The 55,629-nt window shown below is 67.5% G+C and carries 59 protein-coding genes and 1 riboswitch (2 of these 60 only partly in view); of the genes, 34 read left to right on the top strand and 25 right to left on the bottom strand.

The window, feature by feature from the left end:
* The 3 genes in view from AB4879_RS10910 to AB4879_RS10900 are tightly spaced (at most 59 nt apart) and all read left to right on the top strand, a layout consistent with a single transcriptional unit that may run on beyond the window.
* Positions 1-37 carry the end of an SRPBCC family protein gene (locus tag AB4879_RS10910; protein ID WP_370507598.1) on the top strand. The gene continues 407 nt to the left of window position 1, outside the view, so only the last 37 of its 444 coding nucleotides appear in the window; its start codon lies off the left edge, out of view; its stop codon occupies positions 35-37.
* A 14-nt stretch (positions 38-51) separates the two neighbouring features.
* Entirely contained in the window at positions 52-1,131 is a 1,080-nt protein-coding gene (locus AB4879_RS10905; RefSeq protein WP_370507597.1) for a CaiB/BaiF CoA transferase family protein, read from the top strand.
* Between the two features lie 59 nt (positions 1,132-1,190).
* Positions 1,191-1,643, top strand: coding sequence for an SRPBCC family protein (locus AB4879_RS10900; RefSeq protein WP_102808802.1), 453 nt, complete (start codon positions 1,191-1,193; stop codon positions 1,641-1,643).
* Between the two features lie 2 nt (positions 1,644-1,645).
* Here the strand turns inward: AB4879_RS10900 and AB4879_RS10895 are convergent, their stop codons facing one another.
* Positions 1,646-2,860 carry a pyridoxal phosphate-dependent aminotransferase gene (locus AB4879_RS10895; protein WP_370507596.1) on the bottom strand — a complete coding sequence of 405 codons (1,215 nt, stop codon included), beginning with the start codon at positions 2,858-2,860 and terminating at the stop codon, positions 1,646-1,648.
* A gap of 293 nt (positions 2,861-3,153) precedes the next feature.
* Here AB4879_RS10895 and AB4879_RS10890 point away from each other — a divergent pair, with 293 nt between their 5' ends.
* Positions 3,154-4,365 (top strand): acetyl-CoA C-acetyltransferase, encoded by a 1,212-nt coding sequence (locus tag AB4879_RS10890; RefSeq protein ID WP_370507595.1) that lies wholly within the window; start codon positions 3,154-3,156, stop codon positions 4,363-4,365.
* A gap of 9 nt (positions 4,366-4,374) precedes the next feature.
* Positions 4,375-6,510 (top strand): 3-hydroxyacyl-CoA dehydrogenase NAD-binding domain-containing protein, encoded by a 2,136-nt coding sequence (locus tag AB4879_RS10885; RefSeq protein ID WP_370507594.1) that lies wholly within the window; start codon positions 4,375-4,377, stop codon positions 6,508-6,510.
* A 53-nt stretch (positions 6,511-6,563) separates the two neighbouring features.
* Here the strand turns inward: AB4879_RS10885 and AB4879_RS10880 are convergent, their stop codons facing one another.
* Positions 6,564-7,529, bottom strand: a complete 966-nt coding sequence (locus AB4879_RS10880; RefSeq protein WP_370507593.1) for a DUF3060 domain-containing protein — start codon at positions 7,527-7,529, stop codon at positions 6,564-6,566.
* 85 nt (positions 7,530-7,614) lie between these two features.
* Here AB4879_RS10880 and AB4879_RS10875 point away from each other — a divergent pair, with 85 nt between their 5' ends.
* From AB4879_RS10875 to AB4879_RS10860, 4 genes are all read left to right on the top strand, one after another.
* Entirely contained in the window at positions 7,615-9,111 is a 1,497-nt protein-coding gene (locus AB4879_RS10875) for a class I adenylate-forming enzyme family protein (protein WP_370507592.1), read from the top strand.
* Positions 9,112-9,726: 615 nt separating this feature from the next.
* A complete protein-coding gene (locus tag AB4879_RS10870) occupies positions 9,727-10,716 on the top strand; it encodes an LLM class F420-dependent oxidoreductase (protein ID WP_370507591.1) in 990 nt (329 codons plus the stop codon).
* Positions 10,717-10,825: 109 nt separating this feature from the next.
* Positions 10,826-11,257, top strand: coding sequence for a Zn-ribbon domain-containing OB-fold protein (locus tag AB4879_RS10865; RefSeq protein ID WP_370507590.1), 432 nt, complete (start codon positions 10,826-10,828; stop codon positions 11,255-11,257).
* Between the two features lie 5 nt (positions 11,258-11,262).
* Positions 11,263-12,408, top strand: a complete 1,146-nt coding sequence (locus tag AB4879_RS10860; RefSeq protein ID WP_370507589.1) for a thiolase family protein — start codon at positions 11,263-11,265, stop codon at positions 12,406-12,408.
* A 7-nt stretch (positions 12,409-12,415) separates the two neighbouring features.
* Here the strand turns inward: AB4879_RS10860 and AB4879_RS10855 are convergent, their stop codons facing one another.
* The 3 genes from AB4879_RS10855 to AB4879_RS10845 all read right to left on the bottom strand — a co-directional run bounded on the left by AB4879_RS10855 (position 12,416) and on the right by AB4879_RS10845 (position 18,257).
* A complete protein-coding gene (locus AB4879_RS10855) occupies positions 12,416-14,143 on the bottom strand; it encodes a PE-PPE domain-containing protein (protein ID WP_370507588.1) in 1,728 nt (575 codons plus the stop codon).
* A 157-nt stretch (positions 14,144-14,300) separates the two neighbouring features.
* Positions 14,301-15,950, bottom strand: a complete 1,650-nt coding sequence (locus AB4879_RS10850; protein ID WP_036341363.1) for a DNA repair helicase XPB — start codon at positions 15,948-15,950, stop codon at positions 14,301-14,303.
* Positions 15,951-15,959: 9 nt separating this feature from the next.
* Complete coding sequence (locus AB4879_RS10845) at positions 15,960-18,257, bottom strand: helicase-associated domain-containing protein (RefSeq protein WP_370507587.1); 2,298 nt, start codon at positions 18,255-18,257, stop codon at positions 15,960-15,962.
* Between the two features lie 65 nt (positions 18,258-18,322).
* Between AB4879_RS10845 and AB4879_RS10840 the strand changes: the two genes are divergently transcribed.
* The 4 genes from AB4879_RS10840 to AB4879_RS10825 are packed head-to-tail and all read left to right on the top strand — an operon-like array spanning position 18,323 to position 19,895.
* Positions 18,323-18,505, top strand: a complete 183-nt coding sequence (locus tag AB4879_RS10840) for a hypothetical protein (RefSeq protein ID WP_036341358.1) — start codon at positions 18,323-18,325, stop codon at positions 18,503-18,505.
* A 3-nt stretch (positions 18,506-18,508) separates the two neighbouring features.
* The gene (gene moaC / locus AB4879_RS10835; RefSeq protein WP_370507586.1) at positions 18,509-18,997 is read left to right on the top strand and encodes a cyclic pyranopterin monophosphate synthase MoaC; all 489 of its coding nucleotides are present in this window, start codon (positions 18,509-18,511) and stop codon (positions 18,995-18,997) included.
* Positions 18,994-19,470, top strand: coding sequence for a molybdenum cofactor biosynthesis protein B (locus AB4879_RS10830; protein WP_102808791.1), 477 nt, complete (start codon positions 18,994-18,996; stop codon positions 19,468-19,470). The genes moaC and AB4879_RS10830 overlap by 4 nt, the downstream gene beginning before the upstream one ends.
* Positions 19,470-19,895, top strand: coding sequence for a molybdenum cofactor biosynthesis protein MoaE (locus AB4879_RS10825; RefSeq protein ID WP_102808790.1), 426 nt, complete (start codon positions 19,470-19,472; stop codon positions 19,893-19,895). The genes AB4879_RS10830 and AB4879_RS10825 overlap by 1 nt, the downstream gene beginning before the upstream one ends.
* A 4-nt stretch (positions 19,896-19,899) precedes the next feature.
* On the opposite strand, the gene AB4879_RS10820 is transcribed toward AB4879_RS10825, so the two are convergent.
* From AB4879_RS10820 to AB4879_RS10805, 4 genes are all read right to left on the bottom strand, one after another.
* On the bottom strand, positions 19,900-21,282 hold the full coding sequence (locus tag AB4879_RS10820; RefSeq protein WP_370507585.1) for a transglycosylase family protein: 1,383 nt from the start codon (positions 21,280-21,282) through the stop codon (positions 19,900-19,902).
* Between the two features lie 9 nt (positions 21,283-21,291).
* A riboswitch (cyclic di-AMP (ydaO/yuaA leader) is annotated at positions 21,292-21,505 on the bottom strand.
* Between the two features lie 215 nt (positions 21,506-21,720).
* Positions 21,721-21,963: a MoaD/ThiS family protein gene (locus AB4879_RS10815; protein ID WP_286145649.1), complete on the bottom strand. Its 243-nt coding sequence runs from the start codon at positions 21,961-21,963 to the stop codon at positions 21,721-21,723.
* A 19-nt stretch (positions 21,964-21,982) separates the two neighbouring features.
* Positions 21,983-23,044, bottom strand: coding sequence for a GTP 3',8-cyclase MoaA (gene moaA / locus AB4879_RS10810; RefSeq protein WP_102808787.1), 1,062 nt, complete (start codon positions 23,042-23,044; stop codon positions 21,983-21,985).
* Positions 23,041-23,433 carry a YccF domain-containing protein gene (locus tag AB4879_RS10805; RefSeq protein ID WP_102808786.1) on the bottom strand — a complete coding sequence of 131 codons (393 nt, stop codon included), beginning with the start codon at positions 23,431-23,433 and terminating at the stop codon, positions 23,041-23,043. Before AB4879_RS10805 ends, moaA begins: the two co-directional genes overlap by 4 nt.
* Before the next feature lie 148 nt (positions 23,434-23,581).
* Between AB4879_RS10805 and AB4879_RS10800 the strand changes: the two genes are divergently transcribed.
* Both AB4879_RS10800 and AB4879_RS10795 read left to right on the top strand, forming a co-directional pair.
* The gene (locus AB4879_RS10800; protein ID WP_102808785.1) at positions 23,582-23,992 is read left to right on the top strand and encodes a cold-shock protein; all 411 of its coding nucleotides are present in this window, start codon (positions 23,582-23,584) and stop codon (positions 23,990-23,992) included.
* 18 nt (positions 23,993-24,010) lie between these two features.
* Positions 24,011-25,018 (top strand): glutathione S-transferase family protein, encoded by a 1,008-nt coding sequence (locus AB4879_RS10795; protein ID WP_370507584.1) that lies wholly within the window; start codon positions 24,011-24,013, stop codon positions 25,016-25,018.
* On the opposite strand, the gene AB4879_RS10790 is transcribed toward AB4879_RS10795, so the two are convergent.
* The gene (locus AB4879_RS10790; protein WP_102808823.1) at positions 25,015-25,638 is read right to left on the bottom strand and encodes a helix-turn-helix domain-containing protein; all 624 of its coding nucleotides are present in this window, start codon (positions 25,636-25,638) and stop codon (positions 25,015-25,017) included. The two genes, AB4879_RS10795 and AB4879_RS10790, sit on opposite strands and share 4 nt — an antisense overlap.
* Positions 25,639-25,682: 44 nt before the next feature.
* Between AB4879_RS10790 and AB4879_RS10785 the strand changes: the two genes are divergently transcribed.
* Positions 25,683-26,612, top strand: coding sequence for an alpha/beta fold hydrolase (locus AB4879_RS10785; RefSeq protein WP_370507583.1), 930 nt, complete (start codon positions 25,683-25,685; stop codon positions 26,610-26,612).
* On the opposite strand, the gene AB4879_RS10780 is transcribed toward AB4879_RS10785, so the two are convergent.
* Entirely contained in the window at positions 26,589-27,080 is a 492-nt protein-coding gene (locus AB4879_RS10780; RefSeq protein ID WP_370507582.1) for a DUF2771 family protein, read from the bottom strand. The two genes, AB4879_RS10785 and AB4879_RS10780, sit on opposite strands and share 24 nt — an antisense overlap.
* Complete coding sequence (locus tag AB4879_RS10775; protein ID WP_370507881.1) at positions 27,077-28,657, bottom strand: MFS transporter; 1,581 nt, start codon at positions 28,655-28,657, stop codon at positions 27,077-27,079. Before AB4879_RS10775 ends, AB4879_RS10780 begins: the two co-directional genes overlap by 4 nt.
* A gap of 180 nt (positions 28,658-28,837) precedes the next feature.
* On the opposite strand from AB4879_RS10775, the gene AB4879_RS10770 reads away from it, so the two are divergent.
* Positions 28,838-29,806 carry a DUF3027 domain-containing protein gene (locus tag AB4879_RS10770; RefSeq protein WP_370507581.1) on the top strand — a complete coding sequence of 323 codons (969 nt, stop codon included), beginning with the start codon at positions 28,838-28,840 and terminating at the stop codon, positions 29,804-29,806.
* Here AB4879_RS10770 and AB4879_RS10765 read toward each other — a convergent pair.
* Positions 29,803-30,255: an SRPBCC family protein gene (locus AB4879_RS10765; RefSeq protein ID WP_370507580.1), complete on the bottom strand. Its 453-nt coding sequence runs from the start codon at positions 30,253-30,255 to the stop codon at positions 29,803-29,805. The two genes, AB4879_RS10770 and AB4879_RS10765, sit on opposite strands and share 4 nt — an antisense overlap.
* A gap of 24 nt (positions 30,256-30,279) precedes the next feature.
* Positions 30,280-30,570 (bottom strand): DUF2530 domain-containing protein, encoded by a 291-nt coding sequence (locus AB4879_RS10760; protein WP_370507579.1) that lies wholly within the window; start codon positions 30,568-30,570, stop codon positions 30,280-30,282.
* Positions 30,571-30,672: 102 nt separating this feature from the next.
* Here AB4879_RS10760 and AB4879_RS10755 point away from each other — a divergent pair, with 102 nt between their 5' ends.
* The 3 genes from AB4879_RS10755 to AB4879_RS10745 all read left to right on the top strand — a co-directional run bounded on the left by AB4879_RS10755 (position 30,673) and on the right by AB4879_RS10745 (position 32,323).
* Positions 30,673-31,104 carry a MarR family winged helix-turn-helix transcriptional regulator gene (locus tag AB4879_RS10755; protein ID WP_370507578.1) on the top strand — a complete coding sequence of 144 codons (432 nt, stop codon included), beginning with the start codon at positions 30,673-30,675 and terminating at the stop codon, positions 31,102-31,104.
* Positions 31,101-31,928 (top strand): TrmH family RNA methyltransferase, encoded by an 828-nt coding sequence (locus tag AB4879_RS10750; RefSeq protein WP_370507577.1) that lies wholly within the window; start codon positions 31,101-31,103, stop codon positions 31,926-31,928. Before AB4879_RS10755 ends, AB4879_RS10750 begins: the two co-directional genes overlap by 4 nt.
* A 122-nt stretch (positions 31,929-32,050) precedes the next feature.
* Entirely contained in the window at positions 32,051-32,323 is a 273-nt protein-coding gene (locus AB4879_RS10745) for a DUF2537 domain-containing protein (protein ID WP_370507576.1), read from the top strand.
* A gap of 4 nt (positions 32,324-32,327) precedes the next feature.
* Here AB4879_RS10745 and sepH read toward each other — a convergent pair whose 3' ends face one another.
* A complete protein-coding gene (gene sepH, locus AB4879_RS10740; RefSeq protein WP_370507575.1) occupies positions 32,328-33,122 on the bottom strand; it encodes a septation protein SepH in 795 nt (264 codons plus the stop codon).
* Between the two features lie 75 nt (positions 33,123-33,197).
* Positions 33,198-34,316, bottom strand: a complete 1,119-nt coding sequence (gene serC, locus AB4879_RS10735) for a phosphoserine transaminase (protein WP_102808775.1) — start codon at positions 34,314-34,316, stop codon at positions 33,198-33,200.
* 158 nt (positions 34,317-34,474) lie between these two features.
* Here serC and AB4879_RS10730 point away from each other — a divergent pair, with 158 nt between their 5' ends.
* Positions 34,475-35,491 carry a diiron oxygenase gene (locus AB4879_RS10730; RefSeq protein WP_370507574.1) on the top strand — a complete coding sequence of 339 codons (1,017 nt, stop codon included), beginning with the start codon at positions 34,475-34,477 and terminating at the stop codon, positions 35,489-35,491.
* An 18-nt stretch (positions 35,492-35,509) separates the two neighbouring features.
* Entirely contained in the window at positions 35,510-37,195 is a 1,686-nt protein-coding gene (locus tag AB4879_RS10725) for an FAD-dependent oxidoreductase (protein ID WP_370507573.1), read from the top strand.
* On the opposite strand, the gene AB4879_RS10720 is transcribed toward AB4879_RS10725, so the two are convergent.
* Entirely contained in the window at positions 37,192-37,665 is a 474-nt protein-coding gene (locus AB4879_RS10720; RefSeq protein ID WP_370507572.1) for a hypothetical protein, read from the bottom strand. The genes AB4879_RS10725 and AB4879_RS10720 overlap by 4 nt on opposite strands.
* A 7-nt stretch (positions 37,666-37,672) precedes the next feature.
* A complete protein-coding gene (locus AB4879_RS10715; protein ID WP_102808772.1) occupies positions 37,673-38,122 on the bottom strand; it encodes a VOC family protein in 450 nt (149 codons plus the stop codon).
* 157 nt (positions 38,123-38,279) lie between these two features.
* Here AB4879_RS10715 and AB4879_RS10710 point away from each other — a divergent pair, with 157 nt between their 5' ends.
* Entirely contained in the window at positions 38,280-39,617 is a 1,338-nt protein-coding gene (locus AB4879_RS10710) for an MFS transporter (RefSeq protein ID WP_370507571.1), read from the top strand.
* Here the strand turns inward: AB4879_RS10710 and AB4879_RS10705 are convergent, their stop codons facing one another.
* Positions 39,618-40,742, bottom strand: coding sequence for a citrate synthase 2 (locus AB4879_RS10705; protein WP_370507570.1), 1,125 nt, complete (start codon positions 40,740-40,742; stop codon positions 39,618-39,620).
* Positions 40,743-40,858: 116 nt separating this feature from the next.
* On the opposite strand from AB4879_RS10705, the gene pdxH reads away from it, so the two are divergent.
* From pdxH to AB4879_RS10670, 7 genes are all read left to right on the top strand, one after another.
* The gene (gene pdxH, locus AB4879_RS10700) at positions 40,859-41,497 is read left to right on the top strand and encodes a pyridoxamine 5'-phosphate oxidase (protein ID WP_102808819.1); all 639 of its coding nucleotides are present in this window, start codon (positions 40,859-40,861) and stop codon (positions 41,495-41,497) included.
* Positions 41,498-42,772, top strand: a complete 1,275-nt coding sequence (locus tag AB4879_RS10695; protein ID WP_370507569.1) for an MFS transporter — start codon at positions 41,498-41,500, stop codon at positions 42,770-42,772. It abuts the gene before it with no gap.
* Positions 42,773-42,800: 28 nt separating this feature from the next.
* Positions 42,801-43,463: a TetR/AcrR family transcriptional regulator gene (locus AB4879_RS10690; protein WP_370507568.1), complete on the top strand. Its 663-nt coding sequence runs from the start codon at positions 42,801-42,803 to the stop codon at positions 43,461-43,463.
* 40 nt (positions 43,464-43,503) lie between these two features.
* Positions 43,504-44,181 (top strand): TetR/AcrR family transcriptional regulator, encoded by a 678-nt coding sequence (locus AB4879_RS10685; protein WP_370507567.1) that lies wholly within the window; start codon positions 43,504-43,506, stop codon positions 44,179-44,181.
* Between the two features lie 61 nt (positions 44,182-44,242).
* Positions 44,243-45,541 (top strand): citrate synthase, encoded by a 1,299-nt coding sequence (locus AB4879_RS10680; RefSeq protein WP_370507566.1) that lies wholly within the window; start codon positions 44,243-44,245, stop codon positions 45,539-45,541.
* 119 nt (positions 45,542-45,660) lie between these two features.
* Positions 45,661-47,112, top strand: coding sequence for an MFS transporter (locus AB4879_RS10675; RefSeq protein ID WP_370507565.1), 1,452 nt, complete (start codon positions 45,661-45,663; stop codon positions 47,110-47,112).
* On the top strand, positions 47,102-47,518 hold the full coding sequence (locus tag AB4879_RS10670; protein ID WP_370507564.1) for a MarR family winged helix-turn-helix transcriptional regulator: 417 nt from the start codon (positions 47,102-47,104) through the stop codon (positions 47,516-47,518). Before AB4879_RS10675 ends, AB4879_RS10670 begins: the two co-directional genes overlap by 11 nt.
* Here AB4879_RS10670 and AB4879_RS10665 read toward each other — a convergent pair.
* Genes AB4879_RS10665 through AB4879_RS10655 form a run of 3 tightly spaced genes read right to left on the bottom strand, consistent with a single transcriptional unit; the run spans position 47,511 to position 50,730 of the window.
* Positions 47,511-47,759 (bottom strand): DUF2630 family protein, encoded by a 249-nt coding sequence (locus tag AB4879_RS10665; protein ID WP_370507563.1) that lies wholly within the window; start codon positions 47,757-47,759, stop codon positions 47,511-47,513. The genes AB4879_RS10670 and AB4879_RS10665 overlap by 8 nt on opposite strands.
* 27 nt (positions 47,760-47,786) lie before the next feature.
* Positions 47,787-49,118 carry an aspartate aminotransferase family protein gene (locus AB4879_RS10660; RefSeq protein ID WP_370507562.1) on the bottom strand — a complete coding sequence of 444 codons (1,332 nt, stop codon included), beginning with the start codon at positions 49,116-49,118 and terminating at the stop codon, positions 47,787-47,789.
* Between the two features lie 37 nt (positions 49,119-49,155).
* Entirely contained in the window at positions 49,156-50,730 is a 1,575-nt protein-coding gene (locus tag AB4879_RS10655; RefSeq protein ID WP_102808762.1) for an APC family permease, read from the bottom strand.
* 280 nt (positions 50,731-51,010) lie between these two features.
* On the opposite strand from AB4879_RS10655, the gene AB4879_RS10650 reads away from it, so the two are divergent.
* Genes AB4879_RS10650 through AB4879_RS10635 form a run of 4 tightly spaced genes read left to right on the top strand, consistent with a single transcriptional unit; the run spans position 51,011 to position 53,998 of the window.
* Positions 51,011-52,024 carry a phosphotransferase enzyme family protein gene (locus AB4879_RS10650; protein ID WP_370507561.1) on the top strand — a complete coding sequence of 338 codons (1,014 nt, stop codon included), beginning with the start codon at positions 51,011-51,013 and terminating at the stop codon, positions 52,022-52,024.
* Between the two features lie 26 nt (positions 52,025-52,050).
* Entirely contained in the window at positions 52,051-52,827 is a 777-nt protein-coding gene (gene fabG, locus AB4879_RS10645) for a 3-oxoacyl-ACP reductase FabG (protein WP_102808760.1), read from the top strand.
* 4 nt (positions 52,828-52,831) lie between these two features.
* Positions 52,832-53,617, top strand: coding sequence for a GntR family transcriptional regulator (locus tag AB4879_RS10640; protein WP_102808759.1), 786 nt, complete (start codon positions 52,832-52,834; stop codon positions 53,615-53,617).
* Positions 53,618-53,635: 18 nt separating this feature from the next.
* Positions 53,636-53,998, top strand: coding sequence for an FKBP-type peptidyl-prolyl cis-trans isomerase (locus tag AB4879_RS10635; protein WP_102808758.1), 363 nt, complete (start codon positions 53,636-53,638; stop codon positions 53,996-53,998).
* Here AB4879_RS10635 and AB4879_RS10630 read toward each other — a convergent pair.
* The 3 genes in view from AB4879_RS10630 to AB4879_RS10620 are tightly spaced (each overlapping or abutting the next) and all read right to left on the bottom strand, a layout consistent with a single transcriptional unit that may run on beyond the window.
* Positions 53,973-54,668, bottom strand: a complete 696-nt coding sequence (locus tag AB4879_RS10630; protein WP_158249041.1) for a TetR/AcrR family transcriptional regulator — start codon at positions 54,666-54,668, stop codon at positions 53,973-53,975. The two genes, AB4879_RS10635 and AB4879_RS10630, sit on opposite strands and share 26 nt — an antisense overlap.
* Positions 54,665-55,384: an SDR family NAD(P)-dependent oxidoreductase gene (locus tag AB4879_RS10625; protein ID WP_370507560.1), complete on the bottom strand. Its 720-nt coding sequence runs from the start codon at positions 55,382-55,384 to the stop codon at positions 54,665-54,667. The genes AB4879_RS10630 and AB4879_RS10625 overlap by 4 nt, the downstream gene beginning before the upstream one ends.
* Positions 55,381-55,629, bottom strand: partial view of an SDR family NAD(P)-dependent oxidoreductase gene (locus tag AB4879_RS10620; RefSeq protein WP_370507559.1) — the end only. Its footprint extends 462 nt past the window's final position; only the last 249 of its 711 coding nucleotides appear in the window; its start codon lies off the right edge, out of view — the gene reads right to left on this strand; it ends in the stop codon at positions 55,381-55,383. Before AB4879_RS10620 ends, AB4879_RS10625 begins: the two co-directional genes overlap by 4 nt.

Genomic DNA, 55,629 nt, shown 5'->3' with positions numbered 1-55,629 from the left:
GCGCACGCAGGTTCTGAAGTCCAAGAAGAACGGCTGAGCTACCTTTCAGTCGTGACGAATACCGGACCCCTGGCCGGGGTGAGAGTGATCGAACTCGGCGGCATCGGCCCGGGCCCGCACGCCGGCATGATCCTGGCCGACCTGGGTGCTGACGTGGTCAGAGTGCGACGCCCGGGCGGACTGACGATGCCCGCCGAGAACGTCGACCTCATGCACCGCGGCAAGCGGGTGGTGGACCTGGACGTCAAGAACCAACCTGACGCGCTGCTCGACTTGGCGGCCAAGGCCGACGTTCTTCTGGACTGCTTTCGGCCCGGCACCTGTGAGCGTCTCGGGATCGGGCCCGACGACTGCGCTTCGGTCAACCCGCGGCTGATCTTCGCCCGCATCACCGGATGGGGTCAGACCGGGCCGCTGGCGTCGACCGCCGGCCACGACATCAACTACCTGTCGCAGACCGGCGCGCTGAGCGCGATCGGCTACCGGGACCGCCCGCCGGTGGCACCGCTGAACCTCGTCGCCGACTTCGGCGGCGGCTCAATGCTGGTGCTGATCGGCATCGTCGCCGCCCTCTACGAACGGGAGAAGTCCGGCCAGGGTCAGGTGATCGACGCGGCGATGGTCGACGGGGTCAGCGTGCTGGCGCAGATGATGTGGACGATGAAGGCGACCGGGTCACTGGCGGACCAGCGCGAGTCCTTCCTGCTCGACGGCGGAGCACCGTTTTACCGCACCTACGAGACCTCCGACGGCGGGTACATGGCGGTTGGGTCGATCGAGCCCCAATTCTTCGCGCAATTGCTGGCCGGGCTCGGGTTGCCGGCGCAGGAGGTGCCCGGCCAATTCGAGCGGGACCGCTACCCCGAGATGCGGGAGCTCTTCGCGACGACCTTCGCCGGAAAGACCCGAGCGGAGTGGACCACGATCTTCGCCGGCACCGACGCGTGCGTCACGCCGGTGCTGAGCTGGACCGAGGCCGCGTGCAACGAGCATCTTCTTGCGCGCCGCACCGTTATTAACGTCGATGGCACCGAGCAGGCAGCTCCGGCGCCGCGGTTCTCCCGCAGTGCCGCCGGGCCGGTGGGGCAACCGCCGCAAACCACCACATCGCTGGCCGACATAGATTGGTAATGGTTCAACTGGGCGAAAGCCGACACAGCGGGCTCGTCGAGTAACTAAGTTTGCTGATTGTGGCGGTACGGGCATCGCGCGAGATCGTGATCGACGCCCCGCCGGAGGCCATCCTCGATGCCATCGCCGATATCGAGGCGGCGCCGACGTGGTCGTCGGTGCACAAGCACGTCCATGTCGTGGATCGCTATCCCGACGGACGGCCGCGGCGGGTCGAGGTCACCGTCAAAGTGCTCGGGATCATCGACCACGAAGTCGTCGAATACCACTGGGGACGGGACTGGGTGGTCTGGGACGCCGACCGGACCGCGCAGCAGCATGCCCAGCACGGCGAATACACCCTGCGTCCCGAGGGCGAGGCGACCCGGGTCCGGTTCGATCTCACCCTGGAACCGTCCACACCGTTGCCGCACTTCCTGGTGAAGCGCGCGAAGAAGGCGGTGCTGATCGCCGCGACCGAAGGCCTGCGCGGCTTCGTGCTCAGCGGCAAGGGTTCGCTGCAACGCGAGTAGAGCTAGGAGAGGTCGCGGCCGCCCGCTAGTGCGCCGAGCCGGCGGATCGCCTCGTCGAGGGTGTCGTCGCGTTTACAGAAAGCGAAGCGCACCAAGTGATTCCACTCGCCGATGTGGGGAGAGTGCGGATCGCAGAACGCCGACATCGGGATCGCCGCGACCCCGGCTTTGGTCGGCAACTCGGCGCAGAACTGGGTGCTGTCGGAATATCCCAGCGGCCGCGGGTCGGCGCACAGAAAGTAGGTACCCGCACTGTCGTGCACGCCGAAGCCCAATTCGGTCAACGCCGTCGACAGTCGATCCCGCTTGGCTTGCAACGAATCTCGCAGAGCACTCACCCAGGCCTCTTCGAAATTCAGCGCATAGGCCACCGCAGGCTGGAACGGTGCGCCGCCCACATAACTCAGATACTGCTTGGCCGCCCGCACCCCGGCAATCAGATCCGACCTGCCGCACACCCAGCCGATCTTCCAGCCGGTGCAGTTGAACATCTTGGCGGCACTGGAGATCGTCAGCGTGCGCTCGGCCATCCCGGGGTAGGCCGCCAGCGGCAGGTGCCGCTTGTCGTCGAAGACCAGATGCTCGTAGACCTCATCGGTGATCACCAACAGGTCGGCGTCGACAGCGAGTGCCGCCAGCGCCCGCAGGTCGCGGTCCGCGAGCACCATGCCGGTGGGGTTGTGCGGGGAGTTCACGATCAGCGCCCGGGTGTTCGGCGTGACCGCGGCACGCAGGGCGTCGACGTCGAGGGCGAAGCCGCGGCCGTCGGGCACCAGCGGCACCGGCACCCGACGGCTGCCGGCCATCGCGATGACAGGGGAGTAGGAGTCGTAGAACGGCTCGATCAACAGCACATCGGAGCCCGGTTCGACCAGACCGAGGATGGCGGCCGCGATCGCCTCGGTGGCGCCGACGGTGACCAGCACCTCGGTCTCCGGGTCGTAGTCGACGTCGTAGCGCCGCTTGCGCTGGGCGGCGATCGCCTCGCGCAGCGGGGCGATGCCCATTCCGGGCGGGTATTGATTGACACCCTCTTCGATCGCCTTCTGCGCGGCCGCCAGCATTGCGGCCGGCCCGTCCTCGTCCGGGAAGCCCTGGCCGAGGTTCACCGCGCCGATCCGGGCGGCCAGCGCCGACATCTCGGCGAAGATCGTCACCGCGTACGGCTGCAACCTCGAGACCGTCGTCGGCCGGCCGGCGACATGGGGACCCGTCATGGTGCGGAGCTTAGTCGGAGGCCCGGTATAAGCGGTTTCGTCAATTTCGATCGGCCGAGGCCCAGATCCAGGTGGTCGCCGAACAGATCCCCTCGGAGATGAACCCCGGGATGATGTTCTAGAAACCCGACATCGCCGGGATCTCCGGCGGTGACCTGTCAACCCCGTTCCCGGCCTGGCCTGAGCGACTGCCCAACCATCCGGTTGGGCGGCCTTGGTAGGCTTCGCGTGCAGAGGACGACTGTCGAACGATCGTCACGCCCAATTCCGAACAGGACCTGGAGAAAACACACATGTCCGAAGAAGCCTTCATCTACGAGGCCATCCGAACCCCGCGCGGTAAGCAGCGCGGCGGATCGCTCAACGAAGTCAAGCCGCTGAACCTCGTGGTCGGGTTGATCGAGGAACTGCGCTCGCGCTTCCCCGACCTCGACGAGAACCTGATCAGCGACGTCATCCTGGGCTGCGTCTCCCCGGTCGGCGACCAGGGCGCCGACATCGCCCGCACCGCGGTGATCGCGGCCGGCATGCCCGACACCGTCGGCGGCGTCCAGCTGAACCGCTTCTGCGCGTCCGGCCTCGAAGCCGTGAACACCGCAGCGCAGAAGGTGCGCTCCGGCTGGGACGACCTGGTGCTCGCCGGTGGCGTCGAGTCGATGAGCCGCGTCCCGATGGGCTCCGACGGCGGTGCGATGTTCACCGACCCCGCCACCGTGTTCGACAACTACATCGTGCCGCAGGGCATCGGCGCCGACCTGATCGCCACGATCGAGGGCTTCTCCCGCGAGGACGTCGACGCCTACGCCGCACAGTCCCAGGAGCGCGCCGCCGCGGCGTGGTCGGGCGGCTACTTCGCCAAGTCCGTGGTCCCGGTCAAGGACCAGAACGGTCTGCTGATCCTCGACCATGACGAGCACATGCGCCCCGGCACCACCGTGGAGAGCCTGGGCAAGCTCAAGTCCGCCTTCGAGGGACTGGCCGCGATGGCCGGTTTCGACGACGTGGCGCTGCAGAAGTACCACTGGGTCGAGAAGATCAACCACGTCCACACCGGCGGCAACAGCTCCGGCATCGTCGACGGCGCCGCACTGGTGCTCGTCGGTAGCGAAGCCGCAGGCAAGTCTCAGGGCCTGACCCCGCGGGCGCGCATCGTGGCCACCGCCACCAGCGGCGCGGACGCGACGATCATGCTGACCGGCCCCACCCCGGCCACCCGCAAGGCGCTCGACCGGGCCGGCCTGACCGTCGACGACATCGATCTGTTCGAGCTCAACGAGGCCTTCGCGTCGGTGGTGCTGAAGTTCCAGAAGGACCTGAACATCCCGAGCGAGAAGCTCAACGTCAACGGCGGCGCGATCGCGATGGGCCACCCGCTGGGTGCCACCGGCGCCATGATCACCGGCACCATGGTCGACGAGCTCGAGCGCCGTGGCGCCAAGCGCGCGCTCATCACGCTGTGCATCGGCGGCGGCATGGGTGTCGCCACCATCATCGAGAGGGTTTAAGGAAAAGTCATGGCAGAGAACACGATTGCGTGGGACAAGGATGCCGACGGCATCGTCACGCTGACGATGGACGACCCGACCGGTTCGGCCAACGTGATGAACGAGCACTACAAGGAGTCCATGCACAAGGCTGTCGAACGTCTTGTTGCAGAAAAGGATTCGGTCACCGGCGTGGTGATCACCAGCGGCAAGAAGACCTTCTTCGCCGGTGGTGACCTCAAGAGCATGATCACCGCCGGTCCGGAGAACGCCGGTGAGATCTTCGCCGAGGTCGAGGACATCAAGCGCGACCTGCGCGCCCTGGAGACCCTGGGCAAGCCGGTCGTCGCCGCGATCAACGGCGCCGCCCTCGGCGGTGGCCTGGAGATCGCCCTGGCCTGTCACCACCGCATCGTCGCCGACGTGAAGGGTGTTCAGATCGGCCTGCCCGAGGTCACCCTCGGCCTGCTGCCCGGCGGCGGCGGCGTCACCCGCGTGACCCGCATGCTCGGTATCCAGAACGGCTTCGTCAACGTGCTGTCCCAGGGCACCCGGTTCAAGCCGGCCGCCGCCAAGGACAACGGCCTGGTCGACGAACTCGTCTCCAGTGTCGAGGAATTGGTGCCCGCCGCCAAGGCTTGGATCAAGGCCAACCCCGAGGCGCACACCCAGCCGTGGGATGCCAAGGGCTACAAGATGCCTGGCGGCACCCCGGCCAGCCCGGCGCTGGCGGCGATCCTGCCGTCGTTCCCTTCACTGTTGCGCAAGCAGCTCAAGGGCGCACCGATGCCCGCTCCGCGGGCCATCCTGTCCGCCGCGGTCGAGGGCGCGCAGGTGGACTTCGACACCGCCAGCCGCATCGAAAGCCGGTACTTCACCGAGCTGGTCACCGGGCCGATCGCGAAGAACATGATTCAGGCGTTCTTCTTCGACCTGCAGGCCATCAACTCCGGTGGGTCGCGGCCCGAGGGCATCGGCAAGACCCCGATCACCAAGATCGGCGTGCTCGGTGCGGGCATGATGGGTGCGGGCATCGCCTACGTGTCGGCCAAGGCGGGCTTCGATGTGGTGCTCAAGGACGTCACCATCGAGGCGGCCCAGAAGGGCAAGGGCTACTCCGAGAAGTTGGAGGCCAAGGCTCTCGAGCGCGGCAAGACCACCCAGGAACGGTCCGACGCCCTGCTGGGCCGGATCACCCCGACGGCCGATCCCGCCGACTTCAAGGGCGTCGACTTCGTCATCGAGGCGGTGTTCGAGAACCAGGAACTCAAGCACAAGGTGTTCCAGGAGATCGAGGACATCGTCGAGCCCAACGCGATCCTCGGTTCCAACACCTCCACGATGCCGATCACCGGTCTTGCCGCCGGGGTGAAGCGCCAGGAGGACTTCATCGGGATCCACTTCTTCTCGCCGGTCGACAAGATGCCGCTCGTGGAGATCATCAAGGGCGAGAAGACATCTGACGAGGCGCTGGCCCGGGTGTTCGACTACACGCTGGCGATCGGCAAGACCCCGATCGTGGTCAACGACAGCCGCGGCTTCTACACCAGCCGGGTCATCGGCACCTTCGTCAACGAAGCGCTGGCGATGCTCGGCGAGGGCGTCGAGCCGGCGTCGATCGAGCACGCGGGCACCCAGGCCGGCTACCCGGCCCCGCCGCTGCAGCTGTCCGACGAGCTCAATCTCGAGCTCATGCACAAGATCGCAGTCGCTTCGCGCAAGGGCATCGAAGAAGCCGGTGGCACCTATGAGGCGCACCCGGCCGAGGCCGTGGTCGAGAAGATGATCGAACTCGGCCGTCCCTCAAGGCTTTCCGGTGCCGGCTTCTACGAGTACGTCGACGGCAAGCGCACTCAGCTGTGGCCGGGGCTGCGGGAGACCTTCTCCTCGGGCACCTCGACCCCGCCGCTGCAGGACATGATCGACCGGATGCTGTTCGCCGAGGCGCTGGAAACCCAGAAGTGCTTCGACGAAGGCGTGATCACGACGACGGCCGACGCCAACATCGGCTCGATCATGGGCATCGGCTTCCCGCCGTGGACCGGTGGCGCCGCGCAGCTGATCGTCGGCTATCCGCACGGCGGTAAGGCCGGGTTCGTGGCGCGCGCCAAGGAACTGGCGGAGAAGTACGGCGAGCGGTTCAACCCGCCGGCGTCGCTGCTCTAAATCGTCCAGTACGCGAGGGCCCGGAGAGACCAAGTCTCGCCGGGCCTTTCGCGTCAACTCTTGTGGATCACCTGGTTGGAGTCGTCAAAGTTGGTGATCGCAGGCGAGCCGCTCCGATAGGTGACGACGTTGTGCGCACCCGAGACCCGGACGCCGTCCGTGGTCTCGAGCGTGACCACGTTGTCGTCGCCGGAGACCCGTACCTTTCGGCAATGACCGGTAACGGTGACCGCATTATCGTTGCCAACGATGTCTATATCACCGCCGGCGCAGGCGTAGGTGCCCATCTGGTCGTTGCCGACGAGGTCGACCCCGTGATCGGTGGTTGCGCTGGGCGCCGAGTCACTGTGCTGCCTTGCTGTCACCGCAACTAAGCCCGCCAGCGCCAGCCAACCGGTCATCACCAGTATCCAGGCGATCATGCCGACGACCAGCCGGGGCCGCAGCCGCCCGACCCAGTTGCCGGACTCGTTGGGGTCCAGATCGTAGGCGAATGACGTGACGCATAACGCCCTGCTCGGCTTACGCGGATCGGCCAGCACCACGCCGTCGGTGTATTCGCGGCCACGCACCACGATGTCGCCGTCATAGTCGCCAAGTCGATAACTGACTTTCGTCTTGGTGCTCGGCCCGCTATAGCGAGGGCGCCGCACAGTCCAGCCGCAGGCGATGGGCAGGTAGGCGTTGTACCACGTTGTTCCGCTGTAATACGTTCCGCGCGTGAGAGTTTCAGCGCCGGTGACGGTAGCGACCTCACCCCACTTCAGCAGAGCGAGCCGCTGCGACGTTCCGTACAACTGGAAGGCGTAGATCACCATCAGTGCAGCCACCGCGGTGATCGAAAAGGCCAGCGGCGCAGCGGCCCACAGCGCGATCAATGCGACCGCGATCATGAACATGCCCCAGAGGTACCACCAGCGGAACGGCAAAAGCTCTGCCAGTACGAAGCTCGCAGGCACCCGACGCGGGGCCGCGGCAAGCCGGTCGATGCGGTAACCGGGGTAGTCGGAGGGCGGCACGGGCAGATCGTGGCATACCTGTGGAGCGGCTGTGTGTCGTTCAGCTGGGGGTCTCCTGTGAACCCCGTCGGTTAGCGTGGGGCGCGTGAGCGAGAGCGCCGCAACGATCAGCAGCAGGCTGGCCACCAGCCTGGCCGGCTACGGCGGCGCGCCGTGCATCGAGTTCAACGGCCGCTGGTACACCGGTGACGAGATCGCCGCATATGCCTGTGCCATCGACGATGCGCTGCGACTGGCCGGTGTCGCCGACGGCGCGACCGTGGCGGTGGTGGCCCGCAACCGTCCACCGCATGCGGCAGCCGTGATCGGACTGCTCGGCGGCGGCCGGTGGGTGCCGATGATCTATTCGTTCCAGTCGCCCGAGGCGATCGGGCGGGACATCGAACAGCTGGAGCCGGCCGCGGTGGTCGCCGACCGGGAGGACTGGACCGAGCCGGTGATCGCCGCCGCCCGGCGCGCAGGCACCGCCGGCATCGCGGTGTCGCTGACACCGCCCACTGTGGAACTCGTGGCCGGAATCGACCGGGTTTCGGCGCGGCTGAACTCCGCCGGCCGGGACGGCTCGACCGGTCTGCAGGTGCTCACCAGCGGCACCACCGGGCCGCCCAAGCGGCACCCGATTCCGGCGTCGGTGCTGGAACACACCGTTTCCAGTGTGGCGATCACCGGCGCCTCCGCCGACGAGCCACCCGAGCTGATGTACTGGCCGCTCGGCGGCATCGGCGGGGTGTGCCAGCTGATCACCGGGGCCTACCTCGGCAAGCGGATCGCCCTGCTGGAGAAGTTCAGGGTCGCCGACTGGGTGCGGGTGGTGAAGACCTACGGCATCCGGCGATGCGGTCTGCAGCCGGCCGCGGTTCGCATGCTGCTGGACGCCGACCTGCCGAGCGAGGACCTGGTCTCGCTCGACTACGTGATCAGCGCCGCAGGGCCGCTGGACCCCGAAACCCGTGACGCGTTCGAGCAGCGGTACGGCGTTCCCGTCCTGTTGGCTTATGGCGCAACCGAATTCGCCGGCTCGGTGTGTACCTGGACGCCGGATCTCTATCGGGAGTTCGGTGCTGCCAAGCGCGCAAGCTCAGGTCGGGTGATGCCCAACACCGAGGTCCGCATCATCGACCCGACCGGCGACAGCGAGGTGCCGACCGGCCAGCAGGGTGTTCTGGAGGCCAGGATCGCATCGATCAGTCCGGACTGGATCCGCACCAACGACCTCGCCTCCATCGATGCCGACGGGTTCATCACCCTGCACGGCCGCGCCGACGGGGCGATCAATCGCGGCGGGTTCAAGGTCCTGCCGGAGACCGTTCGCCGCGTCTTGGTGGGTCACCCGTCGGTGCGCGACGCCGCCGTCGTCGGCGTGCCCGATCCCCGGCTCGGCGAGGTGCCGTTCGCGGCGGTGGAGGCGGTTCCCGGCGCCCCGGCACCCGACCCTGCCGACCTCGTGGCCTTGGTCCGCGATGCGCTGCCCAAGCATCATGTGCCCGTCGAGGTGGTTGTCGTCGCCGAACTTCCGCGCAACCAGTCGCTCAAAGTTTCGCTTCGTGACATAGCCGCGATGTACTCCGGCGGTGCGGGGTAGGCGGGGGCCGAACCGCGGCATTGCCAGCACGCACGACAGTGCGCCGACACCCGGGCGGTGGCCGGTTCACGCCGCCGGCGGCCTGCTGCAAAATCGCAAATCCGCTACCTGAACTTTCGGATGCCTGTGACCTGGGATAAATGTCGGAGCAGTCAGTAAGAGCAAACTAACATGCGTTCGCGCGTATGCCGACTTGTGACCTCAGTTGCTGAGCGAATTGCCCTATTCGGCACTTGGCGCACCATTTGCCGCCAATGCGGTTTTCATTGACGGCGCCTGATCTGGCGGTATGTCCAAAGTGGATAGCGGAACCGATGTTCGCGATTCATTTGCCTGCGCGATCAAGAATTTTTGCTGTATTGCGTCGTCTCAGCTTGCTCTCAGCTAGTTTTTGCGGTGTGATGGGCATTACGCCAGGGGAATGAGGAGGCAAGGGGGAGCATTGGCCCCTCCCGTATGGGAGGGGCCGATTGCCGTCAAGGGGCCTTAACTCCTCCGACCGGACCGGGATAGCTGCGCCGGGTGCACGTCATCGTCACGGACACGACCGAGCCCTCCCGGTTGCCGCCGATTGCGCTCTGGTCGGGTGGCGCGCTCGTCCGTAGAGTCGGGCCCATGCGCTTCGGACTGTTCATCCCGCAGGGCTGGCGACTGGATCTGGCCGGCATTCCCACTGAAAAGCACTGGCAGGTAATGCGTGATCTGGCCGATCATGCCGATGCGGGTCCATGGGATTCGCTCTGGGTCTACGACCACTTTCATACCGTGCCGATCCCGACCGATGAGGCCACCCACGAGGCGTGGACGCTGATGGCGGCCTACGCGGCGACCACTTCCCGGATCAAGCTCGGCCAGATGTGCACGGCGATGAGCTATCGCAACCCCGTCTACCTGGCCAAAGTCGCCGCCACCACCGACATCATCTCCGGCGGCCGCGTGCAGATGGGCATCGGCGGCGGCTGGTACGAGCATGAATGGCGGGCCTACGGCTACGGCTTCCCCTCCGCCGGCGTGCGGTTGGCCCGGCTCGACGAGGGTGTCCAGATCATGCGAGACGCGTGGCGGGACGGGAAAGTGAGCTTCGCGGGCAAGCAGTATCAGGTCGACGGGGCGATCGTTGCGCCGAAGCCCTTGCAGGAGAGCGGGATTCCGCTGTGGATCGCCGGCGGTGGCGAGAAGGTGACGCTCAAGATCGCGGCGAAGTACGCGCAGTACACCAACTTCACCTCCGAGCCGGACGGGTTCGCGCACAAGTCGCAGGTGCTCGCCGAGCACTGCCGCGAGGTTGGAACGGACTTCGGCGCCATCGTCCGCTCGGCCAACGTCAACGCGATCCTCGGCACGTCGGCCGACGACGTCACGGCGCGGGTCAAGCGAGTCCGCGACCGGCTGGCCGGGGTCTGCGGTGATGCGGCCGCCGACGCGATGATGACGACGGTCAGTGCGCCGGGATCGGCTGCGGGTACGCCCGAGCAGGTCATCGAGAGCCTGACGGCGCTGCGCGACCTGGGCTGCGAGTACGCCATCTGCTACTTCCCGGAGGCGGCCTACGACCGGTCCGGCATTGAACTGTTCGAGCGTGAGGTGATGCCCGCGCTCATGTGAGCCCGGGGTGTCCGAGAAGGGCGTGCATTCAAATGAGAATGCGGTTTCCATTCGTGGCCAACAGTGTTGTACGATCCGGCTACCGATTTGGACTACGAAGGATGCCGCTATGCAAAAGGCCCTGGCGCCCGAAATCTCCACTTGGCCCGCTGACAACCCGCAGCTGATCGGCAGTGAATGTGCCAGCTGTTCGGCCGTGGTCTTTCCGAGCCAGGACCGGTGCCCGCGGTGCAGCGCGGGCGGCATGAACGAGGTCAAGCTGCCGCGGCGGGGCACCTTGGTCGCCTGGACCACGCAGGGCTTCCCGCCCGGTGCCCCCTACATCGGCCCCACCGGCAAGGATTTCGTGCCGTTCGGCGTCGGCCTGGTGCAACTCGGCCAGGGGGACGATGCCGTGGTGCGCGTCGAAGCTCGGCTCACCGAGAACGACCCGGAGAAATTGAAGTGGGGCATGGACGTCGAACTCACGATGATCCCGTTCGCGACCGACGCCGACGGCAATGAGGTCGTCACGTTCGCCTTCGCACCGGTGGGGGCGTGAGCGGCATGAGCAATGACGTTGCGATCATCGGTGTCGGCCTGCATCCGTTCGGCCGATTCGACAAGACCGCCATGCAGATGGGTGCCGAGGCGATCGAGCTGGCACTGCAGGATTCGGGTGCGCAGTGGAAGGACATCCAGTTCGGTTTCGGCGGCAGCTATGAGGTGTCCAATCCCGATGCCGTGACCCGCCTGGTCGGCCTGACCGGCATCACGTTCACCAACGTCTTCAATGCCTGCGCCACCGCGGCAAGCGCGATCCAGCAGACCGCGGACACGATCCGGCTCGGCAAATACGACATCGGCATCGCGGTGGGCCTGGACAAGCACCCTCGCGGCGCGTTCACCGACGACCCGGCCAAGCTGGCGCTGCCGCAGTGGTATGCCGAGAACGGGCAGTTCGTCACCACGAAGTTCTTCGGTATCAAGGCCAACCGGTACATCCACGATCACGGCATCTCCGAGGAGACGCTGGCACGGGTGGCCAACAAGAACTTCCGCAACGGTGCAATGAATCCGAATGCCTTCCGTCGCAAGGAGATCTCCGTGGAGGAGATCATGGCGTCGCCGGTGCTGAACTACCCGCTGCGGCAGTACATGTTCTGCGCTCCCGACGAGGGCGCCGCCGCGGTCATCATGTGCCGGGCCGACATCGCGCACCGCTTCACCGACAAGCCGGTCTACGTGCGCGCCAGTGAGATTCGTACCCGGACCTTCGGCGCCTACGAGGTGCACGGCACCTCGGCCCCGCTCGACGAGGACGTGTCGCCGACCGTCTATGCCGCCAAGGCGGCCTACGAGGAGGCCGGGATCGGTCCCGAGGACATCGACATCGCGCAGCTGCAGGACACCGATGCCGGTGCGGAGATCATCCACATGGCCGAGACCGGTCTGTGCGCCGACGGCGAGCAGGAGAAGCTGCTGGCCGACGGGGCCACCGAGATCCACGGCTCGCTGCCGATCAACACCGATGGTGGCCTGATCGCCAACGGTGAGCCGATCGGGGCGTCGGGTCTGCGGCAGATGCACGAGCTGGTGCGCCAGCTGCGCGGCGAGGCGGGCGAGCGTCAGGTGCCGGGCAACCCGCGGGTGGGCTTGGCGCAGGTGTACGGCGCGCCCGGAACCGCCTCGGCGACAATACTTTCGCTCTAGCAGGCGCCTACACGTCGGTTTGCTTGCCGAAGGCGCCTTCGACGGCCTGCAAGATCACCAGCACCTCGATCAGGCCGGCCGTGGTGATGAGGCCGACGTTCGCCGCGAGTGGCCGGCCGATGGCGTTGATCAGCCCGGTGATCGGATCACCGCTGATCGACTGCTTGATCCCGTCCAGGAACAGGTTCACGTCGTAGGCGGGCAGCATGGTCGTCAGCGCGTTGACGATGTCGGCGGTCGGAAGCAGAGCCGCATACCCTGACGCCGCGGCATTCGAAATGACCGCGGCGAGAGTGGAAATGGCCTTCTGCACATCGGTGATGACGTCCGTGGGGGTGGGCAGAGCCGCCGGGGTGAGCGTCGGCATCCGCAGGGCCGCGAGTTCGGAATGCATCACACCGCCCGGGCTGACGTCGGCCACGAAGTCGGTGATGCCTTGTGCGATACCGGCCATGAAGAGTTGTCCGACTTCAGCCCAGTTGACGTTCGGAATGAACCCGAACGGCGCAGCCACGTTGGCATACCCCTCGTTGGACCAGCCGTACTTGGGGTCGCCGTAGCCGAGATTGACGATGACCTTCAACGCGGGCTGCAGCAGATCGGCGATGGGTGTGCCGATCACCGGCAACAGCCGAAGAGGTTCCAGCAGCGGCAGGTTCTCGGTCGGGATGATGTAGTACTTCTGGCTCGGATCGGTGGTCGGCAACGCGATCGCCGCATCGACCTGCGCTTGGGTGAGTTGAGCGTATTTGGTGTGGACGAACACGATGCCGAGGCCGGCGTTGAGGTCGGCCAAGAAGTTGAGCGGGTACCGCGGGAAATCGGCGAACCCGTCGTATTCCAGCGTGTAATTGGTCAGCGGGAAGGCGTTTTCGGGTGTTGCGCCATAGAAGTCCAGTCCGAGGCTGGGCAGCTTCAACCCAGGGAACCGCGACAGAAAGCCTCCGTTGGGGTTCATCTCGTTGCCGACCAGCACGAAGTTCACCGGCGTATTCGACGGCAGCTGACTCATGATCAGCGAGGAGATGATCGCGCTCTGCGAGTAACCGAACACCGTCGCGGTGTTGCCGGCCGCGACCTGCTCGGCGATTGTGGCGGCGAGTATTTGAATACCTTGCTGCACAGACACATTCAACGGCAGGCTCTTCACCCCGGTGATCGGGTACAACCCTTCGGGGGTGTCCAATTGGAACGGGATGGAACCCGGGTACGACGGCGCGATGTAAAGATTGAAGACGCTCTGGATGTAGCTCGGCTTGGGGATCGGAACACCGCTGGGCCCCATGATCACCGCGGTGTTCTGCGCGGCGGCGGCCTGCACCAAGCCTTCCGGCGCCAGCGACGTCGCCGCGGCTGGGCGGGCCGAGATGCCGGTGTCGCGACGGGTGTAGGCCAACGCCGCCAGCTCCAGCGGCGAACCGGCCGGCGGCGTCTGTGGTGCCGACGGATCCGACTGCGCCGTTGGTGTCGCGGTGGCGGTCGGCACCGAGGTGATCGATTGGGCCCGAACGATCGACGATGGCCGCGACCGCCCGGACGCGGCCTTCGGGGCAGTGCGCTTGGCGGGGCCCGTGGCGGTCTGACTGGACCCGGACCGGGCGGAGCCGGCATGGGCCGAGGAGCCCCCCGAGTCGGTACCGTCCGCCCAGGCTGTCGCACCACCGAAAGCCGCGGCACCCACTCCCAACGCAACCGCCAACCCGCCAACTCGCCCGATGAAGCCCGCTGCGCGCACGCTCTACCCCTTGTTTGTCACCCGACCACGTGTCCTGGCGAAGACTAACCCGTCGCCGCGAGGTTCGCTGTCACATTCGTTTCGCGAACGCAGCGCGCAGGTCAACGGACGACGAATTGTTGCTGTCGGGTATGACGGGCAACGTTTGGTGAAGCGCTCAGAGGGCCGGGCCGAGCAAGTCGTCGGCGTCCTTGATGATGTAGCCGTAGCCCTGCTCGGCCAGGAACCGCTGCCGGTGCGCGGCGTACTCGGCATCCAGGCTGTCGCGGGAGACCACGGAATAGAACACCGCCCCGCCGCCGTCGTGCTTGGGACGAAGCAGCCGGCCCAGCCGCTGGGCCTCTTCCTGGCGTGAACCGAATGTTCCCGAAACCTGAACGGCCACTGAGGCTTCCGGCAGGTCGATGGAGAAGTTTGCCACCTTGGACACCACCAGGGTCTTGACCTCGCCGCGGCGGAAGGCGTCGAAGAGCTCTTCGCGCTCGGCGTTCTTCGTCGAACCCTGGATCACCGGAGCACCCAACTCGGTGCCGAGCTCGTCGAGCTGGTCCAGGTAGGCACCGATTACCAGCGTCGGCTCTCCGTCATGCTTGGCCAGGATGGACTTCACCACCGCGATCTTCGAGTGCGCGGTCGAGCAGAGCTTGTAGCGCTCGTCCGGTTCGGCGACCGCGTACAACATCCGCTCGTTGTCGGTCATCGTCACGCGCACCTCGATGCACTCCGCCGGGGCGATCCAGCCCTGAGCCTCGATGTCCTTCCACGGTGCGTCGTAGCGCTTGGGACCGATCAGGCTGAACACGTCGCCCTCCCGGCCGTCCTCGCGGATCAGCGTCGCCGTCAGACCCAGCCGGCGGCGGGACTGCAGATCGGCCGTCATCCGGAACACCGGTGCGGGCAGCAGGTGGACCTCGTCGTAGATGATCAGGCCCCAGTCCCGGCTGTCGAACAGCTCCAGATGTTTGTACTCGCCCTTGGTACGGCGGGTGATCACCTGATACGTGGCGATGGTGACGGGCCGGATCTCCTTGCGCTCCCCGGAGTACTCGCCGATCTCCTCCTCGGTCAGCGACGTCCGCGCGATCAGCTCACGCTTCCACTGCCGGCCCGCGACAGTGTTGGTGACCAGGATCAGGGTCGTCGCACCGGCTTTGGCCATCGCCGCCGCGCCCACCAGCGTCTTACCCGCGCCGCACGGCAGGACCACCACACCCGAGCCGCCGTCCCAGAACGAATCGGCGGCCATCTGCTGGTAGTCGCGCAGTTCCCAGCCGTCCTGGTCGAGGTCGATCGGGTGGGCCTCGCCGTCGACGTAGCCGGCCAGGTCCTCGGCCGGCCAACCGATTTTGAGCAGCATCTGCTTGATCCGGCCGCGCTCACTGGGATGGACGATCACGGTGTCGTCATCGATCCGCGCGCCGAGCATCGGGTTGATCTTCTTGTTGCGCAACACCTCTTCGAGCACCGCCCGGTCGAGGCTGACCAGCGTCAGGCCGTGCGCGGGATGCTTCACCAGCTGCAGTCGGCCGTACCGTGCCATCGTGTCGACGATGTCCACCAGCAGCGGCTGCGGCACGGCATAACGCGAGAAGCTGACCAGCGCATCGACCACCTGCTCGGCGTCATGACCGGCGGCGCGGGCATTCCACAACGCCAGCGGAGTGATGCGGTAGGTGTGGATGTGCTCCGGGGCGCGTTCGAGCTCCGCGAACGGGGCGATCGCGGACCGGGCCGCACCGGCAAGCTCGTGGTCGACTTCGAGCAGCACGGTCTTGTCGGACTGCACGATGAGGGGGCCGTCTGTCATAACGCTCCATTATCCAGCGTCGGCCGACATCACCGACGTCACGCGATGCACCGCGAACTCCCGCGGGCGGCCCTGAGCGGGATCCCAGGCCATCAGCTGACCTCCGCTGACGGTGAGCGGGCGCACCACCCGCTGGGTGGCCACCCCGGCCGCGTCGACATAACCGATCACCACGTCTTTTTGTTCCATGGCTGCCTGCTGCAACAGGGCCATCGACACCGCCGGATCCAGGCGGACGTTGGCGAACGGGGTGGTCGAATCCATTCGCCGCAGCACGGCCACCACCGAGGCCAGGGTGTCCGTGCTCGGCTTGGGCAACGCGCGGAACGGCCGACGGTGTTGCGGTGTGGCCACCCGCGCACCGCGCTGCCGCAGATCGACGATCGCCCCCGAGGAGTCCTCGGCGGCCGGCGCGAAACCCGCCGCACGCAACGCCGCGAGCACATCGCCGATCGGGGCCTGTGACACCGCCACCGTGGGCGCCAGCAGTCGCACCTCGAGGTGTTCCAAAGCCGGCGCGGCGACCGCATGGGCGAGCAGTGTCGGGTCCTCGCAGCGCAGGAACGACGACGCCATCCCGACCCGCAGCTGGCCGTGCCGACGGGCGACATCGTTGATCAGATACGTCAAGCCCTGGGGGACAGGTGTTTTCGAGTGCCGCTCGAAGAAGGTGTGAAGTCCACCCGCGGTGCGCCCGGTGTCCAGGGCGTGCCGGATCGAGGCTTCGCTGACCCGGTACACCATGGCGGCACCGGCCGATTCCACCGCGGCCACCGCCGCCAGCTCATCGGCAAGGTCGCGCTGCAGCGGCCCGGGCACCACAACGGTGAGGTCGGCCTGCACCAGGAAATGGTCGATCGGTGCGGGCAGCGCCATGCTCATCGCGTCGATCGCGGCGTCCTCATCGCCTGCGAGCAGCACCCGCGCCGGCGTGCTCAGCGCGCCTCGGCCGATCAGGCCCACGGCGTGCGCCTCGTCGAGCAGATGCGCGACGGGTTCGGGCTGCAACCGGGCGGCCCACCGCGGCCGGCGCCAGATCAGGGCCCGCGAGGCGTGCGGCGCGTCCACGCCGGAGCCCGGTGGCAGCTCGGCGAGCAGTTCCAGCAGCAGTCGGCGATCCAGCGGGGCGGCCGTCGAGTACAGCGAATCAGACAGTGCGGCATAGGGTTTGCCATCGGGGCCGCGGCTGCCGATCAGGCCCGGGCGCGACGGCAGGTCCAGCCAGCTGCTGGCCAGCAGATACCAGCGGGCAGCGGTGGGCGTCTCCATGAATCGGTCCGCGGCCACCGTCGGCGTCCAGTACGGGCTCGCGCCATCCTGGGGTTCCGGGTCGGGTGTCCCGCTGGCGATCAGGCCGGCCGCCGAGCTGATCTCGAGGACCAGCCCGAGGCGTTGTTCGTCGATTCCGGTCAGTTTGGTCAGCCGCTTGGCTTCGCGCACCCCCAGCCCGCCGCTACGCAGCTCGGGAACCGGTGCAGCAGAGAGGGTTTCGATGACCAGTTCGATCTCGCGGATCAAGTCGAGGACGGCGCCTGCCGCGGCGGCGTCGACATCGGCGATGGTGGTGGTGCCGGACACCGGGTCGGGTGCGGTCAGACTCACCGGACCCGGCTCCTCACCGCGCAGCACCTGACCGACCTGCCGCGGCAGGATCACCGTCTCGGCGTCGAGCTGCCGCAGCAGTCCGGCCGCCAGCAGCCGCGGCACGGGCCGGTCGGCCGGTGCGCCCGGTGCGGCGTCACGGGTTCGGCCCACCGGGGACCCCATCAGCAGCCGGTCCAGCAATTCGAGCTGGGGGTCGTCGAGGGCGTCGATCGCGGCGGAGATCTCCGCGGCCGTGCGGGAGGAGTCCTCGCCGATCGCCTGGCCGGGATACCAGGGCAGTCCCGCGGCCGCCTCGGCCGACACCCGCACCTCGCTGTCGCCCCACACCAGCGCGCGCTCACGCAGGTCGTCAAGGGCGGACAAGATCGACTTCTCGTCGGCGCGATCGCCGACGAGGGCGACCAATTTGGCCACCGGAGTGGCCGCGGTCTCGGCGTGCAGCACGATCAGGGCGTCGAGAACGGCGAGCCGGAGGTAGTCCAGCTCGTCGGTGGCGGCCTTGACCGATTGCCGGGCCACCGCGCGGGCCGCCAGCGCGGCGATGCTGCCGGGGGCCGGCTGGGCAAGATCCGGTCGCAGTTCCAGCAGGCGGATCAACCGGTCGTCAGGCAGATCGGCCAGCCAGGCGCCGAGCGGCACACCAGGGCTGTCTTCCCGGGTCGCTTCGCTCCTGCTCGCCGGCCGCCCGGACTGTGCACTCATTGTTGACCAGCGTAAAACAGCCGCCTGTGTGCACAAGCCGGGCCGGTAGATGACAGAATGTTGCCGTGGCTGAGAAGAAGACAAGGTATGTCGACAATGGCTGGCCAACCAGCGACCCCGACGACCACGCCGTGAGCGAGCTGGCTGCCGACCGGACCGGCGCGCTGTCCCCGTTCGGCGACATCACGTTCCCGTTGCCGGCCTCTGACCTGCCGTACCTGCACCCGGTCACCGTCGTCAACAAGTAACCGGTGACCGACGGACCGCAGCGCCGCCTCTCGCACCTCGACGAGCACGGTGCGGCGCATATGGTCGATGTCACCGACAAGGCCGCCACCACGCGCACCGCGGTGGCGGCCGGATCCGTTCACACCACCGCCGAGGTGGTCGAGCTGATCACGGCGGGCGGCCTGCCCAAGGGCGACGCCCTCGCGACCGCGCGGGTGGCCGGGATCCTGGCCGCCAAGCGCACATCCGATCTGATCCCGCTGTGCCACCACCTCGCCCTGACCGGGGTCGACATCGAGTTCGCGATCGGTGACACCGTCGTCGGCGTGACCGCCTCGGTGCGCACCACCGACCGCACCGGGGTCGAGATGGAGGCCCTGACCGCCGTGAGCGTCGCCGCCCTGACGCTGTACGACATGATCAAGGCCGTCGACCCCGCCGCGCGCCTCGAGGACATCCGGGTGCTGCGCAAGGAGGGCGGTAAGACCGGCCTGTGGGTGCGCGAGCCATGACGCGGTCCGCACGGGTCGTGATCGCCTCCACCCGGGCGGCGACCGGTGTCTACGAAGACCGGACCGGCCCAATCGTCGTCGCCTGGCTCGCCGAGCGCGGCTTCGACGTACCCGACGCCAGCGTGGTGGTGGACGGGAGCGCCGTCGGGGACGCGTTGCGCATGGCGATCGACGCGGGAGCCGACGTCGTCATCACCTCCGGTGGCACCGGAATTTCACCGACCGACGCCACCCCGGAGGCGACCCTCGGCGTTCTCGACTACCAGATCCCCGGCCTGGCCGACGCCATCCGCCGGTCCGGTCTGCCGACGGTGCCGACATCGGTGCTGTCTCGCGGGGTGTGCGGTGTCGCGGGCCGCACACTGGTGATCAACCTGCCCGGCTCGACGGGCGGGGTGCGCGACGGCCTGTCGGTGCTCGCCGATGTGCTCGACCACGCGTTGGACCAACTGTCCGGAGGGGACCACCGCTGATGACACGCATTCTGCGGGCCGCGCTCGTCGAGGGTCCGATCTCGCTTACCGAGCACGAAGAGCTGGTCGCCGACGAGGCCGCCGGCGCGGTGGTGGGCTTCTCCGGGGTGGTGCGAAACCACGACGGCGGCCGCGACGTGGTGCGGCTGGAGTACTCCGCGCACCCGCTGGCCGAGCAGACCTTGTTCGAGGCGGTTGCCGAGGTGGCCGGGAAAGCCACCGGCGTGCGGGCGATCGCCGCCAGCCACCGGGTCGGCGTGCTGCACATCGGAGACGCCGCGCTGGTAGCCGCCGTGGCGGCCGACCACCGGCAGGCGGCGTTCCAGGCGTGCGCCCTGCTCGTCGACACCGTCAAAGAGCGGCTACCGGTGTGGAAGCACCAGTTTTTCGCCGACGGAACCGACGAGTGGGTGAACTCGGCGTGATCGCTTACTGAGCCGGAGCCGGTGCGGGGGCAGCCGGAACCAGCGGCGCGTTCGGATCGGCCGGTGCCGGCGCCGGGGCCGGCGCGGGCGCGTTCGGATCACCGGGCGGGGTGCCCATGCTCGGATCGTTGGTCACCGGGGTGTTCATCGGACGCTGGGTCAGGGCCAGGAGCGCGTCGCCCTTGCTGACCTGCTGCGTCTGGATGGCGTGCCACAGTTCCTTGAGGTACGTGACATTCGGGCCGTCCTGCGGGCCTTCCGGCTGATCGCTGGTGCCCGGCGGCAGGTTCTCCGGGCTCGACAGGTGCGGCACACCGTCAGGCAGCTGTCCTGTCGGGCTGGCGGCAACCGCGTCGGTGCCCGGGGCGGGCGCCGACGCGGGATCGGCCGGCGCTGGGGCGGGGGCAGGGGCCGGCGGCAGGGTCGGCGGAACCGCGGGATCGGCCGGAGCCTGCGGGACGAAGTGAATCGACGCCGCCTGGACGGTGACGGTCTGCTCGTCAGGGTTTGCCGGCGCCTCGGGGGCGGGCGCCTGCAGGGCGGTGTCGATCACCGGCGCGGCGGCCGGCGGGGCGACATCCTGAGCGGCCGGGACGACGTCCGGTTGCGGAGCAGGCGGCAGATCGGCGGGTGCCGGCGGCAGATCTTGGGGTGCCGGCGGGAGATCGGCGGGTGCCGGGGGCAGATCTTGCGGGGCCGGCGGGAGATCGGCGGGTGCCGGAGGCAGATCCTGCGGCGCCGGCGGCATGTCCTGCGGGGCCGGTGGGAGATCCTGCGGGGCCGGGGGCAGATCGGCGGGTGCCGGCGGGAGATCCTGCGGTGCCGGGGGCAGATCGGCGGGTGCCGGGGGGAGGTCCTGCGGGGCCGGGGGCATGTCCTGCGGCGCGGGCGGCATGTCCTGGGGTGCCGGCGGGAGATCTGCCGGAGCATCCGGTGCCGGAGCGTCCGGCGCGGGGGCCTCGAAACCGGCGGGCTGAATCTGAGCGTCTTCGGGAGTGGGCTCGTTCACCACATTGCGCGGGGTCGCACCCGACAAGCCGCGTCCGCACACCGGCCAGGCGCCGCGGCCCTGGCTCGCCAGGACGCGCTCGGCGATGGCGATCTGCTGGTCCTTGCTGGCCATGTTCGCGGCGGGGGCGTACTGACCGCCGCCGTGCGCGGACCAGGTGCTGGGGGAGAACTGCAGGCCACCCTGGTAACCGTTGCCGGTGTTGATGCCCCAGTTTCCGCCGGACTCACAACGGGCAACCTGATCCCATTCGGCATCCGGGGCCGCTTGGGCCTGGCTGGCGAAGGCGAGGCTGCCGCCTCCGATCACCGCACCGGTGACCGCGATCTTGGCGACGCTGACTGACGATGAAGTGGGCTTGCGATGCCGTCCACTCATATGGCGAAGTGTTCCTCTCTTCAATGCGCCTGCGAGGTCAGCTGTCGGGTTCGGGCTGGAGAGGTCGCCCGGCCGTCGTCGTCTCTGGTGGAAACGATTTCGGCTTCACCCCAAGGAGCTTTGTGGCTCCGAGTCCTATCGGTGGACCGGTGGGTCCCCCGCCTCCATCCATGGTGTTCGTTGGTCTCTCCGCTCCTTGGATGGAGCTCAGCGCTAAGAGCGAAGAGGGTCTGCCCGGGTTGAGGGGGCTGACCTTCGAGAGACGGTAATGGGATCGGCGAGACCCGTCATCTTTTGCAAATCCGGGCGTTTCTGGTACTGGCAAACCTTAAAAAAGGTTAAAGCGCCTAGACGGCCCGACGTTCGCCCAGGTAGTTACAGCACTAAACCGCACCGTGGCCATCTCGTTACCTGATCGTGATGTGACGTAAATCACGCTCAACCGCCGGCAAACGGGGGTAACACGTCGAGGGTCTGGCCGGATTGCAGGGCTGTCGCCTTGTTTCGCACCGCGATTCCGTCGCGCAGATATGAGCAGCGCTGTAACACGCGCGCTAATTCCGCGTTGCGACAAGCTAATTCGTCGACCACATCGGCGACTGTCGCTCCGGCCGGCACGCTGAGCAGATCTGACTCGGTGCCCGCGGCGGCGCGTGCCGCAGCGAAGAAACGCACAGTCACCTGTACTGATTCGGCCACCTCAGCCCCCGATCGCACTCATCGGCCGTTGGGGTTGGACGAAATCTGGATCGTTGATGCCGTGGCCGGCCGCCTTGCGCCACATCGCGGCACGCCATGCCGACTCCAGCACCGCATCGTCGGCGCCGGTGCGCAGCAGCGCCCGCAGATCGGTCTCCTCGGCCGCGAACAGGCAGTTGCGGATCTGCCCATCGGCGGTCAGGCGGGTCCGGTCGCAGGCCGCGCAGAACGCGTGCGAGACCGAGGCGATGATCCCGACCGTCGCCGGGCCACCGTTGACCTGCCAGAGCTGGGCCGGAGCCGACCCCCGCGGTGCCGGATCCGTGGTGAGGGTGAAGCGCTCGGCCAGTGCCGCGTAGATCTCGTCGGCGCTCAGGTTGGCGTCCCGACGCCACAGGTGACCGGCGTCGAGCGGCATCTGCTCGATGATGCGTAATTGGTAGCCGTAGCGCAGGCAGTACTCCAACAGATCGACGGCGTCGTCGAGGCCGCTCACGGCATCCAGGACCGCGTTGACCTTGACCGGCCCCAGACCGGCCTCGGATGCCGCGGACAGACCGTCGAGAACATCGGAGAGGCGGTCCCGCCGGGTGATGGCCGCGAACTGCTCCGCGTCGAGGCTGTCGAGCGACACGTTGACCCGGTTCACGCCGGCATCGGCCAGCGCCCGGGCGCGACGGGCCAGACCCACCCCGTTGGTGGTCAGCGCGATCTCAGGACGCGGGCGCAGAGTGGCCACCGCGGACACCACGTCTTCGAGCCCGCGATACAGCAGAGGCTCGCCACCGGTGAATCGGACGCTGGTGATGCCGAGCCGGGTCACCGCCAGCGTGAGCAGCCGCACCAGCTCGTCGCGGGTCAGCAGGTCGTCGCCGGGCAGCCAGTCCAGTCCCTCGGCGGGCATGCAATAGGTACAGCGCAGATTGCACCGGTCGGTCAGCGAGACCCGCAGATCGGTGGCCACCCGGCCGAACGTGTCGACCAGCGGTCCGCTGCGCGGCATGTCCGCCGCCGGTACGTCGTCGCGGCGGATCGCGGGCACTCCCAGCCCGACGACGGTCATGCCGCCACCCGCGCGCTATCGGCGGGCACGATCTCCTTGCCCAGCGGCATCAGGGAGACCGGGATGAGTTTGAGGTTGGCCAGCGCCAGCGGGATCCCGATGATCGTGATCGCCATCGCCACCGCGCTCACCAGGTGACCGATGGCGAGCCATACGCCGAACAGCACGATCCAGATGACGTTGCCGATCAGTGCGCCAGGGCGTGGGCCCGGCTTGTCGACGATGGTCCGCCCGAACGGCCACAGCGCGTAGTTGGCGATCCGCAACGAGGCGAAGCCGAACGGAATGGTGATGATCAGAACGAAACTGACCAGCGCGGCCAGCAGATAGCCCAGGGCAAGCCAGAGCCCGCCGAACAGCAACCAGACGACGTTCAGGATCAGGCGCATGTCTCCTCCAGCGGTTTGCCCAGCCTACCGAACTAAACTCTGGTGCTGGCCGTAGGTCATCCCGAGTAGGATCACCGGCACGCGTCCTGCACCGGCGGGACGCTTCGTCATGTTGTCATGAACCCCGTCAGACAAGCAGGTGAGACCAGTGCCGACCGGCAAGGTGAAGTGGTACGACGCCGAGAAGGGATTCGGCTTCCTGTCCCAGGAGGAAGGCGAGGACGTCTACGTCCGTGCGTCGGCACTGCCTGAGGGCGTCGAAGGTCTGAAGGCCGGCCAGCGGGTGGAGTTCGGGCTGGCGTCCGGCCGCCGTGGCCCACAGGCGTTGAGCGTCAAGCTGATCGATCCGCCGCCGAGTCTGACCCGGACCCGGCGTGAGGCCACGCCCATCGAGCGCAAGCACACTCCCGACGAACTGCACGGCATGGTCGAGGACATGATCACCTTGCTCGAGGGCGCGGTTCAGCCCGAGCTGCGCAAAGGTCGCTACCCGGACCGAAAGGTGGCCCGGCGGGTGTCCGAAGTGGTCAAGGCGGTCGCGCGGGAGCTCGACGCGTAACTGGCGCACACTGGAGTCGTGGGTGCCTATGTCGCCGGAGGCGGCGAGTTCAATCGCGATACCAACTACATCACCACCAGGATCACCGCCGACGGTGCTGACGGATATCCCGTCGAGCCCGGCCGCTACCGGCTGATCGTCGCGCGCGCCTGCCCGTGGGCGAACCGGACGATCATCGTGCGCCGCCTGCTGGGCCTGGAGGACGCGCTGTCCATCGGGTTCTGTGGGCCGACGCACGACCAACGCAGCTGGACCTTCGATCTGGATCCCGGTGGCGTGGACCCGGTGCTGAAGATCCCGCGGCTGCAGGACGCCTACTTCGCGAGGTTCCCGGATTATCCGAAGGGCATCACGGTCCCGGCGATCGTCGACGTACCCACCGGTCAGGTGGTCACCAACGATTTCGCCCAGATCACGCTCGACTTCTCCACGGAATGGACCGCCTACCACCGCGAGGGTGCGCCGCAGCTGTACCCCGAGCCGCTGCGCGACGAGATCGACGAGGTCGCCCAGCGGATTTACACCGAGGTGAACAACGGGGTGTACCGCTGCGGGTTCGCCGGCTCGCAGGAATCCTACGGACGCGCCTACGACCGGTTGTTCACCGCACTGGACTGGCTGTCCGAGCGGCTGGCCGATCAGCGGTATCTGGTGGGGGACACCATCACCGAGGCCGACGTGCGGCTTTTCACCACGCTGGCGCGTTTTGATCCGGTCTACCACGGCCACTTCAAGTGCAACCGGTCCAAGCTGTCCGAGATGCCGGTGCTGTGGGCCTACGCCCGAGATCTGTTCCAGACGCCGGGATTCGGCGATACCACCGACTTGGTCCAGATCAAGCAGCACTACTACATCGTGCATTCGGACATCAATCCGACCGGTGTGGTGCCGAAGGGTCCGGACCTGTCGAACTGGTTGACGCCGCACGGTCGAGAAGAATTGGGGGGCAGACCGTTTGGTGACGGAACGCCGCCGGGGCCGACGCGGGAGGGGGAGCGGGTCCCTGCCGGGCACGGCGCGGGTTAGCGCGCGAAGACGGTCTCCACGGCAGCCCGGTCGCCGTCGATATCCACTTGCACCGCAACATCATCGAGGGTCAGCAGTCCGGTCGCGAGGCCGAGGACGATCGGTGCCTCGGTGGTCAGGACGGCATCGTATGAGCGGCCATCGGGCAGACTTACCGCCACGCCGGATCGGTTGGCGCGCAGCTGAAGTGTGTCGCCGCCGATGTCGATCCCCACAGTGGCCGATCGGGTCGGCGGCCGCCGGCCGGTGAACAGTGCGGGAAGGGCCACCAGTAGCCACTCGATGCGGAACTCGTCGCCCTGGGCACCGCGGATCATCAGCGGCGTGGACCACCGGACGAGCCCCTCGATGGGTTCCCGAAGTTGCGCGCCCCAATCGGTGAGCGCGTAGGTGATCGCGTTGCCGTCCTCGGCCAGTCGCCGCTCGACGACGCCGGCGTGCTCCAGTTCGCGGAGGCGGTCGGTCAGCAGGTTGGTCGCGATACCCGGCAGCCCGTCGCGCAGTTCGCGGTAGCGGGCGGGCGCGACCAGAAGCTGACGGACGATCAGCAGATTCCACCGATCGCCGATCACATCCAGGGCCCGGGCCAGTCCGCAGTACTGGCCGTAGTCTCGACTCATCACGGTCTCCACTTGCAAAAGTAATGTCTGCTTGATTATATCAAGTGACCCTGGAGGAGGGGATCGACATGACGCTGGCGCAGCGGCCCGGGTGGGTCGACGACAAGTTGTTTCCATTCGTGAGCCGGTTCGTCGACATCGACGGCCACACCGTTCACTACGTCGACGAAGGCTCGGGACCCACGTTGCTGTTCTTGCACGGCAACCCGACCTGGTCGTTCGTCTACCGCGATGTCATCAAGGCGCTGCGAAGCGAATTTCGTTGCGTAGCAATTGATTACCCCGGATTCGGACTGTCGACGGCGGCGGCGGGTTACCGGTATCTGCCCAGCGAGCACGCCAAGGTCGTCGGTGCGTTCGTCGATGCTCTCGAACTGACCCACGTGACGCTGGTGGTGCACGACTGGGGCGGCCCGATCGGGCTGTCGGTGATCGAGAAACACCCCGAAGCCTTCGACCGGCTGGTCGTGGGCAACACCTGGGCCTGGCCGACGGATGCCCCGCACGTGCAGATCATGTCGCATGTCATGGGCGGACCGCTCGGCCGTCTGCTGATCCGGCAGTTCAATCTGTTCGTCAACCTGATGATTCCCGCGGGGCACCGACTGGCCAAGCCCAGCCGGGACGAGATGGCCCACTATCAGAAGGCTCTCGACAGCCCGGCGCGGCGCGATGCGTCGGCCATCTTCCCCCGCGAGCTGACCGCCAGCCGCGCGTTCCTCGCCGAGGTGGAAGCCGGCCAACCGGCGATCGCGGACATCCCCACGCTCATCATCTGGGGTGACGCCGACATCGCGTTCAGGGAGAGCGATCTACGGCGCTGGGAGCGGACCTTTCCCAACCACCGGACTGTGATTGCCGACGGAGCAGGACATTTCGTGCAATCGGATGCCCCCGAGCAGTTCGCTTCCGCGATCCGGGACTGGTGTTCGCAGCCGTCGTCGTCGACGCTAGGGCCAGGCCAGACGGACTGACCACTCCGCATGCGGGGCATCGCGCAGCTCGCCGTTCTGGTCCTGGACCAGGGTGACCAACTGCACGACAACGCCGGTGAGCCGGCCGCGTTGCGGATCGACCGTCGGAATCGTCACTGCCAGTTCGGTATTGGGCCGATACATGGTGGTCGTGGAATTCCGCTCGTCTTCGTACACGCGCAGCAACTGCCATGGCGCCCGCCCGATCGCGGTGGGAACGGAGAGCTGCACCGGGTAGCGCTCGGTGACCGAAAGCTGGCCCTGGGTCTGCGGGTTCTGGCAATCGTTGAGGTTCACCACGTTGCAGTACACGTATGGTCCGACGCGCACCGCCTGACCGTGCGAATAGGCGCTGATCTCGGGGAAGGCCGATTCGGTGCCGCGGGTCAATGCCCACGCGGCCACGCCGGCACCGGCCGACGCCAGCACGACGATGATCGCCAAAAGCCATCGGGTCCAACGGTTCATTGGTACGTCACCGCCGATGCGCCCTCCGGTTCGGCCAGCACCGGGCGGTTGCCGCCGAAACCGGGGATCAGTGAATTGCCGCGGTAGCTGACGATGGTCTGGGCGAGGCCGAGAATCAGCAGCGCGCTGATCGCGGTGAAGCCAACCCACAACTCGGTGTACACCAGCACTCCGATCGCGCCGCCCATCACCCACGCCAGCTGCAGGACCGATTCGGAGCGTCCGAACGCCGACGCTCGCGACTCCTCAGGCAAGTCGTCCTGCAGCGAGGCGTCCAGTGAGGCCTTGGCGATCGCAGTCGCACCCGAGGTGACCAGCGTGGCCACCGCCGCGACGATCAGGTTGCCGGTGACCGCGGCCACCATCGCCATGACGGTCACCGCGACCGTGCATCGCACCACCAGCATCGCCGGCCGGCCCAGCCGCATCCGGGCCGCGGTGAAATTACCCGCGAAGTTGCCGATGCCCGCGGCGGCGCCGAGCATGCCGAGCATGCCGAGCTGTACCCAGCCGCTGGCCTGGTGCGCCTTGGCGACGAACGCCGGATACAAGAACAGGAATCCGACCATCGCTTTGATCGTGCAGTTGCCCCACAGCGAGGTGATGATGTTGCGGCCCAGCGGTTGTCGTGGTCTGCCGGTCTTCGCGGCCGGCTCGTCTATCCAGCCTTGCGGCCCGCTTTCGCCGTGATAGGTCAAGGTGGCCGGCACCTCGCCTTCGGTGACCTCCACCCAGCGCGGGATCCGCATCGACAACGAGGCGCCCGCCACGGCGACGAAGACGACGACGAACAGCGCGCCGGGCAGCTTGAACACGCTGGTGAGCAGGTATTCCGCCCCGGCCGCGATACCGCCGCCGACGATGGTGCCCCCGATCAGACCGAACATCGTCAGCCGCGAATTGACCCGCACCAGGTCGATCGTCGGTGGCATGACCCGGGGGGTCACCGCGCTGCGCAGCACGCTGAAGGACTTGGACAGCACCATCATTCCGAGCGCGCAGGGGTAGAGCACCCACGACGGGTAACTGCCGGTGGCGCCGTCGTAGTCCATGATCAGCACGAACGCCAGCGCAGCGCGAAGGATGAACGACATCGCGAGCGCCGCACGCCTGCCGTGCTGGACGCGATCCAGCGCGGGCCCGATCAGCGGTGCGATCACCGCGAACGGCGCGATCGTGATCAGCAGGTACAGCGCGACCTTGCCCTTGCTCTCGCCGGAGGCGGCGGCGAAGAACAGCGTGTTGGCCAGTGCGACGGCCATCGCCGAGTCCACCGCGAAGTTCGCGACCACCGGCCAGGTCAGCGCCGTCAGACCGGACTTGTCGGCACCGTCGGCCGTGGCCGCGCGGTGCACCATCGAATACACCTTCGTGCCCATCTCGCGGCTGCGGTTCGCGGCGCCGCGACCGCGGGTCACCCGTTCGTCGGCGCTGGGCGATCCTGGCGGCGGCCAGGGTTTCTGGGTGCGCTGCTCGCCCAACGGCGGCAGATAACGGTTGGAGCTGGGCGTGGGGTTGGACCGGCGGGTGGCCTCCGAGCGCCGGTAGCCGTCCGGGTCGCTGGGATAGTTGGCCATGCCCGGGTGTTCTCCGGATGTGCCCGCCGAATAGCGGCGATCGGGTCCGAACGCCGGATTCGCGCGGGTTTCGTCACGCCGGCTCTCAGACACCTCACGATTGTCCCCTATCCCGGCATGCCGGGCGCGCACGTGACCGGTGTGGCTGCACACATAGACCGTGAGGCAAGATTGGTGACGATGGACAGCACCCTTGACGCGAAAGAAGCCACGGCACCGGCGCAGGCCGCCGCGCCGTCGGACGCGGTTGCCGCCGTACTGAGCGGTGCGGTGGAGCAGGCACGGCAGGCCATCGTCGAACACAGCGGCGACACGGTGGGCGAATACCTCGGCGTCAGCTTCGAGGACGAGACCGCGGCGACGCACCGCTTCTTGGCGAACATGCCCGGTTATCAGGGCTGGCAGTGGGCGGTGGTGGTCGCGGCCTACGAAGGCGCCGATCATGCCACCCTCAGCGAGGTCGTGCTGGTGCCCGGCCCGACCGCGTTGCTGGCTCCGGCCTGGGTGCCGTGGGACGAACGCATCAAGCCTGGCGACTTGAGCCCCGGTGACCTGCTGGCTCCCGGCAAGGATGACCCGCGCCTGGCTCCCGGCTACACCGCCACCGGGGATCCGCTGATCGACGACACCGCTTTCGAGGTCGGCTTCGGCCGTCGCCAGGTGCTCAGCGCGCTGGGTCGCGACGAGACCGCGCAGCGCTGGCACGACGGCGATCATGGCCCCGATTCGCCGATGGCCCGCGCGACGAAGCGGGTGTGCCGCGATTGCGGCTTCATGGTTCCGTTGGCCGGCGCACTCGGCACGATGTTCGGGGTGTGCTGCAACGAGATGGCCGCCGATTCCCACGTCGTCGATTTCGAGTACGGCTGCGGCGCGCACTCGGACACCCCGCGGCCGGCGGGCACGGGATCGCCGCTGTATGACCCGTACGACGACGGTGTGCTCGAGGTGGTCGAGGTCGTCGCGACCGTCGCCGAAACCCCGGCGACCGCCGCGCCCCCGGAAGAGCGGGGAGTTCCGGAGACCCCGGAGACCCCGGACGTCTCGGAGACACCGGAGGTCTCGGAAACGCCGCAGGTACCCGAAAGCCCGGCGGCTCCCGAAACCCCGGAGGCACCCGAGGCGTCCGAACCGGGCGAGCAGGCCTAACCTTCGGCGGCGGCCTTGATCCGCGCCAGCGACAGGTTCATCCCGTCGACCAGTTCTTTCTCGAAGTTGGGCACGCCGCCCATCACCGCGTTCACCGTCATCGTCGACACGGCCTTGACGCCGTTCTCGGCGTGCCGGGTCTCCACCACCCTGGTGCCGGTGGCGGTCGGCTCGAGCTCATAGCTCCAGACGGTGTTGTTGGCGTTGACCCGGAACGCCAGCTTCTGTTCCGGAATCAGTTCGGTGATCGTCGACGTCGTCGGCCAGAACAGGTTGTTGCGCCGATTGAGGTTGAAAGTGCGGGTGCCCGGTTTGACCGCACCGAGCGGCTTCATCAGCCGGCACTGCGGGCTCCACTTGGGCATGTTGCCCAAATCCGACAGCAAGGTCCAGACCTTGCCGACCGGGGCGTTGATCTCGATTTCTGCTTGCAACAGCGGCGCTGCCATTGTTTTCCCTTCGTCGTGGACTGGTTATTGTCCGCGTGGCTCGATGCCCGTCTGCGCGCCTCGGGCCCCGCGCCGTGCCGCGGTGCGCTGCCACAGGAATACCGACGTGCCCACGACGCCGGTACCCAGGCCGGCGAGCGCGATCGGCCGCCAGGACTCGCACGCTGCGACGGTGAACGCCGCGATCGTCACCAACGCCCACAGCGCGGCCCCGACGATGATCACCGGCCACGGATCCAGCAACGCCGCGGGCAGGGCGGGCGGCTCGGGTTCGGCCACCGGCTCTCGACCTGGTTCGCGCTGATCGGATGGCATTGTCGTTCAAGGTAGTCGATGGGCCGGCGAGCCCGGTGTGCGGTTGCCGGAGTTGGCCGGTTCATCATGGATCGGGTGTTGTCGTGTCGTACTGTTTGCGTCGTGAAAGACGGTGACCTGCGGCTGGCCAGTGATTTGTCGCTGGCCGTCATGCGTCTGGCGCGTCAGTTGCGCTTCCGCAGGCCCGAATCACCGGTCACGCTGTCGCAGCTGTCCGCTCTGGCGACCCTGGCCAAGGACGGCGCGATGACGCCGGGGGCGCTGGCGGTCCGGGAACGGGTCCGGCCGCCGTCGATGACCCGGGTGATCGCATCACTGGCCGATCTCGGGCTGGTGGTGCGCACGTCGCATCCCTCCGACGGGCGCCAGGTTCTGGTGGCCGTTTCCGACGCCGGTGCGGCGCTGGTCGACAGTGAGCGCAGGGCCAGTCAGGAATGGCTGCGCAATCGGCTGGCGACACTGGACAGCGACGACCGCGCCATCCTGCTGCGGGCCGCGGACCTGATGACCGTCCTCGTCGACGAAGACGCGTGAGCGAGAAGGCTTTTGGCGCGATAGAGGTCGTCGATATCACCGATCCGGGTGATCCCCGCGTCGACGACTTCCGCGACCTCAACAGCGTCGACCGCCGACCGGACCTTCCCAGCGGCAAGGGATTGGTGATCGCCGAAGGCGTGCTGGTGGCCCAGCGGATGATCGCCTCACGGTTCACACCGCACGCGTTCCTCGGTACCGACCGCCGGCTGGCCGAACTCGGTGACGACCTGTCCGGGGTGCCGGCGCCGTTCTACCGCGCCACCGCCGAGGTGATGGCCGAGGTGGTCGGGTTCCACCTCAACCGCGGTGTGCTCGCGGCGGCTCGCCGGCCACCGGCGCTGACGTTGGCAGAAGTGCTCGACGACGCGCGCACGGTCGCGGTGCTCGAAGGCGTCAACGATCACGAGAACCTCGGCTCGATCTTCCGCAACGCTGCCGGGCTCGGCGTGGACGCGGTCATCTTCGGTTCCGGGTGCGCCGACCCGCTGTATCGGCGTGCGGTGCGGGTGTCGATGGGGCACGCCCTGCTGGTGCCGTTCGCTCGCGCCGAGCGGTGGCCGGCCGATATCGCCGAGTTGCGTGAGCGTGGATTCCGGCTGCTGGCCATGACGCCCGATCCGGCGGCGCAGACCCTGGCCGAGGCGATGGCCGGGTTGGCGGAGGACCGGGTCGCGGTGCTGGTCGGCGCCGAGGGGCCCGGGCTGACCGAGACGGCGATGCGGGCCAGCGATGTCCGGGTCCGCATCCCGATGTCGCGGGGCACCGATTCGCTGAATGTTGCGACCGCTGCGGCGCTGGCGTTCTACGAGCGGGCGCGGTGACTAAAGTTCACCCGGTGGGCAGGAGCGAAGCGACCCGGGGAGTTGACCCGGTGGGCAGGAGCGAAGCGACCCGGGAAGTTCACCCGGTGGGCAGGAGCGAAGCGACCCGGGGAGTTGATTCGGTGAACGAAGAGACGACGCCGTGGGGAACCGGTCTGACCGTGGCAGCTTTCGTCGCCGCGGTGACGGGCGCCGCGATCGTTGTGCTCAGCCTCGGCATGGTGCGGGTGCATCCGCTGGTGGCGATCGTGCTGAACCTGATCGCGGTCGGCGGACTGGCGCCGACGTTATGGGGCTGGCGGCGCATTCCGGTCCGACGGTGGTTCGTCCTGGGTGCCGGTCTCGGCGTCGCAGGCGGGTGGATCACCCTGCTGGCGATGGCCGCCGCTCAGTAGTCGGTCAGCGCTCGCCGCTGGAACGCACCCCGAGCAGCACGTCCTCCCAGCCGGGGACCGACGGCTTGGCCTTGGCGCGTTTGGCCCTCGGCGCCGCGGCGGGAGCCGGGGCCGGAGCGGGTGCCTGCTTTTCCTCGACCGGGGCCGGAGCCGGTTGCGGCTGCTGCTCCTCGAACTCCAGTTGCGCCACGACGGCCACCGGGCGCAGCGGACGCTCGAATGTCGGGTCGATCAGCTCGCTGGCCGCGTCGTCCAGAGCCGACACGGTTCCACCGTGGGCGCCGGGGCTGAAGCGGAAGTGCGCGACGTTGTCGGAGAGCCCGGCCTGCCACGCCATCTGCACCACCCAGCGGCCGTCTTCACCGCGCCAGGCGTCCCACGACGTCGACTCGAGGCTGTGCCCCCGTGCCACCAGGGCGGTGGTGACGGTGTCCAGCAGCGTGGTCACCGCGGGTCCGTCGGCCAGCACCGGATGCGCGGCGCCGGCCAGCTCGGCCGCCCGGGAGCGCTCCAAGAGCACCGGGTGGGCGAATCGCTCGACCTTGCTGATGTCCATGCCGGATGACGCGGCAACTTGCTCGACGGACGCACCCGCACGGATGCGCGCCTGAATATCCCTTGGCCGCAACACGCCTTTGACCTCTTTGTCCCTCAGGGTCTGGCCCAGCGACCGGTCACCGCGAACCGCGGCACGCAGTCGGTCGTCGACCTGCAGGGTGAACTTGTCGGCCGGGTCGGGACCTTCGCAAATAATGTGCCTGCCGTCGACATCGAGTCCGATCACCCTGAGTTCTCGCATGTCGACCTCCTTCGCCCGGACTTTAACTCAGCCCCGGCTTGATTACGGTTAGGACACGCGGGGATGACGACGAAGTCAGCCGAGGCGTTCGACGACCCAGTCGACGCACTGCGTCAGCGCGGAGACGTCGTCGGGTTCGATCGCCGGGAACATCGCGATCCGCAGCTGGTTGCGGCCCAGCTTGCGGTACGGCTCGGTATCGACGATGCCGTTGGCCCGCAGCACCTTGGCCACCGCGGCGGCGTCGACTTCGTCGGTGAAATCGATCGTGCCGACGACCTGCGACCGCAGCGCGGGATCGCTGACGAACGGGGTGGCATACGACGACGCCTCGGCCCAGGAGTACAGCCGCTGCGACGAGTCGGCGGTGCGCTTGACCGCCCAGTCCAGCCCGCCGTTGCTGTTCATCCAGTCGACCTGCTCGGCCATCAGCACCAGCGTGCCGATCGCCGGGGTGTTGTACGTCTGGTTCTTGAGGCTGTTGTCGACCGCGATCGGCAGTGACAAGAAGTCGGGCACCCAACGGCCCGACCCGGCGATGGCCTCGATGCGGGACAGCGCGGCGGGGGAGACGACGGCCAGCCACAGGCCACCGTCGCTGGCGAAGTTCTTCTGCGGCGCGAAGTAGTAGGCGTCGACGTCGCTGACGTCGACCGGCAGCCCGCCGGCCCCGGAGGTCGCGTCGATCAGGATCAGGGCGTTCTCCGAACCCTCCGGGCGGCGAACCGGCACGGCCACCCCGGTCGAGGTCTCGTTGTGCGCCCAGGCGATCGCGTCGACCGACGGGTCGGACTGCGGCTCGGGTGCGCTGCCCGCGTCCGCCTTGATGACGATCGGGTCGTCGATGAACGGGTTGGCGGTGGCGGCCGAGGCGAACTTCGAGGAGAACTCGCCGTACGTGAGGTGCAGAGAGCGTTTCTCGATCAGCCCGAACGCAGCGGCGTCCCAGAACGCGGTCGCACCGCCATTGCCCAGGATGACCTCGTAGCCGTCGGGCACCGAGAAGAACTCACGCAGACCGTCGCGGACCCGGCCGACCAGGTTCTTCACCGGCGCCTGGCGGTGCGAGGTGCCGAACAAGGCGGCCGATGCGGCCAGCGCGTCGAGCTGCGCGGGGCGCACCTTCGAGGGGCCACAGCCGAAGCGACCGTCGCCGGGCTTGAGATCGGCGGGGATTGTCAACTCATCAGCCATGCCCCCAAGCCTAGGAGGCCGTGCGTTCGCCCATGAAACAGAGGGTGCACACCGAGGCGTTGAGCGAGCCCGAAACCGGGTATGGACATGTATGCGATACCTGCGGTACCGTTTGTACAACAACCGCCCAAATGTAAACCTCTATTGAGGAGACTGTCATGGCGAGAACCAAGATCATCCAGCGCTGGCGCCGCAATATGGACGTGCTGGACGACACCGCCTATGTCGAGAAGCTGATGACGCTGTCCGAAGGCTCAGTTCGGCGGAACTTCAACCCGTATACCGACATCGACTGGGATTCGCCCGAGTTCGCTGTCGTACCCAACGATGAGCGTTGGATCCTGCCCGCGACCGACCCGATCGGGCAGCACCCCTGGTATCAGTCGCAGTCCAAAGAGCGGCAGATCGAGATCGGCATGTGGCGTCAGTCCAATGTGGCCAAGGTCGGGCTGCACTTCGAGTCGATTCTCATCAGGGGCCTGATGGAGTACGCGTTCTGGGCGCCCAACGGCTCACCGGAATACCGGTACTGCCTGCATGAGGCGGTCGAAGAGTGCAACCACACGATGATGTTCCAGGAGATGGTCAACCACATCGGCGCTGACGTGCCGGGTATGCCGCGCCTGCTCAAGTGGGTCCAGCCGGCGATCCCATTGGTGGCCGGCCCGCTGCCGATCCCGTTCTGGTTCGGCATCCTCGCCGGTGAGGAGCCCATCGACCACACCCAGAAAAACGTTCTGCGCGAAGGCAAGACGCTGCACCCGATCATGGAGCGCGTGATGGCGATCCACGTCGCCGAGGAAGCCCGGCACATCTCGTTCGCGCACGAGTACCTGCGCAAGCGGGTGCCGCACCTGCCGCGCCGCAAGCGGTTCTGGCTGTCGTTGTATGTGCCGGTGGTGATGCGGGTGCTGTGCTCGGCGATCATCGTGCCGCCGAAGGCGTTCTGGAAGGAATTCGACATCCCGCGCTCGGTGCGCAAGGACATCTTCTTCTCCTCGCCTCAGTCCCGGCAGATGTTGCGCGACATGTTCGGCGATGTCCGGATGCTGTGCCAGGACACCGGTCTGATGAACCCGCTGGCGAAGCTGGTGTGGCGGATCTGCCGGATCGACGGCACGCCGAGCCGCTTCCGCAGCGAGCCGGCCCGTCAGCACGTGGTTGCTGCCGCGTAAATCGAAGGACTCACGCCTGTGCCCCATGTGATCACCCAGTCGTGCTGCAGCGACGGGTCCTGCGTCTACGCCTGCCCGGTCAACTGCATCCACCCCAGCCCCGACGAGCCGGGCTTCGCGACCGCCGAGATGCTCTACATCGATCCGGTCGCATGCGTGGACTGCGGGGCGTGCGTCAGCGCCTGCCCGGTCGGTGCCATCGCGCCGGCCAGCAAACTGACCGACCAGCAGCTGCCGTTCGTCGAACTCAACGCGGCGTTCTATCCCGAGCGGCCCGCGGGGGTGAAAGTGCCGCCGACCTCCAAGCTCGCCCCGGTGCTGCCCGCGCCGCAGGTGCGCCGTGGCGGTGGGGATCTGACGGTGGCCGTCGTCGGGTCCGGGCCCGCGGGCATCTACGCCGCCGACGAGCTGCTGACGCAGAAGGGCGTGCGGGTCAACGTCTTCGACAAACTGCCCACCCCGTTCGGTCTCGTCCGCGCCGGCGTCGCACCCGATCATCAGCACACCAAGGGAGTGACGCGGCTCTTCGAGCGGATCAGCAGTCACCCACGCTTCACGTTCTACCTCAATGTCGAAGTGGGACAACACATCCGTCACGAAGAGTTGCTACAGCACCACCACGCGGTGCTGTACACCGTCGGCGCTCCGAACGACCGCAGGCTCGACATCCCCGGCATGGAGCTGCCCGGGGCAGGCACCGCCACCGAGACGGTGGCCTGGATCAACGGTCACCCGGATTTTGCCGGGCTGCCCGTCGACCTGCGCCACGAACGGGTCGTGGTGATCGGCAACGGCAATGTGGCACTCGACGTCGCTCGGATCCTGACCGCCGACCCCGACGGCCTGGCCCGCACCGACATCTCGGACGCCGCGCTGAGTGCCCTGCGAAGCTCGGGCGTGCGCGAGGTCGTCATCGCGGCGCGGCGGCGTCCGGTCGACTCGGCGTTCACCCTGCCGGAGCTGATCGGGCTGACGTCGACGGCCGAGGTCGTCCTCGACGCCGCCGACCACGCCCTGGTGCAGGAGGACCTGGCCACCGCCACCGATGCGGTCACGGTCGCCAAACTCGAGATCTTGGCCAAACTACCGGTCGCGTCCGACCGCATCGACCGCAGGCGCATTCGGCTGGCCTACCGGCTCACGCCCCACCGGGTGCTCGGTACCGAGCGGGTCGACGGAGTCGAATTCCGTTGCACCGGAACCGAAGACCCGGTGCAGATCGAGGCCGGACTGCTGCTCACCTCGATCGGATACCGCGGCGCGCCGATCGCCGGCCTGCCGTTCGACGAGGCTTCCGCTGTCGTCCCCAACCGGGACGGGCGTGTCATCGATCCCGTCACCGGCTCGCCCATCGCCGGCGCGTACGTGGCGGGCTGGATCAAACGCGGACCGACCGGCTTCATCGGCACCAACAAATCCTGTTCCATGCAGACTGTCTCGAACCTGGTGGACGACTTCAACGCCGGCTTGCTCGGCAACCCCGATGCGCGACCGGCGTCGCTGGACAAGCTGGTGCGCTCCCGTCAGCCCGATGTGGTCGACGCCCGCGGCTGGCGTGCCATCGACGCAGCGGAGACGGCCCGCGGCGACGCCGAGGGACGGGCGCGGGTGAAGTTCACCGACGTGTCCGAGATGGTCGCGGTGGCCGCCGCGGCGCCGGAGCCGCCGCTGGCCAGGCGGCTGCTCGCCGGGCTGTTGCGTTAAGCCTTGTCCCGCAGGTAGTTCAGCACGGCATTCCAGTCCGGGAAGCGCTCGGAGCCGTACGGGATCCACTCACCCTCGAAGTGCTCGGCACCGTTGTTGGGCCGGTCGTCGACGAGGAAGTCACCGCGGTTGAGGTCCTTGTGGTGAGTGAGGATGAGCCGCTTGTACGCGGGTGAATCCTCCTCGGCCCCAAGGTGTTCGTGCACCCATTCGATCTTGTGCTGCCACCCCGACGGGTTGCGCCACGGCGCGGTGGACAGCAGGTAGGTGTCGAACAGCTCCGACAACTCGGTGTACGCCTCGATCGCGCCGGGCATCGAACGCATCAATGCGAAGATGCCCGGCGCCTCGTCCATCCGGCCGCGGTACTTGTCCACCACGACCTGATCGAGGCCCTCGATCCGATGGCCGAAGTCGACCATCGTGTTGTCGAGGTCGATGTAGAGGATCTTGCGGCGAGCCTGGGTCACGTCGCCATCATGCCTGGCTCATCGCCCGCTGGATCTCGTCGTAGCTGACCTCACGCACCGGTTGTCCGAGCGACCACTGATGCCCGAACGGGTCCCGGATCATGCCGTACCGATCACCCCAGAACTGGTCGTCGAGCGGCATCACCACCGTCGCGCCGGCGTCGAGCGCACGCTGGAACTTCTCGTCCACGTCGGTGACGGTCAGATGGATGGTCACCGGGGAGCCGCCCAGCGCCGGCGGCGTCATCGACTTGCCGCCGGACGCCTCCGGAAAGTCGTCGTTGAGCATGATCATGGCACCGTTGATCTGCAGCGCGGCATGGATCAGTTTCCCGTCGGGCCGGGGCACCCGACCGATCTCGGTGGCGCCGAACGCCTTGATGTAGAAGTCGATTGCCGCGGGCGCGTCGTCGACGACCAGGTGCGGGGACAGTGCGGGTTGGAACTCGATCGCCATAGAAGCCTCCTGTGGTGTGAAGCGGCCGGCCGGGCCGCCACCGATGTAGACACTGCGGCCGGGGGAAACTCATCGGCCGCCTCGAATGCAACCACCGGGTACCGACAGAAATCACCAGCGGTGGAGTACGGTTCGGGCTGACACAGGGAGGCCGACGATGACCACCACGACAGTGCCGCGGTCGAGCGCCGCCCAGACCCGGCGGGCGATCTGGAACACGATCCGAGGGTCGTCGGGCAACTTGGTCGAGTGGTACGACGTCTACGTCTACACCGTGTTCGCAACGTATTTCGAGGGCCAGTTCTTCGATGAGTCCGAGAAGAACTCGACGGTGTACGTGTACGCGATATTCGCGATCACCTTCGTGATGCGTCCCGTCGGGTCCTGGTTCTTCGGCCGGTACGCCGACCGGCATGGCCGGCGCGCCGCGCTGACGGTGAGTGTGTCGCTGATGGCACTGTGCTCGTTGATGATCGCGGTGGTCCCGTCGCAAGCGTTGATCGGGATGGCGGCGCCGATCGTCCTGATCGTCGCCAGGCTGGTGCAGGGCTTCGCGACCGGCGGTGAGTACGGCACGTCGGCGACGTACATGTCGGAGGCGGCGACGCGAGAGCGGCGCGGATTCTTCTCGTCGTTCCAATACGTGACGCTGATCGGTGGGCACGTGCTGGCGCAGTTCACGCTGCTGATCCTGCAGTCGTTCCTCAACGACGACCAGATGCGCGAATTCGGTTGGCGCATCGCGTTCGCCATCGGTGGCGTCGCCGCGGTGGTGGTGTTCTGGCTGCGGCGCACCATGGACGAGTCGCTCTCCGAGGAGGTCATCGAAGCGGCCAAGGCCGGGCAGGACAGCGGCGCCGGGTCCATGCGGACTTTGTTGACGCAGTACCGGCGGCCGTTGCTGCTGTGCTTCCTCATCACTCTCGGCGGCACGGTGGCGTTCTACACCTACAGCGTCAATGCGCCGGCGATCGTCAAGACCGCGTACAAGGGCGAGGGTATGACGGCGACGTGGGTGAATCTGACCGGGCTGATCTTCTTGATGGTGCTTCAGCCGGTGGGCGGGATCATCAGCGACCGGATCGGCCGCAAGCCGATGTTGGTGTTCTTCGGTGTCGGCGGTGTGCTCTACACCTATGTCCTCATCACGTTCCTGCCCCAAACACGTTCGCCACTGGCGTCTTTCGGGTTGGTCGCGGTCGGCTACGTGATCCTGACGGGATACACGTCGATCAACGCGCTGGTGAAGTCGGAGCTGTTCCCGGCCCAGGTGCGGGCGCTCGGGGTGGGGGTCGGGTACGCGCTGGCGAACTCGATCTTCGGCGGGACGGCGCCGCTGATCTACCAGGCGGCCAAGGAACAGGGCCAGGTACCGCTGTTCATCGGCTATGTCACCGTCTGCATCGCGGTGTCGCTGGTGGTGTACGTGTTCTTCCTGCGCAACAAGGCCGACACGTATCTGGACCGGGAGCGGGGTTCGGCGTTCCGGGCCTGACTAGACAGGTCGGTGCGCGATCTCGTCCCAGCCCTGCACCGCGTCCGGCGGCCTGGGGGCCGGACCGACGTAGATCGCCGAGGGGCGGACCAGCTTGCCGAGCTGCTTCTGCTCCAGGATGTGGGCGCACCACCCGGCGGTGCGACCGCAGGTGAACATCGCGGGCATCATTTTGGCGGGCACCTGGGCGAAGTCCAGGATGACCGCGGCCCAGAACTCCACGTTGGTCTCGATCGCCCGGTCCGGACGCCGTTCGCGCAGCTCGGCCAGCGCCGCCTGCTCGAGTGCGACAGCCACCTCGTACCGCGGTGCCTGCAGCCGCTTGGCGGTTGCCCGCAGCACCCGTGCCCGCGGGTCCTCGGCCCGGTAGACCCGGTGGCCGAAACCCATCAGCTTCTCGTTGCGGTCCAAGACGCCTTTGACCACCGCGCGGGCGTCCCCGGTGCGTTCGACGTCCTCGATCATCGGTAGCACTCGGGCGGGAGCGCCGCCGTGCAGCGGGCCGCTCATCGCGCCGATCGCGCCCGACATCGCGGCCGCGACATCCGCTCCGGTCGAGGCGATCACGCGCGCGGTGAACGTGGAGGCGTTCATCCCGTGTTCGGCTGCCGACACCCAGTAGGCGTCGATGGCCGCCACGTGCCGCGGATCCGGCTCACCCTGCCAGCGGGTCATGAAACGTTCTGTGACAGTGGCGCATTCGTCGATCACGCGCTGAGGCACCGCCGGCCGGTAGATACCGCGGGCGGACTGGGCGACGTAGGACAGCGCCATCACCGACGCCCTCGCGAGATGATCGCGGGCAGTTTCGCCATCGATGTCGAGCAGCGGCGCGTAGCCCCAGATCGGTGCCAGCATCGCCAGGCCGGCCTGAACGTCGACCCGGACGTCGCCGGTGTGAATGGGTAGCGGGAACGGCTCGGCGGGGCGCAGACCGTTGCCGAACCTGCCGTCGACCAGCAGCGCCCACACGTCGCCGAAGGTCACGCCATTGCCGACCAGATCCTCGATGTCCACACCGCGATAGCGCAGTGCGCCGCCGTCCCGATCAGGTTCGGCGATCTCGGTGGTGAAGGCCACCACCCCTTCGAGGCCGGGCACGAAGTCGTCGGGTACCACCGTCATGGGTGGATTCTCCCACTCGGCAATCGGACCGTCGCTGCCGGTCGGTAACCGGCAGCCGAATGTTTGCGGCGTACCGTTGGGCCGTGGAGACGCCCAGGGACGATCGCCTCGCGGCGATGCGCGTTGAGTACGGCTCGGTCGAGAAGGACGGCAGCAGCGACCTCGATGTCGACTGGCTCGCCGACGGCTGGCTTGCCCTGTTGCACAGGTGGATCGCCGACGCCGAATCGGCCGGTATCGCCGAGCCCAACGCCATGGTGCTGGCCACCATCGGCACGGGATCAGACGCGGGAAGACCCGTCAGCCGCACGGTGTTGTGCAAAAGCGTGGACGAGACCGGGATCACCTTCTACACCAACTACGACTCGGCCAAGGGCGATGAGCTCGCGGCGACTCCGTATGCCGCCGTGACGTTCCCCTGGTACGCGCTGGGACGACAGGTGCACATCCGCGGCGCGGTGACCAAGGTCAGCGCCCAGGAGACCGCAGAGTATTGGTCCAAACGCCCGCGCGGTTCCCAGCTGGGGGCCTGGGCGTCGGCGCAGTCGCGCCCGATCGGCTCCCGCGCCGAGCTGCTCGCTCAGCTCGCCGAGGTGACCGAACGCTTCGCCGCCGACGAGACGGTGCCGGTGCCGCCGCACTGGGGTGGCTACCGGATCGCCCCCGAGGTGGTCGAGTTCTGGCAGGGCCGGGAGAACCGGGTACACAACCGAATTCGTGTGAGCAACGGCTCCATCGAGCGTCTGCAGCCGTAGGTGGCGCGGCTCTTTGCCGACACCACCCCACTGAGAACGCCGGACTTCCGCCGGCTGTGGGTGGCCGGCGTCATCACGGTCATCGGGGCCAACCTCACCATCTTCGCCGTCCCCGTCCAGCTGTACGCACTGACCCACAACTCGGCGTACGTCGGGCTGTCCGGGGTGTTCGCGCTCGTGCCGCTGGTGGTGTTCGGGCTGCTCGGCGGGGCCTGGGCCGACGCCATGGACCGTCGGGTGTTGCTGATCATCACCTCCAGCGGCTTGACGGTGTCCTCGCTGCTGCTGTGGCTGCAGGCCGCCCTTGGCCTGAACAACGTGTGGGCGGTGCTGTGCCTGCTGGCCGTGCAGCAGGTGTTCTACGCCATCGACAGCCCCACCCGGGCGGCCGCCATCCCGCGGATGTTGCCCGGCGCGCAGTTGCCCGCGGCCAACTCGTTGAACTTCACGGTGTTCCAGTTCGGCGCGATCGTCGGCCCGCTGATGGCCGGCGTGATGCTGCACTGGGTCGATCTGTCCACCCTCTACCTGATCGACACGCTCACCTGTGTGGTGCCGGTTCTGGTGGCGTTCCGCCTCGCGCCGATCCCGCCTGCCGTCGGCGGTAGGGGCATGGGTTTCGACGCCCTGCGCTCGGTCGTCGAGGGTTTCCGATTCCTGTCCGGAAACAAGGTCGTGCTGATGTCGTTCGTGGTCGACCTGATCGCGATGATCCTGGGCATGCCGCGGGCGTTGTTCCCGGAGATGGCGCACCAGAGTTTCGGCGCCCCGATCGAAGGTGGCACCACGATCGCGCTGCTGGCGGCCGCGATGTCGGTCGGTGCGGTGGCGGGCGGGGTGTTCTCCGGCTGGTTTCCCCGCATCCAGCGTCAGGGCCTTGCCGTCGTGATCTCGATCGTGGTCTGGGGTGCGGCCATGGTCGGCTTCGGCGTCGCCGGTGGCCTCGCGCATGGTCATACCGGCACGATGCTCTGGATTGCGTTGGTGTTCTTGGCGATTGGTGGCGCAGCGGACATGGTGTCGGCGGCGTTCCGCTCGACGATCCTGCAGCAGGTGGCGTCCGACGACCTGCGCGGCCGGCTGCAGGGGGTGTTCACGGTGGTCGTGGCGGGCGGTCCGCGGCTGGCCGCCGCCCTGCACGGCGCGGCCGCCGCGGTGGTCGGCACCACGATCGCCGCGGCCGGTGGCGGAGCGCTGGTGGTGGTCGGCGTGCTGATCGCGGCAGCGGCCGTCCCGATTTTCGTTCGCTATCGGGTGCCTGCCGCGAACCCGTGAATCGGCACGTTACGGCTACGATCGAGGGGTGGCCGACGTGATCGCGCAGCCCCCTGCGGGACTGCGCGAACGGAAGAAGCAACGCACGCGCGCCATGCTCGTGGACGCGGCCGTCACGCTCTGCATCGAGCGCGGTTACCACAACACCACCGTCGAGCAGATCGCCGCCGCAGCCGAGGTGTCACCGCGAACCTTCAGTCGGTATTTCCCCACCAAAGATGCGGTGATGATGACCGTGCTCGACGACCTCGTCGACGCCGCAGTCGCCGCTCTCGCCACGATCGATTCGGGAGTCCCGCCGTTGACGGCGCTGGCGCGCGCCCACACCATGGCGCTGCGCGGCGTCACCTCCGGTGCGGTGAGCCCGCTGACCACGCACCGCCTGGTGTTGATGGTCAACGTCATCTCGTCGTCGAGTGCGTTGCGGCTGGCGGCGGCCGCGACACGGCTGCGTCCACTGGTGGTGGCGGTGGCCGCGCGGATGGGCGCCGAGCCGACGGACCAGCGGGTGGCGCTGATCGTGTCGGTGTGGGGTGCGATCACCGCCGCGGCCTGGGGACAGTTGGTGATCGGGCCGGGCGACTACGACAACTGTGGCGAGATCATGGCCGACCGGCTGCACCTCGCCTTCACCGAATTCGCCGATATCGCCGCGCTGGAAGCGGGTTCGGCGCTACCCTCTACGGTTTGACCTCGGGGGGCGCCGGGACGGCGCGGGGGGGAGGCGCGGCATGGCCCCAGTCGCGAGAGTTTCCGTTCCCGGCCTGCGTGAACTCAAGAAGCAGCGAACCAGGGCGACGCTGATCGATGCGGCCGTCCGGCTGTGTATCGACCAGGGTTACGACAACACCACCGTCGAGCAGATCGCCGCCGCCGCCGAGGTCGCCCCGCGCACCTTCAGCCGGTACTTCTCGAACAAGGAGGCCGTGCTGGTCGCGATCATGGACGAGGTCGCAGGCGATGTGGCCGCCGCCCTCGCCCGTCAGCCCCTCGACATGACCCAATACGACGCACTGGCGCGCGCGCACCTCGAGACGTTCAGCACCGAGCAGTACGGGTCTACGGCATCGTTCGAACGGATGAGGTTGTTGCTGACGATCGTGAATTCAGCCCCGGCGCTCGGGCTCGCGCCGTTCATGTTCCGCGCGGGCGACGTCCACCACCGGGCGATGGACGTCGCGGCGCAGCGGATGGGTGTGACAGCCGATCACCCGTCGATCCGCATCCTGTTCGACACCTGGGCAGTGGTGATGGGAGTGGCCTGTAACGGGCTGGGGACCGCCGACGGTCCGCCGATCGAGCCGGACGTGGTGTGCCGCCGAATCGAGTCGGTGTACGGGCTTTTCACCCGGCTCTGGGCGCCGTGGGTGACCCCGGGCTCAAGCCCCGCGGGCGTATCGGCACAATAGCGACTACCTTCACCTACATACGGACGCCTCGCAGGCGTCGACGAGCTCAGAAGGGGTTCATGTGGCCGCAACCGACGAGACCGCCTCCCTGAAGTACCCGGGCGGCGAGTTGGACCTGGACATCGTGAAAGCGACGGAGGGGTCTGACGGGTTCGCGCTGGGCTCGTTGCTGGCCAAGACTGGCTACACGACGTTCGACCAGGGTTTCGTGAACACGGCGTCGACCAAGAGCGCGATCACCTACATCGACGGTGACGCCGGCATCCTGCGTTATCGCGGCTACCCGATCGAGCAGCTCGCCGAGAAGTCCACCTTCATCGAGGTGAGCTACCTGCTGATCTATGGTGAGCTGCCCACCACCGAGCAGCTGGAGAAGTTCACCACCCAGATCCAGCGGCACACCCTGCTGCACGAGGACCTCAAGCGGTTCTTCGACGGTTTCCCCCGCGATGCGCACCCGATGCCCGTGCTGTCCAGCACGGTCAACGCGTTGAGCGCCTACTACCCCGACTCGCTGGATCCGCTGAACAAAAAGCAGGTGGAGCTCTCGACGATCCGGCTGTTGGCCAAGCTGCCGACGATCGCGGCGTACGCGTACAAGAAGTCCGAGGGTCAGCCGTTCCTGTACCCGGACAACTCTCTGACGCTGGTGGAGAACTTCCTGCGGATGACGTTCGGTTTCCCGGCCGAGCCGTATGAGGTGGATCCCGAAATTGTTCGCGCCTTGGACATGCTTTTGATCCTGCACGCCGACCACGAGCAGAACTGCTCGACCTCGACCGTGCGCCTGGTGGGCTCGTCGCAGGCCAACCTGTTCACCTCGATCTCCGGCGGTATCAACGCGCTGTGGGGCCCGCTGCACGGCGGCGCCAACCAGGCCGTGCTGGAGATGCTGGAGAAGATTCGCGTCGGCCAGGACGACGTGCAGACCTTCGTCAAGAAGGTCAAGAACAAGGAAGACGGTGTGAAGCTGATGGGCTTCGGGCACCGCGTCTACAAGAACTACGATCCGCGGGCGCGCATCGTCAAGGAGCAGGCCGACAAGATCCTGGGCAAGCTCGGTGGTGACGACGAGCTGCTCGACATCGCCAAGCAGCTCGAAGAGATCGCGTTGACCGACGACTTCTTCATCGAGCGCAAGCTGTACCCGAATGTCGACTACTACACCGGCGTGATCTACCGCGCGATGGGCTTCCCGACCCGGATGTTCACCGTGCTGTTCGCGCTGGGCCGGCTCCCGGGCTGGATCGCGCACTGGCGGGAGATGCACGACGAGGGCAGCAGCAAGATCGGCCGGCCGCGTCAGATCTACACCGGCTACACCGAGCGCGACTACGCCACCATCGACACCCGCGGCTGAATCTCCCTTCCGCCCAAACCGACATTTGGGCGTAGAAGTGCGAGTGATCTTCATCATTTCGTCGATTTCGGTGCAGCACCGGCTTGACCCGTCAACGGTTGTAGTTTCACAATGATTGTGTGATTACAACTGTTGGCGAGCTGAGCGCGCGGCGCAAGACGATCATTCTGGCGTCCTGCTGCCTGAGCCTGCTGATCGTGTCGATGGACTCGACGATCGTCAACGTCGCGATCCCGGCGATCCGCGCCGACCTGCACGCCACCCCGTCGCAGATGCAATGGGTCATCGACATCTACACCCTCGTGCTGGCGTCGCTGCTGATGCTCTCCGGCGCCACCGGCGACCGCTTCGGGCGCCGTCGCGTCTTCCAGATCGGGCTGGCCACCTTTGCGGTCGGCTCGCTGCTGTGCAGCCTGGCTCCTGACATCGACACCCTGATCGGCGCCAGGCTGATCCAGGGTTTTGGCGGCTCGATGATGAATCCCGTTGCGCTGTCCATCATTTCGCAAGTCTTCGTCGGGCGGGTGGAGCGCGCCCGCGCGCTGGGTCTGTGGGGCGCGGTGGTCGGGATCTCGATGGCGCTTGGCCCGATCGTCGGCGGTTTCCTGATTCAGGCGATCAGCTGGCGCGCGGTGTTCTGGATCAACCTGCCCATCTGTGCGGCCGCCATCATCCTCACCGCGATCTTCGTGCCCGAGAGCAAGTCGGCCACCATGCGCGACATCGATCCGGTCGGCCAGCTGCTCGCCGTGCTCGCCCTGTTCGGCATCGTTTTCGTCCTGATCGAAGGACCGGGGATGGGGTGGTCCAACCCGCGCATCATCGCGATCGCCGCCGGCGCGGCAGTGGCGCTGCTGGCCTTCCTGCGTTACGAATCACGCCGCCACGACCCCTTCATCGATCTGCGGTTCTTCCGCAGCGTGCCGTTCTCGTCGGCTACGGTCACCGCCGTGTGCGCCTTCGCCGCCTGGGGGGCCTTCCTGTTCATGATGTCGCTGTACTTGCAGGGCGAGCGCGGCTATTCGGCCGCCCACACCGGCCTGATCTATCTGCCGATCGCGATCGGCGCGCTGTTCTTCTCGCCGCTCTCGGGCCGGCTGGTGGGCCGCTTCGGTGCCCGCCCGTCGTTGCTGGTGTCCGGTGTCCTGATGACCGCGGCGTCGGTGATGCTGACGTTCCTCACCGCCACGACGCCGGTGTGGGCGCTGTTGGTGATCTTCACGGTGTACGGCATCGGGTTCGGCATGGTCAACGCGCCGATCACCAATGCCGCGGTCAGCGGGATGCCGCGTGACCGGGCCGGCGCGGCCTCGGCGGTGACCTCCACCAGCAGGCAGGTCGGCGTGAGTATCGGTGTGGCACTGTGCGGTTCGGTGGCCGGCTCGGCGCTGGCGGTCGCGGGTGTGGACTTCACCGCAGCCGCACGGCCGCTGTGGTGGATGAACTTGGGCCTCGGCGTGGTGATCGTGGTGCTCGCCATCGTGTCCACTTCGGCCCGGGCCAGGCTGTCGGCACAGCGGCTGGCTCCGCTGATCGAGGACCACCGAAGTGAGGCGGCTCATGTCGGGTAATCCGCTCGCCGATCAGGTGTGGCGATCGATGTCGAGCCTGGTACTGGACAACAAGGACCGCTGGCGTCGCGCGGTTGTCGACCGAACGGGATTGCCGTTCAGCAGAATTCGAATACTGCGCCGGCTCGCGTCGCAGCCGATGACGGTCAAGCAGGTCGCCGAGGCGGCCACCATCGACGCGCCGGCCGCCACTGTCGCGGTGAACGATCTCGAGGCTCGCGGCCTGGTGGTCCGCCAACCGCATCCGGACAACCGGCGCTGCAAGCTGGTGTCACTGACTGACGCGGGCCGCGACGTCATCGCCGTACTCGACGACACCGACGACCCGGCGCCGGAGGTCTTGGCCGCGCTCGATGAACAGGATCTTCAGGCGTTGTTGGCGATCCTGGCCCGGGTGATCAGCTGAGGTAGCCCTCGACTTCATCGCCTGGCCGCACGCTGGCCTGATTCGGGTCGCCGCCCGTCTCGCGCAGTGCGCGACGCTGGCGAAGCAGGTCCCAGCACTGATCGAGTTCGGTTTCGATGGCCCGCAGGCGGGTGTGCTCCTCAGCGGGGTCGAGTTGTCCGTTCACCACCCGCTCACGCAGTTCGCGCTCTTGGGCGACCAGGTCGTGGATGCGGGAAAGGGTTTCGTTGTCTTCAGCCACTGCTCCAGTGTGCCCGACGGAAGCGAGTCAGAACGGCGAAGCGAGGGCACCGGCGAACTCGGTGCAGAACCAGTCCACATCGGTGCTCGAGAACACCATCGGCGGACGGATCTTCAGCACGTTCCCGTCGCGCCCACACACCGAGATCAGCACCCGCCGCTCGCGCATGGCGTTGACCAATGCCCGCGCGCCGGCCCGGTCGGGTGCGCCGGTCTCGTCGATCATCTCGACTCCGACGTACAGCCCGGTGCCGCGGACGTCGCCGATGCGCGGATGATCGGCGCCCAGGCGCGTCAACTCGGTGCGCAGTTGCGTGCCGACTTCGGCGGCGTTGCGCATCAGCTTCTCGTCCTCGATGACGTCCAGGACGGCGGCCGCCGCGGCCACCGTCACGGGATTGCCGCCGAAGGTGTTGAAGTACGGGACCTCGCGGGCGAAGGCGTCGAGCACCTCCGAGCGAGCCGCCATCGCCGCGATCGGCATGCCGTTGCCCATCGGCTTGCCCATCGTGACCAGGTCCGGCACGACGCCGTGGCGCATGAAGCCCCACATCGCGTCACCGGTGCGGCCGAAGCCGGGCTGCACCTCATCGGCGATGAATACGCCGCCGGCGCGATGCACCGCCGCCACCGCGGGCGCCAGCACCGAGGGGTCCGGGTAGATGCCGTCGGAGGAGAAGATCGTGTCGACGATCAGGGCGGAGAACCCTGCGCCGCTGGCGACCAGCTTGTCGATGGCGGTGACGACGTCGGCGGTGAACCGGTCGGCGAGTTCGTCCGCGGGCAGCCGGTAGCTGTCCGGTGGCGGGACCGTGCGGACGTGCTCACCGAGCACGGTGGCCCCGCCGATGGACGGCGAGATCGCCGTGACGGCGGCGGTGTTGCCGTGATAGGCGTCGGTGGTCACGATGACACCCTTTGCGCCGGTGTACATTTCGGCGACGCGCAGGGCCAGGTCGTTGACCTCGGAGCCGGTACAGGCGTACATCACCTGGTCGATCTCGTGGGGTCCCTCGGACCGCAGAGTGTCCAGCAGGCGCTGGCTGTAGTCGACGATGCCGCCGTGCAGATAGCGGGTGTGGGTGTTGAGGGTGGACAGCTGGCGGGTGACGGCCTCCACCACATGCGGGTGGCAGTGCCCGACGCTGGCGACGTTGTTGTAGGCGTCCAGGTAGCAGGCGCCGTCGGAGTCGTAGAGCCGGGTGCCCTCACCGCGGACCAGGTGCACCGGGCGTTGGTAGAACAGCCGGTAGGCCGGGCCCAGGATGCGGTCACGGGCCGCGATCAACGATTCGGTGGCGGGATCGACCGGATGGTCCGCCGAGTAGCTGTTGGAATCCATGATGTTGGAAAAGCTCATAGCGCTACTTTCTCGTTGTCGCGGCCCGTGACTGCACTCACTGGCGCTCGTGCGCCTCTTCGAGCACTGTCCGGCCGAGCTCCGAATAGCGCTGCGGCGATGTGTATTTCAGCACCACCGCCAGCACGATGCCACCGATGCCGACGACACCCACCACGTAGGGGATGATCTCGAACACCCAGTCGCTGGACGCCGTGCCGGCCGCGAATGATGCGTTCTTGGCCAGCAGGTAGATCACGTAGAGCATGCCCAGGCCGCCGAGCAGGGGAGCCAGGAACGTCCGGAACCAGTTGGCTGTCTCCGGATGGTTCTTGCCGACGTGGAAGTAGGCGATCACCGAGAAGGCGGCCAGCGCCTGGACGATCATGATCGCGGTGGTGCCGAGCAGAGCCATCAACCCGTACAGACCGGTGTACGGATCACGGCCGGTGAGCGCGAAGAACAGCACGACGACGGTCGCGAAGATGGTCTGGACCAGCCCGGCGATATGCGGCGATCCGTGCGTCGGGTGGGTGGCGCCCAGTGTCTTGCGCATGCCCGGGATGACGTTCTCGCGACCGATCGCGTAGATGTAGCGGGCAGCGCAGTTGTGGAATGCCATGCCGCAGGCGAACGAACCGGTCATCAACAGGATCTTGAACAGGTCGACAGCCCAGGTGCCCAGGTGCGCACCGACCGGCCCGAAGAAGATGTCACCGGCGGTCGCCGAATCCTGCGCCAGCGCAATGGCGTTCTGCGGACCGGTGCCCACGATCGCCAGCCAGGAGATGAGGACGTAGAACACGCCGATCCCGACCACCGAGCTGATCACCGCGATCGGGATGATCTTCTTCGGGTTCTTGGACTCCTCGCCGTACATCGCACTGGACTCGAAGCCGACCCAGGACCAGAACGCGAAGAACAGGCCGATGCCTGCCGAGCCGGCCACCGTGAGCATGCTGCCGTCGGCTCCGGCCACCGAGCCGCTCAGGTTCTGAAAAGCGTTGAGCGGGTTGAGCGATCCCCATGACCAGCCCTGCGGGCCGCCACCGGTGAACAGCACCGAGAGTGCCATCAACGACAGCATGACGATCTCGGTGATCAGGAAGACCCCGAGCACCCTGGCGGCGACGTTGATGTCGAAGTAGGTCAGGACCAGATTGACCACCAGCATGCCGATGGCGAACACGATCCACGGGATGTTCACGTGGAACAGTGAATTGAAGGTGTCGTTGCCGAAGAAGGCGAAGATACCGATCAGCGACGCTTCGAACACCATGTAGGCCATGGCGGTCAGGAAGCCTGCGCCCAACCCGACGATCCGGCCCAGCCCGTGTGAGATGTAGCCGTAGAAGGCGCCGGTTGCGGTGATGTGCTTGCTCATCGCGGCATACCCGATCGCGAACAACGTCAGCACGATCGTGGCGACGAAGTAGCCGGCCGGGGCATAGGCGCCGTTACCGAATCCGACCGCGATCGGCACGTTGCCCACCATGGCGGTGATCGGCGCGGCGGTCGCGACGGCCATGAACAGGACGCCGATCAGACCGACCGCGTTGGGCTTGAGCCGCTGGACGGTTTCGGATTTGGCTTCGCTTCCGGCCGGGGCCGGCGGATCGATGGTGTCGCTCATTGTGTGGATTCCCATCTCGACTGTGACTGGGGTCGTGCCATTTATTTGGTCTGGTATTTCCCGGTTGCAACTGAGGCCGGGGGGTGATGACGATGTCGGCACGGCTTTGTGGTGCGACGACGACATTGTTACCCCCGCCAGATGACCTGGTCAACAGGAACTTACGGGCAATACGCAAGTGATGTTTCCTGTGTGTTTCCCAAAACCCTGCCACGAAACAAGGACGTTAAATATGCGGATTTGGTCTGCTCGACCCCCCGTTATGGTCCACACTGGTGCCATGCCGGGACTGCCGCCGACTCATGAGTTCTTCGCGCGTGCAGCACTGCCCGCTTACGGTCGCGCAGACACCACGCCGCTGCGGCTGCTCAGCCTGTCCGAGAACGCCACCTACCTGGTCGAGGACGACGAGCCGATCGTCTTGCGGGTACACCGGCCGGGCTATCACTCGCTGGAGGCGATCCGCTCCGAGCTGGCATGGATGCAGGCTCTGCGCCGGGAGACGTCGGTGCTGACGCCGGAGCTGATCGCCGCCCGCGACGGAACCGACGTCGTGGCCGCCGAGGTCGACGGCGATGTCCTGCACGTCGACGCCGTGACCTTTGTCGCGGGCTGTACTGCGGAGGACGATCCCGACGTCATCGGCTTCGAGCAGCTCGGCAGGCTCACCGCCGTCATGCACGAGCACGCCAGGAACTGGACGTTCCCCCACTCGTTCACCCGGTTCCGCTGGGACCTCGACACCATTCTCGGTCCGGACGCCCGATGGGGTAATTGGCGTCTGGCGCCCGGCCTCACCGACGATGACCGGGCTGTGATCCAGCGCGCCGCCGACGACATCGCGGCAAAGCTCACCGATTTCGGTTCGGCGCCCGACCGATTCGGACTTGTTCACGCCGATCTGCGGTTGGCCAATCTGATGGTCGATCCGACCGATGCGAGCGCAGGCATCACGGTGATCGACTTCGACGACTGCGGGTGGTCGTGGTACCTGGCCGATCTGGGCGCCGCGGTGTCGTTCATCGAGGACACCCCGGCGGGTGAGCGGATCATCGCCGAGTGGCTCACCGGCTACTTCGAAGCCGGATCGCTGCCTGCCGACCACTTGGCGCTCGTTCCCACGTTCGTGATGCTGCGCCGGATCAACCTGACCGCCTGGATCGCCTCGCACGCCGACGCCGATGCGGCGGCTGAGCTCGGCGACGACTTCGCCCCCAACACCGCCCGGCTGGCGCAACGGTATCTGGAGGACCGCACCTGGTTGCAGGATGCGATCTTCGGATCCCGGGTTTGAAACCCTTTCTAGGCAAGGAGATACGCGTGTTTGATCTGCAGTCGACGTCCGTGGTGGTCACCGGTGGCAGCAAGGGCATCGGGCGCGGCATCGCCTCGGTGTTCGCCACGGCAGGCGCCGATGTCGCGATCGCCGCGCGTTCGACCACCGAACTGGACTCGGCGGTCGCGGAGTTGGACGCGCTGGGCAGCGGAAAGGTGTTGGGAATCCAGACCGATGTCACCGATCCGGTGGCGTGCGCTGACCTGGCCGCCTCGGTCATCGACGCATTCGGCGGCATCGACGTCGTCTGCGCCAACGCCGGGATCTTCCCCGAGGCGCCGTTGGCCACGATGACGCCGGCCCAACTGACCGAGGTCCTCGACATCAACGTCAAGGGCAATGTCTTCACCGTGCAGGCCTGCCTGGACGCCCTGATCGCCTCCGGACGCGGTCGGGTGATTCTGACATCGTCGATCACCGGTCCGATCACCGGCTTTCCGGGATGGTCGCACTATGGGGCGTCGAAGGCCGCTCAGCTCGGCTTCATGCGCACTGCCGCAATCGAATTGGCGCCGCACGGGATCACCGTCAATGCCGTGCTGCCGGGCAACATCTTCACCGAGGGTCTGGCGGACATGGGCGAGGACTACATCGCCGGGATGACCAAGGCGATCCCGGCGGGGGCCCTGGGCACGCCGGAGGACATCGGCCATCTGGCCGCCTTCCTGGCCACCGTGGAGGCCGGTTACATCACCGGTCAGGCGATCGCCGTGGACGGCGGTCAGGTTCTGCCCGAATCGCCGGATGCCCTGAACAGCTAGTCCGATGGAGGAGTCGGAGGGGGGCCCGATCGCGGAGGATGTGCGACGGCGCATCCTGTCGATGCTCGCCCAGGGCACCCTGCGGCCCGGCTCCCGGCTGGGCACCGAACGCGAGATGGCCGATCGCTTCGAGGTGTCCCGCTCCACGCTGCGCAGCGCGCTGCTGCCGTTGAGCCGTGCCGGGGTGCTGGAACGGCGGACCGGGCGCAACGGCGGAACGTTCGTGCGCGCCGACGTCGTGCAACGCAACGCCGCCGAGCTGGCGGGCCTGCCCGCGCGGTTGCGCAGCGGCGGGCACACCAGTGCGACCCGGGTGCTGGCCACCGACCGCAGGCCGCCCACTGCCGCCGAGGCCACCGCGCTGGAAATCGGGCCCGGCGAAGACGTTTTCGCGATCCGGCGGCTCCGCTTCGCCGACGGGGTGCCGCTGTCGGTGGACTTCTCGTGCTTCGTCGCCGAGCACGTGATCGATCTGCTGGAGCAGCCGCTCGGCGGCTCGCTGTACGAGTTGTTCGCCGTTCGCTACGGCCTGGTACCCGCGACGTCCAGCGAGACCATCGAGGTGGTCAGCGCCAGCCCGCGCGAAGCGGACTGGCTCGGCATCGCGCACCGGCGACCGCTGGTGGCGATCACCCGGATCACCCGGGACGCCGCCGACCGGCCGTTCGAATACGCCTATGACCTGTTCCGCGCCGACCGGGTGCGGTTGACGGCCACGACGTCGACGGTCACCGCGCGGGAGCGTCGCGGTACGGACGGGCGGGTGGAACGCTCGGTCAGCAGCGCGTGAGCGACTACTGTGTGAGCGGTGACGAGCAAACCCGAGATCGAATTCCCCGACGGCCCGGCGCCCACCGAACTGGTCATCAAGGATCTGGTGGTCGGCGACGGCGATGAGGCCAAGGCCGGCGCCGTCGTCGATGTCCACTATGTCGGGGTCGAGTACGACACCGGTGCCGAGTTCGACAGTTCGTGGAACCGCGGGGAGTCCATCTCGTTCCCGCTGCGCGGGCTGATCCAGGGCTGGCAGGACGGCATCCCCGGCATGAAGGTGGGCGGCCGCCGTCAGCTGACGATCCCGCCCGAGCAGGCCTACGGCCCGGCCGGCGGCGGACACCAATTGTCCGGCAAGACGCTCATTTTCGTCATCGACCTGCTGGCCACCCGCTAGCCGCATACCCGGCGTCGTCGGCGTCGTCTGCCCGCGCTCGAAGGGCGGGCAGCGTCGATGGGTCGCGCAGCAGGCCGCGCACCAGCAGGGCGGCCAGTTCCTCGGCGATGTGCTCACGCGAGTAGTTCGGGTGCCGGAACGGGCTGGTGCCGTCGGGTGCGTGGGCCGCGGAGTTCCGGTAGCGGCGCTGCACACCCTCTTCGGCGGCGCAGATGTTGAGTGCGGCGAATTCCGGGTCGCAGTCGATGAATTCGCCGCAGGCGATGCCCTCGCCGATGAGCGTGGCCATCTGCTCGTGCAGCTCCGCGGTGTCGGCCCAGAACTCGGCGAATACCTCGGGCTGCGCTTCGGCGAGCACCTCGACCTCGCAGATGTCGACCGCTGCCGAACACAGCTCGCCGATGTCCAATCGCAGCAGGCGCAACAGCCGCACCGCGGGTGAGCCCGTCGCAGCCACCATCTGCCGGGCGAAGTCCAGCGAGACCCGGTTGAGGGCGAGCAGGCCCAGCAGGATGTCTTCCTTCTGCCGGAACCAGTAATACAGCGACGACTGCCCGAGTCCGCAGGCGCGGGCGATCTCGGTCATCGTGGTGTTGAGATACCCGCGCTCGGCGAACAGCCGGGCCGCGACGACGAGAATGTCGCCTCGCCGGTCGAATTCGCTTCTCACGACATCAACATCCCCCCGTTGATCTGTACGCACTCGCCGGTGAACGATCGCGTGCCGGCCAGGAAGCGCACCACGTCGGCCACCTCGCCGGGCTGGATCAGCCGTCCGATCGGCATGTCGGCGCTGTACTCGCGGTGCATCTGCGGCAGGCTGACCCCGCGAAACTCGGCGTCGCGCTGAAGTTGTTCGGTGTCGGTGGGGCCCGGGGCGACCGCGTTGACCCGCACGTCCGGGGCCAGTTCGCGGGCCAGCGAACGGGTCATCCCGAGCAGGCCGGCTTTACTGGCCGCGTAGGCGCTGAAGCCCGGTTCGCCGCGCAGCCCGGAGATGCTGCACATGTTCACCACCTGCCCGCCGGCCTCTCGCAGCGCCGGCGCCGCGGCCTGGGTCAGCCACAGCGGCGAGGACAGGTTCACCTCGATATCGCGCCACCACAGCTCCATCGTGGCGGGAGTCGGTTCGACGACCGTCATCGTGGCGGCGTTGTTCACCAGCAGGTCGAGCCGGCCGAATCCGGCGATGACGGCGTCCACCAGTGCGTGGCATGCGGCCCGGCCGCGCAGATCGACGGGGATTGTCGTTGCGGCGCCGGGGATCTCGCCGGTATCGGGGAGGTCCGTGGCGACGACGGTCCAGCCCGCGTCGGCCAGCGCCGCCACGATCGCGCGGCCGATTCCGCCCGCGGCACCGGTCACCAATGCAATCTGCCCGCTCACTGGATCACCACGCCGCCGTTGGGCGAGATCACCTGGCCGGTCAGCCAGGTCCACTCGGCGACGTCGACGATCGCGCGGGCCAGTTCGTCGGGCGTGCCGAATCGGTTGAGCGCGATGCTGTTCCGGTAGTCCTCGCCTCGCCACCGCTCGGTGAGCATCGCGGTGTCGGTGGGACCCGGGCACACGATGTTGACGCGCACCTGATCCGGGCCGTACTCGCGGGCGATCGAGCGAACCAGCCCGAT

The organism is Mycobacterium sp. SA01, from assembly GCF_041287105.1.
GTDB lineage: Bacteria > Actinomycetota > Actinomycetes > Mycobacteriales > Mycobacteriaceae > Mycobacterium.
The sequence above is the reverse complement of the archived record's forward strand: the minus strand, read 5'-3'. Positions and strand labels throughout refer to the sequence as shown.

Coding starts and splice junctions, on each gene's coding strand:
- AB4879_RS10655 (WP_102808762.1), bottom strand. CDS start 50,730: ATGAGCGACACCATCGATCCGCCGGCCCCGGCCGGAAGCGAAGCCAAA.
- AB4879_RS10660 (WP_370507562.1), bottom strand. CDS start 49,118: ATGAGCTTTTCCAACATCATGGATTCCAACAGCTACTCGGCGGACCAT.
- AB4879_RS10775 (WP_370507881.1), bottom strand. CDS start 28,657: ATGGCCAACTATCCCAGCGACCCGGACGGCTACCGGCGCTCGGAGGCC.
- AB4879_RS10895 (WP_370507596.1), bottom strand. CDS start 2,860: ATGACGGGTCCCCATGTCGCCGGCCGGCCGACGACGGTCTCGAGGTTG.
- AB4879_RS10770 (WP_370507581.1), top strand. CDS start 28,838: ATGGACAGCACCCTTGACGCGAAAGAAGCCACGGCACCGGCGCAGGCC.
- AB4879_RS10805 (WP_102808786.1), bottom strand. CDS start 23,433: ATGCGCCTGATCCTGAACGTCGTCTGGTTGCTGTTCGGCGGGCTCTGG.
- sepH (WP_370507575.1), bottom strand. CDS start 33,122: ATGCGAGAACTCAGGGTGATCGGACTCGATGTCGACGGCAGGCACATT.
- AB4879_RS10860 (WP_370507589.1), top strand. CDS start 11,263: ATGAGCAATGACGTTGCGATCATCGGTGTCGGCCTGCATCCGTTCGGC.
- AB4879_RS10670 (WP_370507564.1), top strand. CDS start 47,102: ATGTCGGGTAATCCGCTCGCCGATCAGGTGTGGCGATCGATGTCGAGC.
- AB4879_RS10890 (WP_370507595.1), top strand. CDS start 3,154: ATGTCCGAAGAAGCCTTCATCTACGAGGCCATCCGAACCCCGCGCGGT.
- AB4879_RS10825 (WP_102808790.1), top strand. CDS start 19,470: ATGACACGCATTCTGCGGGCCGCGCTCGTCGAGGGTCCGATCTCGCTT.
- AB4879_RS10865 (WP_370507590.1), top strand. CDS start 10,826: ATGCAAAAGGCCCTGGCGCCCGAAATCTCCACTTGGCCCGCTGACAAC.
- moaA (WP_102808787.1), bottom strand. CDS start 23,044: ATGACCGTCGTCGGGCTGGGAGTGCCCGCGATCCGCCGCGACGACGTA.
- AB4879_RS10820 (WP_370507585.1), bottom strand. CDS start 21,282: ATGAGTGGACGGCATCGCAAGCCCACTTCATCGTCAGTCAGCGTCGCC.
- AB4879_RS10715 (WP_102808772.1), bottom strand. CDS start 38,122: ATGGCGATCGAGTTCCAACCCGCACTGTCCCCGCACCTGGTCGTCGAC.
- AB4879_RS10845 (WP_370507587.1), bottom strand. CDS start 18,257: ATGAGTGCACAGTCCGGGCGGCCGGCGAGCAGGAGCGAAGCGACCCGG.
- AB4879_RS10685 (WP_370507567.1), top strand. CDS start 43,504: ATGGCCCCAGTCGCGAGAGTTTCCGTTCCCGGCCTGCGTGAACTCAAG.
- pdxH (WP_102808819.1), top strand. CDS start 40,859: ATGCGCGTTGAGTACGGCTCGGTCGAGAAGGACGGCAGCAGCGACCTC.
- AB4879_RS10765 (WP_370507580.1), bottom strand. CDS start 30,255: ATGGCAGCGCCGCTGTTGCAAGCAGAAATCGAGATCAACGCCCCGGTC.
- AB4879_RS10885 (WP_370507594.1), top strand. CDS start 4,375: ATGGCAGAGAACACGATTGCGTGGGACAAGGATGCCGACGGCATCGTC.
- AB4879_RS10650 (WP_370507561.1), top strand. CDS start 51,011: ATGCCGGGACTGCCGCCGACTCATGAGTTCTTCGCGCGTGCAGCACTG.
- AB4879_RS10850 (WP_036341363.1), bottom strand. CDS start 15,950: ATGACAGACGGCCCCCTCATCGTGCAGTCCGACAAGACCGTGCTGCTC.
- AB4879_RS10640 (WP_102808759.1), top strand. CDS start 52,832: ATGGAGGAGTCGGAGGGGGGCCCGATCGCGGAGGATGTGCGACGGCGC.
- AB4879_RS10870 (WP_370507591.1), top strand. CDS start 9,727: ATGCGCTTCGGACTGTTCATCCCGCAGGGCTGGCGACTGGATCTGGCC.
- AB4879_RS10710 (WP_370507571.1), top strand. CDS start 38,280: ATGACCACCACGACAGTGCCGCGGTCGAGCGCCGCCCAGACCCGGCGG.
- AB4879_RS10705 (WP_370507570.1), bottom strand. CDS start 40,742: ATGACGGTGGTACCCGACGACTTCGTGCCCGGCCTCGAAGGGGTGGTG.
- AB4879_RS10780 (WP_370507582.1), bottom strand. CDS start 27,080: ATGAACCGTTGGACCCGATGGCTTTTGGCGATCATCGTCGTGCTGGCG.
- AB4879_RS10730 (WP_370507574.1), top strand. CDS start 34,475: ATGGCGAGAACCAAGATCATCCAGCGCTGGCGCCGCAATATGGACGTG.
- AB4879_RS10760 (WP_370507579.1), bottom strand. CDS start 30,570: ATGCCATCCGATCAGCGCGAACCAGGTCGAGAGCCGGTGGCCGAACCC.
- serC (WP_102808775.1), bottom strand. CDS start 34,316: ATGGCTGATGAGTTGACAATCCCCGCCGATCTCAAGCCCGGCGACGGT.
- AB4879_RS10830 (WP_102808791.1), top strand. CDS start 18,994: ATGACGCGGTCCGCACGGGTCGTGATCGCCTCCACCCGGGCGGCGACC.
- AB4879_RS10790 (WP_102808823.1), bottom strand. CDS start 25,638: ATGAGTCGAGACTACGGCCAGTACTGCGGACTGGCCCGGGCCCTGGAT.